The sequence below is a fragment of the Labrys sp. KB_33_2 genome, assembly GCF_052114505.1.
Taxonomy (GTDB): Bacteria; Pseudomonadota; Alphaproteobacteria; order Rhizobiales; family Labraceae; genus Labrys.
Window position 1 is genome coordinate 169,424 of record NZ_JBFREW010000014.1, and the last position, 50,785, is coordinate 220,208.

At 64.5% G+C, this 50,785-nt stretch carries 47 protein-coding genes, 1 tRNA gene and 2 pseudogenes (1 of these 50 only partly in view); 23 read left to right on the forward strand and 27 right to left on the reverse strand.

Annotation, left to right across the window (positions count from 1 at the left end):
• Window positions 1-532, forward strand: partial view of an undecaprenyl-diphosphate phosphatase gene (locus AB4037_RS24345; protein WP_434958266.1) — the 3' portion only. It extends 269 nt beyond the left edge of the window; the window shows 532 of its 801 coding nt (coding positions 270-801); its start codon lies off the left edge, out of view; its stop codon occupies window positions 530-532.
• A 92-nt stretch (window positions 533-624) separates the two neighbouring features.
• Here AB4037_RS24345 and AB4037_RS24350 read toward each other — a convergent pair whose 3' ends face one another.
• Together AB4037_RS24350 and AB4037_RS24355 are read right to left on the reverse strand one after the other, a co-directional pair.
• Complete coding sequence (locus AB4037_RS24350; protein WP_441773258.1) at window positions 625-1,614, reverse strand: complex I NDUFA9 subunit family protein; 990 nt, start codon at window positions 1,612-1,614, stop codon at window positions 625-627.
• A 216-nt stretch (window positions 1,615-1,830) separates the two neighbouring features.
• Window positions 1,831-2,436 (reverse strand): nucleotidyltransferase domain-containing protein, encoded by a 606-nt coding sequence (locus tag AB4037_RS24355; RefSeq protein ID WP_441773282.1) that lies wholly within the window; start codon window positions 2,434-2,436, stop codon window positions 1,831-1,833.
• A 160-nt stretch (window positions 2,437-2,596) separates the two neighbouring features.
• Here AB4037_RS24355 and AB4037_RS24360 point away from each other — a divergent pair, with 160 nt between their 5' ends.
• The 6 genes from AB4037_RS24360 (at window position 2,597) to AB4037_RS24385 (ending at window position 9,634) form a co-directional block, all read left to right on the forward strand.
• Window positions 2,597-3,898 carry an ActS/PrrB/RegB family redox-sensitive histidine kinase gene (locus tag AB4037_RS24360; protein WP_434958268.1) on the forward strand — a complete coding sequence of 434 codons (1,302 nt, stop codon included), beginning with the start codon at window positions 2,597-2,599 and terminating at the stop codon, window positions 3,896-3,898.
• A 712-nt stretch (window positions 3,899-4,610) separates the two neighbouring features.
• Entirely contained in the window at window positions 4,611-5,153 is a 543-nt protein-coding gene (locus tag AB4037_RS24365; protein WP_068290777.1) for an ActR/PrrA/RegA family redox response regulator transcription factor, read from the forward strand.
• A 224-nt stretch (window positions 5,154-5,377) separates the two neighbouring features.
• Entirely contained in the window at window positions 5,378-6,490 is a 1,113-nt protein-coding gene (locus AB4037_RS24370) for an S-(hydroxymethyl)glutathione dehydrogenase/class III alcohol dehydrogenase (RefSeq protein ID WP_434958269.1), read from the forward strand.
• Window positions 6,491-6,721: 231 nt separating this feature from the next.
• Window positions 6,722-7,306, forward strand: coding sequence for a Spy/CpxP family protein refolding chaperone (locus tag AB4037_RS24375; RefSeq protein WP_434958270.1), 585 nt, complete (start codon window positions 6,722-6,724; stop codon window positions 7,304-7,306).
• A 232-nt stretch (window positions 7,307-7,538) separates the two neighbouring features.
• Window positions 7,539-8,240: a response regulator gene (locus AB4037_RS24380; RefSeq protein ID WP_434958271.1), complete on the forward strand. Its 702-nt coding sequence runs from the start codon at window positions 7,539-7,541 to the stop codon at window positions 8,238-8,240.
• 140 nt (window positions 8,241-8,380) lie between these two features.
• A complete protein-coding gene (locus AB4037_RS24385) occupies window positions 8,381-9,634 on the forward strand; it encodes a sensor histidine kinase (protein ID WP_434958272.1) in 1,254 nt (417 codons plus the stop codon).
• 32 nt (window positions 9,635-9,666) lie between these two features.
• Here AB4037_RS24385 and AB4037_RS24390 read toward each other — a convergent pair whose 3' ends face one another.
• From AB4037_RS24390 to AB4037_RS24415, 6 genes are all read right to left on the reverse strand, one after another.
• Complete coding sequence (locus tag AB4037_RS24390) at window positions 9,667-10,284, reverse strand: alpha/beta hydrolase (protein ID WP_434958273.1); 618 nt, start codon at window positions 10,282-10,284, stop codon at window positions 9,667-9,669.
• Window positions 10,281-11,258: a glutathione S-transferase family protein gene (locus tag AB4037_RS24395; RefSeq protein ID WP_434958274.1), complete on the reverse strand. Its 978-nt coding sequence runs from the start codon at window positions 11,256-11,258 to the stop codon at window positions 10,281-10,283. The genes AB4037_RS24390 and AB4037_RS24395 overlap by 4 nt, the downstream gene beginning before the upstream one ends.
• Window positions 11,259-11,261: 3 nt before the next feature.
• On the reverse strand, window positions 11,262-12,113 hold the full coding sequence (locus tag AB4037_RS24400) for a VOC family protein (protein WP_434958275.1): 852 nt from the start codon (window positions 12,111-12,113) through the stop codon (window positions 11,262-11,264).
• Between the two features lie 43 nt (window positions 12,114-12,156).
• Entirely contained in the window at window positions 12,157-12,573 is a 417-nt protein-coding gene (locus AB4037_RS24405) for a DoxX family protein (protein WP_434958276.1), read from the reverse strand.
• Window positions 12,574-12,677: 104 nt separating this feature from the next.
• Window positions 12,678-13,589, reverse strand: coding sequence for a LysR family transcriptional regulator (locus tag AB4037_RS24410; protein WP_434958277.1), 912 nt, complete (start codon window positions 13,587-13,589; stop codon window positions 12,678-12,680).
• 328 nt (window positions 13,590-13,917) lie between these two features.
• Window positions 13,918-14,811: a transglutaminase family protein gene (locus AB4037_RS24415; RefSeq protein WP_441773259.1), complete on the reverse strand. Its 894-nt coding sequence runs from the start codon at window positions 14,809-14,811 to the stop codon at window positions 13,918-13,920.
• 327 nt (window positions 14,812-15,138) lie between these two features.
• Here AB4037_RS24415 and AB4037_RS24420 point away from each other — a divergent pair, with 327 nt between their 5' ends.
• Complete coding sequence (locus AB4037_RS24420) at window positions 15,139-16,353, forward strand: aminotransferase class I/II-fold pyridoxal phosphate-dependent enzyme (RefSeq protein WP_441773260.1); 1,215 nt, start codon at window positions 15,139-15,141, stop codon at window positions 16,351-16,353.
• A 16-nt stretch (window positions 16,354-16,369) separates the two neighbouring features.
• Entirely contained in the window at window positions 16,370-17,371 is a 1,002-nt protein-coding gene (locus tag AB4037_RS24425; RefSeq protein ID WP_441773261.1) for a hypothetical protein, read from the forward strand.
• Between the two features lie 52 nt (window positions 17,372-17,423).
• Here AB4037_RS24425 and AB4037_RS24430 read toward each other — a convergent pair whose 3' ends face one another.
• Window positions 17,424-19,013, reverse strand: coding sequence for a DHA2 family efflux MFS transporter permease subunit (locus AB4037_RS24430; RefSeq protein ID WP_441773262.1), 1,590 nt, complete (start codon window positions 19,011-19,013; stop codon window positions 17,424-17,426).
• A 180-nt stretch (window positions 19,014-19,193) separates the two neighbouring features.
• Between AB4037_RS24430 and AB4037_RS24435 the strand changes: the two are divergent.
• From AB4037_RS24435 to AB4037_RS24445, 3 genes and pseudogenes are all read left to right on the forward strand, one after another.
• Window positions 19,194-19,580 (forward strand): annotated as a pseudogene (locus AB4037_RS24435) (LysR family transcriptional regulator); the annotation flags it as partial.
• A 73-nt stretch (window positions 19,581-19,653) separates the two neighbouring features.
• A pseudogene (locus AB4037_RS24440) lies at window positions 19,654-20,034 on the forward strand (LysR substrate-binding domain-containing protein); the annotation flags it as partial.
• A 128-nt stretch (window positions 20,035-20,162) separates the two neighbouring features.
• Window positions 20,163-21,398, forward strand: coding sequence for an MFS transporter (locus AB4037_RS24445; RefSeq protein ID WP_441773263.1), 1,236 nt, complete (start codon window positions 20,163-20,165; stop codon window positions 21,396-21,398).
• Window positions 21,399-21,407: 9 nt separating this feature from the next.
• Here the strand turns inward: AB4037_RS24445 and AB4037_RS24450 are convergent, their stop codons facing one another.
• The 9 genes from AB4037_RS24450 to AB4037_RS24490 all read right to left on the reverse strand — a co-directional run bounded on the left by AB4037_RS24450 (window position 21,408) and on the right by AB4037_RS24490 (window position 29,515).
• Entirely contained in the window at window positions 21,408-22,739 is a 1,332-nt protein-coding gene (locus AB4037_RS24450; protein WP_434958282.1) for a glycosyltransferase family 2 protein, read from the reverse strand.
• 137 nt (window positions 22,740-22,876) lie between these two features.
• Window positions 22,877-24,109 carry a glycosyltransferase family 2 protein gene (locus AB4037_RS24455; protein ID WP_441773264.1) on the reverse strand — a complete coding sequence of 411 codons (1,233 nt, stop codon included), beginning with the start codon at window positions 24,107-24,109 and terminating at the stop codon, window positions 22,877-22,879.
• Window positions 24,109-25,245: a glycosyltransferase gene (locus tag AB4037_RS24460; RefSeq protein WP_441773265.1), complete on the reverse strand. Its 1,137-nt coding sequence runs from the start codon at window positions 25,243-25,245 to the stop codon at window positions 24,109-24,111. The genes AB4037_RS24455 and AB4037_RS24460 overlap by 1 nt, the downstream gene beginning before the upstream one ends.
• Window positions 25,242-26,039 carry an SDR family NAD(P)-dependent oxidoreductase gene (locus tag AB4037_RS24465; RefSeq protein ID WP_441773266.1) on the reverse strand — a complete coding sequence of 266 codons (798 nt, stop codon included), beginning with the start codon at window positions 26,037-26,039 and terminating at the stop codon, window positions 25,242-25,244. Before AB4037_RS24465 ends, AB4037_RS24460 begins: the two co-directional genes overlap by 4 nt.
• The gene (locus AB4037_RS24470; RefSeq protein ID WP_434958286.1) at window positions 26,036-26,434 is read right to left on the reverse strand and encodes a MaoC family dehydratase; all 399 of its coding nucleotides are present in this window, start codon (window positions 26,432-26,434) and stop codon (window positions 26,036-26,038) included. The genes AB4037_RS24465 and AB4037_RS24470 overlap by 4 nt, the downstream gene beginning before the upstream one ends.
• Window positions 26,431-26,850 carry a hypothetical protein gene (locus AB4037_RS24475; protein ID WP_434958287.1) on the reverse strand — a complete coding sequence of 140 codons (420 nt, stop codon included), beginning with the start codon at window positions 26,848-26,850 and terminating at the stop codon, window positions 26,431-26,433. The genes AB4037_RS24470 and AB4037_RS24475 overlap by 4 nt, the downstream gene beginning before the upstream one ends.
• Entirely contained in the window at window positions 26,847-28,058 is a 1,212-nt protein-coding gene (locus AB4037_RS24480) for a beta-ketoacyl-[acyl-carrier-protein] synthase family protein (protein WP_441773267.1), read from the reverse strand. Before AB4037_RS24480 ends, AB4037_RS24475 begins: the two co-directional genes overlap by 4 nt.
• Before the next feature lies 1 nt (window position 28,059).
• A complete protein-coding gene (locus tag AB4037_RS24485; RefSeq protein WP_434958289.1) occupies window positions 28,060-28,344 on the reverse strand; it encodes an acyl carrier protein in 285 nt (94 codons plus the stop codon).
• A gap of 19 nt (window positions 28,345-28,363) precedes the next feature.
• The gene (locus tag AB4037_RS24490) at window positions 28,364-29,515 is read right to left on the reverse strand and encodes a hypothetical protein (protein WP_441773268.1); all 1,152 of its coding nucleotides are present in this window, start codon (window positions 29,513-29,515) and stop codon (window positions 28,364-28,366) included.
• A 126-nt stretch (window positions 29,516-29,641) separates the two neighbouring features.
• On the opposite strand from AB4037_RS24490, the gene AB4037_RS24495 reads away from it, so the two are divergent.
• Together AB4037_RS24495 and AB4037_RS24500 are read left to right on the forward strand one after the other, a co-directional pair.
• Window positions 29,642-30,454: an ABC transporter permease gene (locus AB4037_RS24495; RefSeq protein WP_434958291.1), complete on the forward strand. Its 813-nt coding sequence runs from the start codon at window positions 29,642-29,644 to the stop codon at window positions 30,452-30,454.
• Window positions 30,438-31,244, forward strand: a complete 807-nt coding sequence (locus tag AB4037_RS24500) for an ABC transporter ATP-binding protein (protein ID WP_441773269.1) — start codon at window positions 30,438-30,440, stop codon at window positions 31,242-31,244. The genes AB4037_RS24495 and AB4037_RS24500 overlap by 17 nt, the downstream gene beginning before the upstream one ends.
• Before the next feature lie 11 nt (window positions 31,245-31,255).
• Here AB4037_RS24500 and AB4037_RS24505 read toward each other — a convergent pair whose 3' ends face one another.
• The 4 genes from AB4037_RS24505 to AB4037_RS24520 form a co-directional block, all read right to left on the reverse strand.
• A complete protein-coding gene (locus tag AB4037_RS24505) occupies window positions 31,256-31,804 on the reverse strand; it encodes a sterol desaturase family protein (RefSeq protein ID WP_434958293.1) in 549 nt (182 codons plus the stop codon).
• 238 nt (window positions 31,805-32,042) lie between these two features.
• Window positions 32,043-33,737, reverse strand: a complete 1,695-nt coding sequence (locus tag AB4037_RS24510; RefSeq protein WP_441773270.1) for an ABC transporter ATP-binding protein/permease — start codon at window positions 33,735-33,737, stop codon at window positions 32,043-32,045.
• A gap of 14 nt (window positions 33,738-33,751) precedes the next feature.
• Window positions 33,752-34,483, reverse strand: coding sequence for a hypothetical protein (locus tag AB4037_RS24515; RefSeq protein ID WP_434958295.1), 732 nt, complete (start codon window positions 34,481-34,483; stop codon window positions 33,752-33,754).
• A 9-nt stretch (window positions 34,484-34,492) separates the two neighbouring features.
• The gene (locus AB4037_RS24520) at window positions 34,493-36,784 is read right to left on the reverse strand and encodes a TonB-dependent hemoglobin/transferrin/lactoferrin family receptor (RefSeq protein ID WP_434958296.1); all 2,292 of its coding nucleotides are present in this window, start codon (window positions 36,782-36,784) and stop codon (window positions 34,493-34,495) included.
• Window positions 36,785-37,174: 390 nt separating this feature from the next.
• Between AB4037_RS24520 and AB4037_RS24525 the strand changes: the two genes are divergently transcribed.
• Window positions 37,175-38,245 (forward strand): DUF2218 domain-containing protein, encoded by a 1,071-nt coding sequence (locus tag AB4037_RS24525; RefSeq protein ID WP_441773271.1) that lies wholly within the window; start codon window positions 37,175-37,177, stop codon window positions 38,243-38,245.
• Between the two features lie 16 nt (window positions 38,246-38,261).
• Here AB4037_RS24525 and AB4037_RS24530 read toward each other — a convergent pair whose 3' ends face one another.
• On the reverse strand, window positions 38,262-38,939 hold the full coding sequence (locus AB4037_RS24530) for a GntR family transcriptional regulator (RefSeq protein WP_434958298.1): 678 nt from the start codon (window positions 38,937-38,939) through the stop codon (window positions 38,262-38,264).
• A 122-nt stretch (window positions 38,940-39,061) separates the two neighbouring features.
• Here AB4037_RS24530 and AB4037_RS24535 point away from each other — a divergent pair, with 122 nt between their 5' ends.
• The 3 genes from AB4037_RS24535 (at window position 39,062) to AB4037_RS24545 (ending at window position 42,808) form a co-directional block, all read left to right on the forward strand.
• Window positions 39,062-40,426 carry a glutamine synthetase family protein gene (locus AB4037_RS24535; protein WP_441773272.1) on the forward strand — a complete coding sequence of 455 codons (1,365 nt, stop codon included), beginning with the start codon at window positions 39,062-39,064 and terminating at the stop codon, window positions 40,424-40,426.
• A gap of 158 nt (window positions 40,427-40,584) precedes the next feature.
• Window positions 40,585-41,679 carry a polyamine ABC transporter substrate-binding protein gene (locus AB4037_RS24540; RefSeq protein ID WP_434958300.1) on the forward strand — a complete coding sequence of 365 codons (1,095 nt, stop codon included), beginning with the start codon at window positions 40,585-40,587 and terminating at the stop codon, window positions 41,677-41,679.
• A 205-nt stretch (window positions 41,680-41,884) separates the two neighbouring features.
• Complete coding sequence (locus tag AB4037_RS24545) at window positions 41,885-42,808, forward strand: SMP-30/gluconolactonase/LRE family protein (RefSeq protein WP_441773273.1); 924 nt, start codon at window positions 41,885-41,887, stop codon at window positions 42,806-42,808.
• 178 nt (window positions 42,809-42,986) lie between these two features.
• On the opposite strand, the gene AB4037_RS24550 is transcribed toward AB4037_RS24545, so the two are convergent.
• The gene (locus tag AB4037_RS24550) at window positions 42,987-43,634 is read right to left on the reverse strand and encodes a M15 family metallopeptidase (RefSeq protein ID WP_441773274.1); all 648 of its coding nucleotides are present in this window, start codon (window positions 43,632-43,634) and stop codon (window positions 42,987-42,989) included.
• A gap of 95 nt (window positions 43,635-43,729) precedes the next feature.
• Window positions 43,730-44,197 carry a hypothetical protein gene (locus AB4037_RS24555; RefSeq protein ID WP_441773275.1) on the reverse strand — a complete coding sequence of 156 codons (468 nt, stop codon included), beginning with the start codon at window positions 44,195-44,197 and terminating at the stop codon, window positions 43,730-43,732.
• Window positions 44,198-44,270: 73 nt separating this feature from the next.
• Here AB4037_RS24555 and AB4037_RS24560 point away from each other — a divergent pair, with 73 nt between their 5' ends.
• The 3 genes from AB4037_RS24560 to trpA are packed head-to-tail and all read left to right on the forward strand — an operon-like array spanning window position 44,271 to window position 47,045.
• Window positions 44,271-44,936, forward strand: coding sequence for a phosphoribosylanthranilate isomerase (locus AB4037_RS24560; RefSeq protein ID WP_434958304.1), 666 nt, complete (start codon window positions 44,271-44,273; stop codon window positions 44,934-44,936).
• Between the two features lie 15 nt (window positions 44,937-44,951).
• Window positions 44,952-46,169: a tryptophan synthase subunit beta gene (trpB, locus tag AB4037_RS24565; protein ID WP_434958305.1), complete on the forward strand. Its 1,218-nt coding sequence runs from the start codon at window positions 44,952-44,954 to the stop codon at window positions 46,167-46,169.
• Window positions 46,170-46,217: 48 nt separating this feature from the next.
• Window positions 46,218-47,045, forward strand: coding sequence for a tryptophan synthase subunit alpha (trpA, locus tag AB4037_RS24570; RefSeq protein WP_441773276.1), 828 nt, complete (start codon window positions 46,218-46,220; stop codon window positions 47,043-47,045).
• 19 nt (window positions 47,046-47,064) lie between these two features.
• On the opposite strand, the gene AB4037_RS24575 is transcribed toward trpA, so the two are convergent.
• Window positions 47,065-47,628, reverse strand: coding sequence for an NUDIX domain-containing protein (locus tag AB4037_RS24575; RefSeq protein ID WP_441773277.1), 564 nt, complete (start codon window positions 47,626-47,628; stop codon window positions 47,065-47,067).
• A 298-nt stretch (window positions 47,629-47,926) separates the two neighbouring features.
• Here AB4037_RS24575 and AB4037_RS24580 point away from each other — a divergent pair.
• Window positions 47,927-48,011 (forward strand) — tRNA-Leu (locus AB4037_RS24580).
• Window positions 48,012-48,109: 98 nt separating this feature from the next.
• Window positions 48,110-49,888 (forward strand): hypothetical protein, encoded by a 1,779-nt coding sequence (locus AB4037_RS24585; protein WP_441773278.1) that lies wholly within the window; start codon window positions 48,110-48,112, stop codon window positions 49,886-49,888.
• Window positions 49,889-49,997: 109 nt separating this feature from the next.
• On the opposite strand, the gene AB4037_RS24590 is transcribed toward AB4037_RS24585, so the two are convergent.
• The gene (locus AB4037_RS24590; RefSeq protein WP_441773279.1) at window positions 49,998-50,465 is read right to left on the reverse strand and encodes a hypothetical protein; all 468 of its coding nucleotides are present in this window, start codon (window positions 50,463-50,465) and stop codon (window positions 49,998-50,000) included.
• Window positions 50,466-50,785: the final 320 nt, after the last annotated feature.

Genomic DNA, 50,785 nt, shown 5'->3' on the forward strand with positions numbered 1-50,785 from the left:
GCCTGCCGTGGTCCTCGGCGTGCTGCTCGAGCACAAGATGAAGCAATATCTCTTCAACGTGCCAGTGGTCTGCTACGCCCTGATCGCGGGCGGTTTCGTCCTGCTCGCCATCGAACAGTTCAAGATCGAGAAACGCTTCTCCAATTGCTATGTACTGCCGCTGCCGGTCTATCTGAAGATTGGACTGTTCCAGTGCCTGTCGATGATCCCCGGCGTTTCGCGCTCGGGCTCCACCATCGTCGGCGGCATGCTGCTCGGCCTCGACAAGCGCTCGGCGGCGGAATTTTCCTTCTTCCTGGCGATGCCGACCATGGTCGGCGCCTTCGTCTATGAGTTCGCCAAGTCCTACAAGACGATGACGACCGACAATCTCGGCCTGACCGCCATCGGCTTCGTCACCGCCTTCATCTCGGGTTGGTTCGTGGTGAAGACCCTGCTGGATTTCGTCTCCAAGCGCGGCCTTGCTCTGTTCGGCTGGTGGCGCATCGTCGTCGGCGTGATCGGCCTCTTGGCCTATTACACGATGGGTTGATTGCACGAGGGGCTGAGCGCGAGCCCGCAGCAAAAAGGGCCGGTCTCCATAGAGACCGGCCCTTTTCTTGTTCAGATCGCCGTCGCCGGCCGTCAGGCCACCTTGTTCTCGAACTGGCCGGACTTGCGGAAGCGCCACAGATAGCTCGGCACGATCGCTTCCACCGTCGCCGGCTGGATACCCAGCCCCTCCAGCGTCAGGCCGTCCTTCCTGGCCTCCTTGGACACGATATTGTCGTGGCGCAGCAACGTGACCTGATCGCGCGTCAAAGGCGGGGTGAACAGGCCGAGCGACAAAGTCCGCGCCAGCTCGAACAGGGTCGCCTGCACATTGGCGATGGCGAAGGGCATCGGCACAAGCAGGCGTTTGCGATTGGCCGTCTTGAGCACATATTCGAAGATCTGGCGCAGGGTCAGCACTTCCTGGCCACCGAGTTCATAGGTCGCGCCGGGCTTGAGGGCGCCTTCGGCACCACGTGCCAGCACCTCTGCAACATCGCCGACGAAAACCGGTTGGAACTTGGTCTCGCCGCCGCCGATCAATGGCAGCACGGGCGACATCCGCGCCAGCCCGGCGAACTTGTTGAAGAAATCGTCATCCGGTCCGAACATCACCGAGGGACGCAGGATGATGGTGTCTTCGAAGGCAGCGCGGGCAGCTTCCTCGCCCTTCAGCTTGGTCTTGGCATAGACTGAGTCGGAGCCCGCATGCAGGCCGAGGGCCGAGACATGCACAAAGCGCTGCACGCCGGCGGCCTTGGCGGCGCGAGCGATGGCACCGGGGCCGAAAGCCTGCACGGCATCGAAACTGTTGGCGCCGCGCTCATGCATGACGCCGACGAGGTTGACCACCGCCTCCGCGCCCTCGACGGCGGCGGCGATCGATGCGGGATAGCGCAGATTCGCCTGGACGCCGTGGATCTGGCCGACGGCACCAGCCGTCATCAGATATTGGGCGAGATCCGGACGGCGCACAGCCACCCGCACGCGGAAACCGCGCTTAGCGAGCGAGCGCACGAGATTGCGGCCCACAAATCCCGATCCACCGAAAACCGTGACCAAGCGATCGCTGACTGGCGCCATTTGCTAGAAACCTTCAAGAATGGACGTATCGGGTTTTCCTTAGCGCGGCAGGCCGGGACTGTATAGAGCTGCCGACGCTTTCCATGGGGTACTATGCGATCCTGCCCTGGATCCCCATTGCCAAAGCCTTTGCGAGTGGTCGGAATCACCGGGATCGCAAAGACGCACCGAAACAACAAACAAGCGTTCAACCATCACCGCGCCCGGCTCGGGGGATCACAGCGATCGCAGCCAGTCATGGCCGGGATGGGTAGCTTCCAAGCAGGCCTTGAGCCATTGGCGCTCCGCAGCCTCCAGCTTCGGCAGGGCGTTGCGGAAATCGGCCTCGTCCTTGTCGCGCTGATATTTGGCCTTGAACAGCAGGACGGCGGCCGGCTTGAGATAGGGCAGGCCATCGTCCGTCATGCCGATCATCTCGGCCCGCGGCCTGGTGATGCCAGGATCTCTCTTATAGACCCAGATATGCGGGGTTCCCGGCTCGAGCATCATGTCCACGCGCCAGCATTGCGCCGCCTCGTCCCGGCACCAGATCTGGAAAATGCCGTCCGGCGGCTCCTGGTCATCCGGCAGATGTTCGACGATCCCATCGCCTGCCGTATAGAAGCGCATGCCCGCCAGGGTATTCCGGAACAAGGCAAGATCGCCACGCAGGACGGTGAATTCGAGATCCTCGTGATCGCGGGTCTGATGCCCATGCCAGAGGTCGAGCGCCCAGCCTCCCACCACGCACCAGGGCTTGGGCACGCCCCCTATCCGCCGGGCCAGTTCGGCGGGATGCCAGGCGCGCCAGGTCTCGAGTGCCACGCTGTCCTCGGTCCTCATCAAGCCCCCGCATCCTGCCTGCTTCCCGTCCGGCGCCAGCCCTACGACGCCTTTCCGGCCGATACAATCCAGGCAGAGACAATCCGCTTTGGGCTACCCCGCTTTGGGCGCTAAGGTCTGAATACCGCCGGCGCGATCGCGAGCGTGGCGGAACAGGAGAATGATGACCGCCTCTGTATTGCCGCATGACGGCCTCGGCCTCGATACGCTGCGCCTGGAAACCCTGATTCGCTTGCGCTGGATGGCGATCGCCGGCCAGTTGGTCGCCGTTCTGGGCGTGCGCTACGGCCTCGGCTTTCCCGTGCCGCTGCAGGCCTGCCTGCCGCTGATCGGCGTCTCCATTCTGGTCAATCTCGCCTTGCGGCTGCGCTACCCGGCGACCGAACGCGTCGATCCGGCCCGTGCCGCGACCCTGCTCGGTTTCGATATCGTGCAGCTTGCGGCACTGCTCTTCCTCACCGGCGGCCTGCAAAACCCCTTCTCCTTCCTCTTCCTCGCCCCGGTGATGATCTCGGCGACCTCGCTGCCGCCTCTGATGACCCTCGCGCTGGGACTGCTGGCCATCGGCTGCGCCTCCCTGCTCACGGCCTGGCATCTGCCGCTGCCCTGGTTCGAGGGCCAGGCGTTCGACATGCCGATGCTCTATGTCATCGGCATGTGGTTCTCGGTGCTGCTGGGCCTGGCCTTCATCGGCGTCTATGCCTGGCGGGTGGCCGAAGAGGCCCGCCTGCTCTCCAACGCGCTCGCCGCCACCGAGCTGGTGCTGGCGCGCGAACAGCATTTGTCCCAGCTCGACGGCATGGCCGCCGCCGCCGCGCATGAATTGGGTACGCCGCTCGCCACCATCGCGCTGGTGGCCAAGGAACTCGAGGTTGCCGCGCCGCCGGAAGGCGATTTCGCCGACGATATTCGCCTGCTGCGCAGCCAGGTCGAGCGCTGCCGCGAGATTCTGGGCAAGCTCGCCTCGCTGGGCGACGATGGCGGCACCCCCTTCGCCCGCCTGCCCCTGCCGCTGCTGATCGAGGAAGTTTCCGCACCGCATCGCGATTTCGGCATCGCGATCTCCGCCGAGTTCCAGGGCCAGGAGGAGGACGCCCCCTCGGCCCCGCGCAATCCTGGCATGCTCTATGGCCTCGGCAATATCGTCGAGAACGCGGTGGACTTCGCCAAATCCAGGGTGAGCGTCACGGCGAGCTGGGACGCCAAGACGGTGACTCTCATCGTCGGCGACGATGGTCCCGGCTTTCCTTCCGAAATCATGGGCCGCCTCGGCGATCCCTATGTCACCCAGCGCCGTCCGCGCCTGCCAGGCCAACCGGGCGGCGGCCTCGGCCTCGGCTTTTTTATCGCCAAGACCCTGCTGGAACGTTCCGGCGCAGCGATCGCCCTGGCGAACCGCCCCTGGCCGGAAAGCGGCGCCATCGTCAAGCTGGAATGGCCGCGAGATACCTTCGAACGCTGAGGCTTGAGTTCCACACCGGGACCCGAAATGCGCAGCGACCGGCGCCCCGGCTAAATCTTGCAAGACCACGTTTAGACCTGGACAAGCTTTGTCCAATGATCCTATGCCACTGCATTCTCCAAATTATTTGTATGACCTTTCGTTCAAGAAAGTGCATCGAAACAAAGACTTAATGAAAATTTGCGCTACTATGGTCCTGCACTTTGCTCATCGAGCCGTGAGGAACCCCTGGCGAAGGTCGAGATCAGCCGGATGGCAACAGCGAGGATTGGCGGCACTTGCGTCTTGGTCCGCGAAACGACACGGCGGACTGCCAGTCTTCATCTCGCCACGGTGCGGCGAGGACGTGGGGCCGGCAGACAGGCCGCTCTCATCGGCGTCCCGCAAGCTCCGGCGATCGAGTTCTTTTCGCTCGCCCCAGGCGCTCGCGCCGCTCCCCCGGCCATGATCCATAATAATCTCTGGGGATTGCAATCGCCGCATAACCGAATAAACGATAGCGGGCTGTCGCCAGTGAAATTTCTTCACTTTGCCGCTATAGTCCCCACTGTGGCGAACTGTCGCGCCAAAGGAGGCGATCGGGTCTTCGATCCAAAGAGCCTGACCTCAGGCCCTGGAGGGAGCAGGAGGCTCGCGCTGAATTGGCGAGACGCATTCCCTTCACGCGAAACGGAGCCCCTTCGCTCGAACAAGGATTAGGTGAGTCTGCATTATGGTTGCCCCCGAATTTCCCGATCGTTCGCTTCTTCTCGTCGATGACGACAAGGCGTTCCTGCAACGTTTGGGCCGAGCCATGGAAGCCAGGGGCTACACCGTCACCACGGCCGACACGGTCGCCGAGGGACTGGCGCAGGTGGAGGGCTCGCCGCCCGCCTTCGCCGTGATCGACATGAAGCTCACCGACGGCTCCGGCCTCGACGTGATTTCGCGCCTGAAGGTCAAGCGGCCCGATGCGCGCGGCATCATCCTCACCGGCTACGGCAACATCGCCACCGCCGTTACCGCGGTGAAACTGGGTGCCTTCGACTATATCGCAAAACCAGCCGATGCCGACGACATCCATGCGGCGTTGATGGCCGATCCCAGCCACAAGCCGGAATTGCCGGAGAACCCGATGTCTGCCGACAGGGTGCGCTGGGAACACATTCAGCGCGTCTACGAACTGTGCGGCCGCAACGTTTCGGAGACGGCGCGGCGCCTCGCCATGCACCGGCGCACCTTGCAGCGCATCCTGGCCAAGCGCGCCCCGCGCTGATCTGGCACGCCCCTTCCCTCTCATAAGAAACTTCTAAGCGCCGGCCGGGTCCGCATGCTCCCGGCGGCGCTTGCGCTTCCACCCGCATCCGGCTAGCCCTTGGCGAATCCTGGAGCAAAGCGCGTTCAAGCATGAACGCTCATTTACTTCAGTTCTTTGGTTCGACGCGTCTTTGCGATTCTTGCCGATCCCGGCAGATCGAAAAACGCTTTGGGGAGTGAATCATGAAGACGAGAGCGGCTGTGGCATGGAAGGCGGGAGCGCCTCTGACGGTCGAGACCATCGAGATCGGCGGCCCCAAGGCGGGCGAGGTGCTGGTCGAGATCATGGCCACGGGCGTGTGCCATACCGATGCCTACACCTTGTCGGGCGCCGATCCGGAAGGCCTGTTCCCGGCCATCCTCGGCCATGAAGGCGCAGGCATCGTGCGCGAAGTCGGCGCCGGCGTCACCAGCCTGAAGCCGGGCGACCACGTCATCCCGCTCTACACGCCCGAATGCCGCCAGTGCAAAACCTGCCTGTCGCAGCGTTCCAACCTGTGCACCGCCATCCGCACCACCCAGGGCAAGGGCGTGATGCCCGACGGCTCCAGCCGTTTCGCCTGCGACGGCGGCGAGGTCTTCCACTATATGGGCTGCTCGACCTTCTCGAACTTCACGGTACTGCCGGAAATCGCCCTCGCCAAGGTGCGCGAGGACGCCCCCTTCGACAAGATCTGCTACATCGGCTGCGGCGTCACCACCGGCATCGGCGCGGTGATCAATACGGGCAAGGTCTGGCCGGGCGCCAATGTCGTGGTGTTCGGCCTCGGCGGCATCGGCCTCAACGTGATCCAGGGCGCCCGCATGGTCGGCGCCGACAAGATCATCGGCGTCGATCTCAACCCGGCCAAGGTCGAGATGGCCAAGAAGTTCGGTATGACCCATTACGTCAATCCAGCCGAAGTCGGCAGTGACAAGGTGGTGCAGGCCATCGTCGACCTCACCGGCGGCGGCGCCGACTTCTCCTTCGAATGCATCGGCCTGCCGGTGACCATGCGCCAGGCGCTGGAATGCTGCCATCGCGGCTGGGGCGAATCGATCATCATCGGCGTGGCCGCCTCGGGCCAGGAGATCTCCACCCGTCCGTTCCAGCTCGTCACCGGACGCGTGTGGAAGGGCACCGCTTTCGGCGGCGCGCGCGGCCGCACCGACGTGCCGAAGATCGTCGACTGGTACATGGAGGGCAAGATCGAGATCGACAGCCTGATCACCCACACCATGCCGCTCGACGAGATCAACACGGCCTTCGACCTGATGCATGAAGGCAAGTCGATCCGCTCGGTGGTCACCTTCTGAAGACCGGCCTTCAGGCCCCCATTTCGACAAGACGCAATGACCGATCCGCGCTCCGTCTCCACGGGCGCGGATTTTCCTTATCCGCTTCATCTAACTTTACAAACGCCCGGACGGCGCGAAACCTCCGGTCGCTAGGCTTCATCATCCCGCAGTGCCCCGGCATTGCCCTTGCGGTGCCCCCTGGCGCTGCTCTTGCAGTGTCTCCCGGCACTGCCCTTGATGGAGACTGACATGAGTGAAAGCCCGAATGCTCCCGTTCCCGCACGCCGCTGGCCGCGCGTGCTGGTTCTCGGCGGCGCCATGGCAGCCGGCATCGCCCTCGGCGCTGGCGGATTGGCTGCCGCCGCGGTGATGGGTGGTGGTGGCTGGCATCACGGCCCCCGCCTGGAGCGCATCCAGAATTTCGTGCGGATGTCGCTCGATTCCGTGGCCGCGACCTCCGAGCAGGAGGCCAAGGTGCACGACATCGTCGCCGCGGCCTATACCGACCTGGCGCCCAAACCCGAAGACAGGGCGGCCTTCCGCAAGCAGGCGATCGACCTGTTGCGGGCGCCCACCATCGACAAGGCGGCGATCGAGAAATTGCGCAGCGATTTCGTGGCCCGGACCGACGCCAAGTCCAAGCGCTTCGTTGAAGCCGTCCTCGCCACCGCCGACGTGCTGACGCCGGAGCAGCGGGCCAAACTCGCCGAACGGGCCGATTTGTGGAGCCCGCGCGGCCCGATGATGGGTGGCCATCGCGAACACCATGACGGACAGGGCCGGCCCGAACGGCCGGCTGATGACGGCAAAGGCGGCGACAACGGCGACAATTGAGGCGCCTCCTGGAGCAAAGCGCGCTTGGCGCCAAACGCCGCTTTACCTAACTCCTTGTTTCGACGCGCTTTTGCGATTCGTGGTCATTCCATCCAATCGCAAAACGCTTTAGGATCGACGCAAAATAACGGCCGCTCGCTCGGACGTGTCGCAGTCATGAATTGGGTTCCAATCCATGACTGCGACACGTCCGGGAGCGGCCGAACGGATTTTCTCTATCCCGGAGCGGGCAGTGGCCGTGGAACGTATCCTGATTATCGACGACGACACCCGGCTCGCCGCCATGCTGGGCGATTATCTGGCGGCCGCGGGTTTCGACGTCGATCACAGGCCCTCGGGCGCGGAAGGGCTCGGCGCCATCGAGCGCGACGGCTACGATGCCGTGGTGCTCGACATCATGCTGCCTGATTTCGACGGCTTCGAGGTCTGCCGCCGCCTGCGCATGCGCTCCAACATCCCGGTGGTGATGCTGACCGCCCGGGGCGACGATACCGATCGCATCGTCGGGCTCGAGATCGGCGCCGACGACTATCTGCCCAAGCCCTTCAATCCGCGCGAATTGCTCGCCCGCCTGCGCGCCGTACTGCGCCGGCGCTCGGCACCGGCCGAACTCGACAACCAGACCCTGCGCTTCGGGCGCCTCACCATCGATCGCGGCTCGCGCAGCGCCCGCATCGACGGCGAGGAACGCGCCCTCACTAGCCATCAATTCGATCTGCTCCTGGCGCTGGCCGACAATGCCGGCAGGGTGCTCAACCGCGAAAGGCTGATGGATCTGGTGAAGGGCGAGGAACTCGACGTGTTCGACCGTTCGATTGATGTGCATATCTCCCGCATCCGCGCCGCGATCGAGGACGATGCCAAGCATCCGCGCCGCATCCTCACCGTGCGCGGCGCCGGCTATGTCTTCGCCAAGCGCCAGGATGCCGATTAAGTGACGCCGATTGAGTAGAAACCAGCCTATAAGGGTCATAACGGTCGCGGACTGCCGGCCACGTTCCATCGCCCGGTGGAGCGGCGAACACCGGCACGGCAGAGCAAAGCGCGTTCGGGACCATCATATCGTGTGCGCCCATGCCTAAATTCTTTCGCAAGCGTCTGTTCTGGCAGGTCTACCTCACGCTGCTCGCCTGCCTCGTCGTGCTGGCGCTGCTGGTCGGTACGCTCTGGCGCATGGCCGGCGATACGGCGGGCGAGCGCTGGGGCGCTTTGCGCGTCCGGCTCACCGACGAGCTGGTGCGCTTCCAGGAACGCACGCCCGAGGACCTGCCCACCGAGATCCGCAAGCTCAGCGAGGAAATGGGCGCCTCGATCTCCGTCTACAGCAAGGAGCGCGTGCTGATCGCCTCGCGCGGCTTTCCGATCGCCCTGCCGGCTGGAGACGACGATGTTCCGCAGCGCTGGCTCGACCATGTCGTCCGCCTCGATTTGCCGGGTGGGCGCACCGTGCTCGCCCAATTGCCCAGGCCGCCGAAGCCGGGGCTGCGTGTCCTGTTTCTGGTCCTGCTGGTCGCCGGCGGCGTCGGCATCGCAGCCTGGCCGGCCACGGCTCGGCTGACCCGACGGCTCGAAACGCTGCGTGCCGGCGTCGAGAGCTGGGGCAGCGGTGCCTTGAACCGGCGCGTGGCGGAACAGGGAGCCGACGAGGTCGCCATGGTGGCCCGCAGCTTCAATGGCGCCGCCAGCCGCATCGAGGCGCTGGTCAATTCCCAGAAGGCCCTGCTTGCCAATGCCAGCCATGAATTGCGCTCGCCCCTGGCAAGGCTGCGCATGGCGGTGGAGATCGGCGCCGACAAGCCCAGCGTGGCGGTGCGCGAGGAAATCAACAAGGACCTGCAGGAGATCGACCAGCTAGTGGAGGAGATCCTGCTCGCCAGCCGCCTCGACTACGCCGCCGCCACGCCGCTCGAAGGGGCGCCGGTCGACCTGCTGGGCCTGGCGGCCGAGGAAGCCGCCCGTACCGGCGCCGCCGCCGATGGCGAGCCGGTGGAAATCCGCGGCGATGCCACGCTGCTGCGGCGGCTGATGCGCAACCTCCTGGAGAATGCCGGCAAGCATGGCAAGCCCCCGGTGGAGATCACCATCGCCAGCGAGAGAGGACGGGCCCGTATCGAGGTGTGTGACCGCGGCCCCGGCATTGCCGAGAAAGAGCGGGATCATCTGTTCGAGCCGTTCTATCGACCCGCCGGCCGCAGCGAGATCTCGGGCGGCTGGGGGCTCGGTCTGGCGCTGGTGCGCCAGATTGCCGGGCGCCACCGCGGATCGGTGCGCTGCGAAAGCCGCGAGGGCGGCGGCAGCCGTTTCGTGGTGGAACTGCCGCTGGCGTGAACGAGTACGGTCTGTACCGTCGCACTGCCGCCTCACGCATATGCATGGGTGCCGAAGCGTCGGGCCAGGAAATCAGCCGCCTTCATGACGCCTTCCGGCGAGATGGTATGATCGAGGCCAGGCTCGATGAAGAGTTCGGTCTCGACACCCTCGCGGTCGAGCCGCTCGGCAGCCGCCTCGCTTTCGCACGCGGGAATGATCCTGTCGTCCTCGCCATGAACGAGCAAAGCCGCGCTTCCCGTCGCCGGCGCCAGGGGATCCGGCGTCGCCAGCCTGGCGGAAAAGGCGACGACCGCCAGCGGCCAACGGCCGGAGGCAAGCGCGTCGAGCGCCATGATCCCACCCTGCGAAAAGCCCGCCAGCGCCACGCGCCCGGGCGTTTGAGAAAAGCCATGCCTGTCGATCACATCCCGCAGGGTCGCGTCGAAGGCCGTGCGGGCGGCGACAATGCGGCCGCCGCGGTTCTGCGCGGTCACGCCAGCGACGCTGAACCATTGCCGCCCCATCCCCCCGGCATCGAAGGCAAAGGGTGCGTCCGGCGCCGCCAGCACGGCGCCCGGCAGCATCTCGCGCCAGATATCACCCAGATGCATCAGATCGCCGCCATTGCTGCCGACGCCGTGCAGGAGGATGATCAGGTTGTTCGTCATGCGGCCTTGGCCTCGGCGGTATCCAGGCCCGGCAGATCGGGGCCGACAGGCACGATGCCGCCCGGATTGAGCGCGCGGATCGAATAATAGCCGCGCTTGATGTGGTCGATGCTGACGGTCTGGCGGATCCCCGGCACGGCGAGCATGGCTGCGAGATAGGCCGAAAGCGCGGGATAATCGGCCAGCCGCCTGAGATTGCATTTGAACAGGCCGTGATAGGCGGCATCGAAGCGCACCAGCGTCACGAACAGGCGAATATCGGCTTCGGTCAGGCCGGCGCCGAGCAGGAAGGGACCGCCAGCCGCCAGGCGCTGTTCCAGCCGGTCGAGCATGGCGAAAATCTCGCGGAAGGCGGCTTCATAGGCTTCCTGCGTGGTGGCGAAACCGGCCCGATAGACGCCATTGTTGAGGCTGGGATAGATGGCCTCGTTCAGGGCGTCGATCTCAGGACGCAGATCCTTGGGGTAGAGATCGATATCGCCGCGGGCAAGGGAGCCGAAACCATCATTGAGCATGCGCAGTATGTCGGCGGACTCGTTGTTGACGATGGTGCCGCGCTGCCTGTCCCACAGCACCGGCACCGTGGCGCGGCCGGTATAGGTGGGATCGGCGCGGGTGTAGACCTCGTGCATATAGGTCGCGCCATTGACCGTATCGGGCGTGGCGCCGGGATAATTGCCGAAACGCCAGCCCTGCTCGGTTGTGGTCGGTTCGACCACGCTGACGGAGATGACGTCATCGAGGCCCTTGAGCCTGCGTCCGATCAGGGTGCGCGAGGCCCAGGGGCAGATCAGTGCGACATAGAGATGATAGCGCCCCGCCTCGGCCTTGAAGCCGGCCTCGCCAGTCGGTCCCGCGCGGCCGTCGGGCGTGACCCAATTACGGAATTTCGAGACCTGACGCACGAAGCCGCCCTGCTTGTCGGTCGCCTGTACTGGATGCCAGTCGGCGCTCCATTTTCCGTTGACCAGCATGGCTCAACCTTTTCGGGTGACGATGGAGAACGATGTTCCCCACGGGTCGTGCAAGGCGAAGCCGCCTGCCTTCTCCCTGGTGGCAACGCCGGCCGCCTGGACTCGGTTCCGCACGGCGGCAAGGATCTCCGCATCGGCCGCGATCATCCTCACTTCGGCCAGACCCGTCGAGGGAAAATCGCGCTGCCCCGCCCCGCGGCTGTTCCAGATATTGGCTGCGAGATGATGATGATAGCCGCCTGTCGCAAAGAAGCTGGCGCCGGGGTAGCGAGCCGTGAGATCGAAACCGAGCACACCGCCGAAGAAGGCATCCGCCGGCTCGGTGGCCCCGACCTGGAGATGCACATGGCCGACGATGCCGCCGGCGGGGTAGCCCTGCCAGCGTGTCGTACCGGCTTCGGCGATCACGTCCTGCACATCGAGGCGCTCCGTTGACATCGTCACCGTGCCGCCGTCGATGGTCCAGGCGCTACGCGGACGGTCGGCATAGACCTCGATGCCGTTGCCCTCCGGATCGGCCAGATAGATCGCCTCGCTGACCAGGTGGTCCGAAGCGCCCTGGAGCGGCAGCCGCGCTTCGACGGCATGCCTGAGCCAGCGGCCGAGATCCGCCCGACCGGGCAGCAGGAAGGCCGTATGGAACAGGCCGGCCTCCCGAGTCGAACGCCGTCGGGCCTGCGGGTCATGCCGCAGCTCCAGCAACACCGTGTCGCCGGTTCCGAGCCGGCGCAGGCCAGCTTCCGACGACACCGGCTGCAGGCCGATCGCCTGTTCGTAGAAACCGCTGACCGCATCGAGGTCATGCACGGTCAGGCTGACCGTGCCGATGCTGAGGGGAGCGTCACTGGCTGACATGATATCCTCCGGACGAAGGCTGGTTGGCTCGAAAGGCTCGGTTCTAGTGGGGGGTGCCGCGCGAGGGCGTTGGCCGCAATGCCAGGGCACCGTCGCCGATCAAGGCGAGCGCGAGAAGGCCGGCGATCCACAAGGCCAGGAATTCCCAACCGCCATTGGGATTGGTGAAGAAGAAGCCGGCCGGGCCGTGCACTGTGGCGATAGCGCCCGCCAGCACCGGAATCAGGGCCAGGGCCGCCAGTCGCGGCCAGACGCCGAGGATGAGGGCAAGGGCCCCGATGACCTCCCAGGCGATGGTCACATAGGCCAGTGCCGGCGGCAGGCCGAGCGAGCCGAAGAACTGGGCCGTTCCAGCCGGCGTGAACACGAAGATCTTGAGCCCGGCATGGGCCAGGAACAGGACGCCGAGCGCAAGGCGGAGCAGCAGGGCGGCATAGGGAGCGGTGCGGGTGTCGGACATGGTTGTCTCCAGGCAAAGGGTTTGCTGTCCTTAATCTGCACCATTTCCATTGCAGAGATTATCCTCGCCAAGGATAGAATATTCCTTCCATTCCAGAAATTATATCACGACCAACCCTGCTCCCAGGGCGGTCTGCCGCGATAGCGCTCGGCCAGGAAATCGACGAGGACGCGGATCTTGGCCGCCAGATGGCGGCCGGGCGGATAGAGGGCATACGCCCCGAGCGACCTGTCTTCGAAGGCGCGGAGCAGCGGCTTGAGCCGGCCGGCCCGCAACGCCTCGCCGGCCAGGAAGCTCGGCCCGCAGGCGACGCCAAGCCCGGCCTCGGCCGCTTTGAAGCTGGCCTCCCCGTTCGAGAACTGAAGCCGCCCCTTGACCGCCACCTGCAAGGTGGCCTTGTCAGTCATGAACTGCCAGGTCAGCGGATCGTGAAAATTTGTATCGATGATGCATTCATGGCGCGCCAGCTCGTTGGGATGGAGGGGTTCGCCATGCTCGGCGAGATAGGCCGGCGAGGCGGCCGCCACGACGCGGGTCTCGCAAAGCTTGCGGGCGATCAGGCTGGAATCGCTGGGATTGCCGATGCGAATAGCCATGTCGAAGCCCTCGTCGACCAGGCTGACCACGCGATCGGTGAAGCCGACATCGAGCTGGATGTCGGGATAGAGTTTGGCGAAGGCGACGAAGGCCGGCGCCAGATGCATGGTGCCGAAACTGAGGGGCACCGACAGCTTGATGCGCCCCGCCGCGAGGCTGGAGGCGCTACGGACGGAGGCGTCGAGGGCATCGAACTCTTCCAGGACGATCTTGATGCGTTCGTAATAGGCGCGGCCGATCTCGGTCGGCGACAAAGCCCGCGTGGTGCGCTTGAGCAGTTGCACGCCGAGATCAGCCTCCAGCCGCGACACCAGCTTGGAGGCCTGGCCCGAACTGGTGCCGAGCCGGACCGCCGCCCGAGAGAAGCTGCCGGCCTCCAGCACTGCCACGAACATGCGGTCGCATTCGAGCCGTTCCATGTACTATTTCCGATCTGGAGATAATAGTGCCCGTTTTAGCTCAAAAACCTCCGCCACGGAAAGAAATCGGGGCTGAACTAGGAAAATACCGCTATCGAATGAAGCGCGACAATCCTTCCGGTTTCGGGGAAGCTGGGCCGGCAAAGCCGGGCCGGATGGAGGCGGATGGGGCGGATGGGGTCGGATGGCGCTAATGGGTCATGATAGAGCACTCGCAACGCCACTCTCCCCCTTCCGTCGCTGCCATGCAGCGACACCTTCCCCGAAACCGGGGAAGGATTGTCGTGCCCAATTCGGTGTGCCGTTATCTTTGTGCACGATACCGCCCCTACGGCGACACACCCGCCTCTTCCACCTCCTCGACGTCCACGCCGACCCAAAGCCCGATGAAGGCCGAGGGGGAGCCGATGAAGGAGCCCGCTATCGGCACTGCCTGATGCGGCTCGCGCACGGCGGCGATGCGAATCAGGCGATCGGATGCCACCAGGCCATTGGTGGGGTCGAACTCGATCCAGCCGATATCCGGCAGATAGACTTCGGCCCAGGCATGGGTTGCCCCCGCCCCCTGCAGGATGGGCGCACCCATTTCGGCCGGAGGATCGAACAGGTAGCCGGAAACGAAACGCGCTCCGAAGCCGAGCAGGCGGGCGGCGGCGATGAACAAAGCCGCGAAGTCGCGACAGGCTCCACTCCGGCTGGCGAAAGTGAAGGCGGGATCCTGGGTCGACTGTTCGAAACGGGTGACATAGCCGAACTCGCCATGGATCTCCTGGCACAGGCCGGTCAGCAGGTCGCGCGCGCCACCCGGATGGCGCTTCGGGGCACCGGCGATCCAGAGCCTGAGCTCATCGGGATAATCGTCGGCGGAGGCGAGCATGGCGGCGCCGAGATCGATGGCCTCGTCAGCCGAATAGGTCACGGGAAAGGGGGCTTCCCTGCCGGTCAGATGGGCCGTCGGTGCAGCCGAGGCGAAGCGCTCGATCTCGAGGTGGCTCTCGATCGACAATTCGCTGGCCTGTCCCGTGAAGACCCCCGTGCAGACCTCATTGCCGAAAACATCGTAACTCCAGGCGAAATCGGCTGGCAGCGAGGTGGTAAGGGTGGCCGAGATCAGCCTCATCTCATGGCTGTCGCGTGGGCGCAGCATCATGCGATGCGGGCCGAAGCTGACCTGTTCGGCATAGCGATAGGTCGTGCGATGGCTGACGATCAGGCGTTTCAAGGCATAACTCCCTTCGAGCGACGGATTCGCTCCAGTCGAGAAGATGGACGAGGCGAAAAAATAGGGTATGACCGAAACAAGCCGGCGACAGTGGAAACTCTCGCCGGACGATTGGCGTTTGTGATTCAGCAGTCTTGCATGGATTGCAAAAGCGCATCGAAACAATGCGTTGGAGCAGGCAAACGTTCCGCCGCTGTGCGGCTTGCTCAAGGTGTTCAGTGATTTGACGGAATCACTTCAAATCGCAAAGACACGTCGAAACAAGGAGTTAGAGCAAACGAGCGTTTCCGTCTAAACGCATTTTGCTCTGGAGAACAAGGAGTGACGATGGCAGGGCCGCCAGGCATCAAGGCACGGTCGCAGGGATTCGCCGATATTTTCGATCGCTCCACCGGAGGCGCCCTCACCCCGCTCAGCGTGGTGATCGAGAAGGTGTTGAGCCCGGTCCGGGCGGTGATCGAAGGTCGCGAGACCCTGATGTTCGGCACCAATTCCTATCTCGGCCTCAATTTCGATCCCTCCTGCATCGAGGCGGCCAGTACGGCGCTGGCGAGCTTCGGCACCGGCTCGACCGCCTCGCGCGTCGCCAGCGGCAACCAGGCCCTGCATATCGAGCTCGAAAAAGCGATTGCCGAACTCTACGGCCGGCGTGACGCCGTGGTGTTTTCCACCGGCTTCATGGCCAATCTCGGCGCCATCGGTGGGCTGGTGCGTGAAGGCGATGCCGTGGTGCTCGACGCCCATTGCCATGCCTCGATCTTCGACGCCTGCAAGCTGTCTGGCGCGAAAATCCTCACCTTCAAGCACAATGACGCCGCCGATCTCGCACGCGTCATCGCGGCAAGCGACATCGCGCCGAGCCGCACGCTCGTCATCGTCGAGGGCCTCTACAGCGTGCTCGGCGATGTCGCCGGCCTCGAAGCGATCAGCGCCGTGACCTCGGAAACCGGCACCGTGCTCCTGGTCGACGAGGCCCATTCGCTCGGCCTCTACGGCGCCAGGGGCCGCGGCGTTGCCGAAGCGCAGGGCGTGGAGGACAAGGTCGACGTGATCGTCGGCACCTTCTCCAAGAGCGTCGGCGTGGTCGGCGGCTATTGCGTCACCAATGATCCGGCCTTCCGGGCCCTGCGCTTTGCCGCGCGCAGCTATCTCTACACCGCCTCCCTGCCGCCGCCGGTGGTCGCCGCCGCCAGGCAGGCGCTTTCGATCATCGCCGGCGACAGCGAGCGCCGCGCCACCGTCACCAAACGTGCGGAGGCCCTGCATCGCGGCCTGACCGGCCTCGGCCTGCCGCCTCTGGCCCCGTCTGGCCCGGTCGGCGCCGTGCGCATGCCGGGCATCAAGGCCGGGTTGGAGACCTGGACCGCGCTGTTGCGCACTGGGCTCTATGTCAACATGCTGATCCCGCCGGCCACACCCAATGGCGAGGTGGTGCTGCGCTATTCCGTCTCGGCCGCCCACAGCGCCGCCGATATCGAGGCCGCGCTCGACATCATCGCCACCGCCGGCCGCCAGACCGGCGTGCTCCGGCCGGCGGCTTGAGGCAGCGGAACGACCCATGCCGTCCTTTCACTATCTCGAACTTCCGATCTCGGGCGCCCAATCGCTGGCCTGGCAGGGCGATGAACTGGTGGACTGGATAGGGGGAGCAGACATATACGGTCTGGACGGTTCGAGGACCTCGGGGCATGTGAGGTATGGCTATCGTTTCGATAGCGTGGTCCAGTCCCCTCGCAGCGACTACGCCGTTCTCTATGAACGGCGCGGCACCAAGGGCATAGTCCTTTGCAAAGGGGCATTCATCCGGGAAATTGATCGCAGCTTCAATCTTGCCGATGACTTTGACTATCCCATTGCCCTCTTCGATCTACCTGACGGGCAACCGGCAATCGCACATTGTCCGCAGCATCATGCTCGACTGGAAATCGAACTCTTGGAAACCGGCGAGCGCCTCACGACCAGCGCGACACGCGAACTTGCTGATATTTTCCACTCCGGCTTGGTAATCAGCCCCAATGGAACGACACTGATGAGCGCGGGTTGGGTGTGGCATCCGGCTTACGCCGTCAGCATCTATGGAGTTGCCGACGTACTGGGCGATCCCGCCTTGCTCGACTCCCTCGACGCAACACTACCCACCGAAGCGGAACTCGCATCTGCAACCTTCCTCGATGACGACCACATCGCGTTGGCGGCCAATCCGAACGCAGAAAATTTCGGTGATGAAGGTGACCCTGACCTCATCCCGCATCCTGGCACACTGTCGGTTTACCGCATCAGCACGAAGACATGGGAAAGCAGCATTCCCTATAGCGAAACGGCCGGCATGCTCCATGCCGTTGATGCTGAGCATGTCCTAGCCCTACACCAGTATCCGAAGCTGGTTCATCTATCCACCGGCAAGGTCGTGGAACGCTGGCCTGAGATTCCAACCGGTACTTGGGCAGGCTGCATCGATGTTTCCGGTCACAATGTCCCGCCACTTGCGTGGGACGCGATAAACAAGCGCTTGGCCGTCGGTACCGCTGCCCAAATCCACGTACTCAGCCTGGTGGCATGAACGAGGATGCGGCAGGGACATGGCGCCTCCGCGACATCGAAGGGCTGATCTTTTACGACCTCACACATTCCTGCAGGACGGCTGCCTCACCCTCTGTCGCACCTGGTTGCGCGGTAGCGTTTTTCCGCCAGCGCAGCGCGGCCCAAGCGAGGGCAATGACGGTGGCCGACGTGACGGCGAGCAGCAGGATCATGCTGGCTCGATAGCCGGCGACGAACAGGCTGGCGGCGAGATCCTGCGCTCGAACTGGGTCGATGCCGCTGCCTGCCAGCAAGGCGGCCGCCCTGTCCGGCTCGCTCACCACCCTGTCGGCGAGGCCTGCCGCCGCAGCCGGCAAGTTGCCGGCGGCAATCTCGAACGCGTTTTCCGCCGCCAGGCGATAGACCAGGGTGGCGAGCACCAGGCCCAGCGCCCCGCCGACATTATGTAGCGTCCAGCTGACGCCGATGGCGGTGCCGCCGAGCCGCGGCGCGACGGATGACAGCGCAGCGACCGTCGAGGGGCCGAGGATGCACCCCCAGCCGAGCCCCATCGCGGCGAAGGCTGCGATGACGAGGCCGAGCCCGCTGCCAACCGAGAACAGGGCCTGCAGCCCGGCGGAGAGTGCCAGCAGCGCCAGACCGGCGATGAGCAAGGGAATGGGGCCGCTGCTGTCGGCCAGCCTGCCGACGCTCGGGGAGACCAGGGCGACGAGTGCCGTCGCCGGCAGCAGCAGGAGGCCGGTGATGAAACTGTCATGCCCGCCGGCGACGGCAAGGTAGAGCGGCATCAGGAACAAGGCGGCGGCATAGAAAAAGCCGAGGCAGATGGTGGTGAGGCACACCAGCAGGAAACGGCCATTGCCGAGGAGGCCGAGCGGCAGGAGTGGTGCCGCGCCGCGGTGCTGGACCAGGCCGAAGACGGCCAGGATCGCAGCCGCGGCGGCCAACAGCGCGAGGATGACGGGCGAGGTCCAGCCCCAGTCGAGCCCCTGCGAGAGCGCCAGCAGCAGGCAGGACAGGCCTGAGATCAGCAATCCCGCGCCCCACCAGTCGATGCCCTCATTTGTCTCGGCTCCACGCGACTCCGGCACGCGCGGCAGGCAGAGCACGAAGCTCAGCACCAGGAAGGGCACGTTGATGAAGAAGACCCAGCGCCAGTCCAGGAGCCCGACCAGGATGCCGCCGGCGATCGGGCCGAGAGCCAGCCCCGCCCCGCCGCCGGTCGAGACGATGCCGACAGCCCGGCCGCGTTCATGCTCAGGGAACATGTCGGCGACGATCGCCGTCGAGGCGGTGTAGAGCACCGAGGTGCTGGCGCCCTGGATGAAGCGAAACAGCACGAGTTCCCCGATCGAGCCGGCAAAGCCCGCCCCGAGCGAGGCGAGGGCAAAGACCAGCATGCCGCCATAGAGCACGCGCCGCCGGCCATAATGGTCGGCCAGCCTGCCGCCGAGTACCAGGAAGGCCGAAAGCGCCATCACGAACAGGGTGATGACCCATTGCGTCTGTCCGAGCGAGGCGGCGAGGCCCCGCTGGATCTCGGGGATGGCGGTGTTGACGATGGTGAGATCGGTGCAGCCCACGAAGCTGGCGATGCTGATGCCGACAAGGGCGATCCAGCGCGAGCGGCTGCCTTGTTCCAATACTCCGTTGCGCGCCATGGCAAGCCTCTCCGAACGATCATGAACCGGCCCAGGCTACGGCAGAACCTCGATCTCGAATTGCTCCTTCTTTTCGATTGATTAGCGAAATTATTTCGCCAAATTGGCAGCATGGTTTCGAGCGAGCGATTTCATGCCATCCGGGCCTTCCTGCAGGCGGCCGAAGCCGAAAGCTTCAGCATGGCGGCCAGCCAGCTCGGCCTCTCCAAATCCACGGTCGGCAAGGCCATCGCCAGGCTGGAGGAACGCCTGCAGGTACGCCTGTTCCAGCGCACCACACGCAAATTGGCGCTCACCGATGCCGGCCGGTCCTTCCGCGACAGCTGCCAGCGCGCGCTGGACGAGCTGGCACGCTCCGAAGCAAGCCTCGCCAGCCATGCCAACGCGCCCGTCGGCAGGCTGCGCATCGCCCTCCCGGCCCTCTTCGGCCGGGACCGTGTGATGCCGATCCTGCTGGATCTGCTGCAGCGCCACGAAATGCTGGAAATCGAGGCCTTGTTTTCCAGCCGCCATGTCGACTTCATCGAGGATGGCGTCGATCTTGCCGTACGCATCGGCGAATTGCCGGATACGATCAGCCTGACCGCCCGCCGCCTGGGAACGCAGCGCGTGGTGACCTCGGCCGGCCCCGTCCTATCTCGACAGGCATGGCCGCCCCGGCCACCCCGGGGACCTCGCCGGCCACCAATGCATCGGCATCCTGTCCGACGACCACGTCCTGCCCTGGCGCTTCCTGGACGGAAGCAAGCGGCTGATGCTGCCGGTGCGCGGCCGGCTGCGAGTCGGCCAGATGCAGGCTGCCCTCGCCGCCGCCTGCGCCGGCACCGGCCTGGCCCAGCTGCCGCATTGGCTGGCCGCCGAGGCGATCGCGGCCGGCCGGCTCGAAATCGTCCTCGCCGCCTTCGAAGCCCCGGGCCTGCCGGTGCACATCGTCTGGCCATCCGATGCCGTGCTCTCAGCCCGCCTGCGCGTCACCATCGACGCCCTGGCGGCGGGCCTCGCCGGCCCGATCTCGTCTTGAACAGGGGCCGGAACCTGCAATCCTCCGGATGCGGCCCCAGCGCCGGGCTGATATGGAAACGATGATTTCCCAATCGAATCACGCCCACCTGATCGAATCACGCCCACCTGTAAGCCGAAAGACGCCCGATGAATCCGCACGACGGATCGACCGACCCGAATGCGCCGGCTACGCCGTCAGCGTCGAACGACCGCAAGCTCCCGGCCGGCATCTGGGCACTCGGCTTCGTCTCCATGCTGATGGATGTCTCCTCGGAGATGATCCATGCATTGTTGCCGGTCTATATGGTCGCTGTCCTCGGCACCTCCACCCTGGCCGTCGGCATCATCGAGGGCATTGCCGAGGCGACGGCCTCGATCACCAAGGTGTTTTCGGGCGCGCTCAGCGACTGGCTCGGCAAGCGCAAGCTCCTGGCTGCGATCGGCTATGGCCTCGCCGCCTGCACCAAGCCGATCTTTCCGCTCGCAGCCTCGCTCGACTGGCTCATCGCGGCCCGTTTCATCGACAGGCTCGGCAAGGGCATTCGCGGGGCGCCGCGCGATGCGCTCGTCGCCGACCTCGCGCCGCCGCATCTGCGGGGCGCGGCCTTCGGACTCAGGCAATCCCTCGACACGATCGGGGCCTTTTCCGGACCGCTCATCGCCATCGGGCTGATGTGGCTGACAGCGGACCATTTCCAGGCGGTGTTCTGGGTCGCGGTGATCCCGGCCTTCGTCGCCGTCGCCCTGATCCTGGTCTTCGTCAAGGAGCCGCCACGGCCCCAAGGGCTTCGGCGCGTGCGCATGCCGCTCCACCGCGACGAGCTCGCCCGTCTGGGCACGGCCTATTGGTGGGTGGTGGCAGTCGCGACGATCTTTACCCTGGCGCGTTTCTCCGAAGCCTTCCTGATCCTGAAGGCCCAGTCGATCGGCCTGCCCCTGGCCCTGGTGCCCATCGTGCTGGTGATCATGAGTCTGGCCTATTCGCTCTCGGCCTATCCCGTCGGCATCCTGGCCGATCGCATGGACCGCATCACCTTGCTGGTCCTCGGCCTCATCCTGCTCATCGCCGCCGATCTCGTGCTCGCCATCGCCCCTGGAATCACCGGTGTCGGCATCGGCGTGACGCTGTGGGGGCTGCATATGGGCTTCACGCAGGGGCTGCTCGCCGCCCTGATTGCCGCGGTGGCCCCCGCCGAACTGCGCGGCACCGCCTTCGGCGTCTACAACCTCGTCACCGGCCTCGCCCTGCTGATAGCCAGCGTGATAGCCGGCCTGATCTGGGAGATGGTGGGCCCCGGCGGCACCTTCCTCGCCGGCGCCGGCTTCGCGACGCTCGCCATGGTCGGCCTGCTCCTGGTCAGGAGCCGGCTCGAAGTGCCCTGAGGCACGCCATCAAACGACCTTCGGCGCCGCGGTGGATTTCGGCGTGCGCACGAACTCGCTGCGTTTCCTGAAGATCACCTCGCGCTGGGCCGGGCCGATGACGGCGCCAATGCGGAAGAGGTCGCGGGAAACCTGGGCAAATTCGCGCAGGAAGTCGAAAAGGCTGGTCTGTCCCGGACGCAGCGACAGGTTGCCGGCTCGCAGGAACACGAAGAGGGCGGCATAGCCGATCAGGAGCTGGCTGATAAGGAGGCCAGCCAATTCCCAGCGCAGCGGCACTCCGAGCACGATCGCGGCGATGCCGGCCGGCAAGGCCACGGCCCAGGCGAGGCCCGACCACCAGACCCCCAGATGCATCGCCGCCTTCAGACGATCGCCCAACGATAGCGAGCCGTCGCCGAGGATCGGGCAGAGCAGGCGCAGCATCACTTCGCCGAAGCCCTTGGTCCAGCGCTGCTGCTGGCTCATCCAGGCCTTCATCGTCTCGGGAAGTTCGCCGGGCACCGGCACGCTCATCAGGAAGGAACCGCGCCGGCCGATGCGCCAGGCGCGGTAGGACAAATCGAGATCCTCGGCCAGCGTGCCGCCGCGCCAGCCGCCGGCCGCCTCGATGGCCTCGCGGCGCCAGACGCCGCAGGTACCGTTGAACGGCAGGGGATGGCCGGCCCAGCAGCGCGTACCCTGCTCGACGGCGAGATGCGCGTCCAGCAGCACTGCCTGGGTGCGGGTCAGCGGGTTGGCGTCCCGGTTCATATAGTCGAAGCGGGCCTGGATGAAGGCAAGCTTTGGATCCGCCAACAGGCAGGTCATGGTCTTGCGCAGGAAATCGGGATCAGGCACGTAATCGACGTCGAGAATGGCGAAAAAGCCATGCGGCGTCAGCGTCATGGCATTGGCGAGCGCGCCAGCCTTGTATTCGGTGCGGTCCTTGCGATGAACAAGCACCACGTCGAACCCCAGTGCCCGGCGCCTCGCCACCTCTTCATTGGCGAAGACGGTAGAGCCATCGGTGGAATCGTCGAGGATCTGGATATGCAGGCGCTCGCGCGGCCAGTCGAGCGCGATGGCGGCGTCGAGCGCCCGGGCGACCATGGCGCCTTCATTGTAAGTGGGGATCTGCACCACCACATCCGGCAGGTCGGCGTCGGCGGGCAGTCCATGCGCCAGCAGTCGGCGTTCAGCCTCGATGCCGGTCCGGCGCAGGCGCCAATGCTTGAAGACGAGATAGAAGGTCGCCAGGGTCGAGCCGAAGGTGACCGCCCAGCCGAGCAACGATATCACGGCCAAGATCACCGCCAGCCAGCCGGCGATCGCCCAGAAACTCTCCCACAAACCCGTCAAACTCCGTCTCTCGTCATTACTCGCCTCCAAACCGTGGAGGGTGATTTGGGGGGCTGGTCTTCAGACCCGCCTGGAAACGCCTCGCTTGCCGGCAGGCAAGGCGGGTCCGAAGACCCGCCGCCCGTCCCTGTCGCCTGTCACCGGTCACCGCGCTTGGGCGTGCGCACGAAATCATGCCGCCTCGCGAAGGGAGCGGCGATCACGCTTGCCGAATTGGCCATCGCCAGAAAGACGAGCAGGACGGGAATTGCGATCAGGGTTGCCCCGTAGCGGATGATACCACCTCGGCGCAAGCGTAGAAATGGCGGCAAGGTAATGAGAACAGCGCTGGTCACGGCATAAATCGCGACCGCCATCGCCAGAAGGGCATGTCCGCCGCCAAAACCGCGCAGCAGGCCGTCAAGTACAAAGGCGGCCGCCGCCAGCACGAAACAGGGCAGGCCAAGCTGCAGGCCGAGCAGCAGGCTGGTGCCAAGCTTGGCGGCAAGGTTCCAGTCCGAGCGCCAGACCAGCGGCAGTCCCTTGCGCGCGACCTGGATGAAGCCACTCGACCAACGCGCCTGCTGCACGCGCCAGCTGGCGAGGTCGGCAGGCGCCTCGCAGGTCAGCGGAGCCTCCAACATGAGCTGGCCGTGCCAGCCGGCGACATAGGTCCGCACGGTCAGGTCCAGGTCCTCGGCGAGCGTGTCGGCGGACCAGCCGCCGGCCGCATCGATGGCGGCGCGGCGCCAGATCGCGCCGGTGCCGTTGAACTGGAACATGTCACCGCCGGCCTGCCTTCCCGCCTGCTCGGCAAGGAAATGCGCATCGACTGAAAATTGCTGGCCCGAGGTCATCCAGTTCTGGTCGCGATTGCCAAATTCGAAGCGGAACTGCACGAAGGCGGCACGCGCATCGGCCGCCAGCACCGCTGCCGCCTGCCGCAGCCATTGGCGCGGCGCCCTGAAATCGGCATCGAGGATGGCAATCAAGGGTGCATCGCAGCGCCGCATGCCTTCGGCGAGAGCGCCGGCCTTGAAGCCGTCCCGGCTTACCCGCCTGACCTGCTGCACCACCGGGCCTCCCGGCGGCAGGCTGGCAATGGCGGCGGCGGCAAGGGCCGCCGTCTCATCGGTGGAATCATCGAGGAGCTGGATGGTCAGCCGGTCGGCCGGCCAGTCCAGCGCCAGGGCCGAGGCCAAGGCTCCCTCGACGGAGCCGGCCTCGTTGTAGAGCGGGATCTGCAGGAGGATATGCGGAGGCTCGCCGTCCGATCGCATCGGGGGCGGCCGGTAGCGGCGCGCGCGCCCGGCAAGGCGCAGATGCTGGCCGAGCAGGACGACAAGGAAAAGGCCGGCGGCCAGGCCGATGGCATCGATCACCAGGAGCATCAGCGCCGCCCCGCCAGCGCGATCGTGGCCGAGCCCCAGGCGAGGCGGCGTGCCAGCAGCGCGTTCAGCCAGAGCGCCGGCATGATCGCCTCCCTGAGGAGCACGGCGAACGGCATGGCCGGGGAGAGCGGCCAGCCCTTGCGCCAGGCGAGCGCACATTCGGCTGTGGGCCAGAGGAAGATAGACAGCACCAGCAAGGGTATGGCGGGCAGGCCGAGGAAAGCGGCGACGGCGAGCGCCGCGAGGCAGGCGGCAGGCAGGCCTGTCAAGGGCTCGGCTGCGAAGGCCAAGGGTTCTTCCAAGCGCCGGCAGATCGCCCAACGCAGATGCCTCTGCCAGATCTCGCCAGGCTGACGAGCGCCGAGGTCCTGATCGACGGTGGCGCTGGCGAAGACCGGACGCAGGCCCCGGCCCTTCAGAAGCTTTGCCAGAGCATGGTCGTCGGCCACCGCGTCGAGGATCGCCGAGAGGCCGCCGGCGGCCTGAAGATCGCCGCGCCGCAGCAGCATGGCCGCGCCGATGCCGGCCCCGCCCCCGAGCGCAGAGAGCGCCAGCAGGAGCCTCCCGCCATAGGTATTGACGAGGCTGGCCTCCAGCAGGGCCGCGAAATTGGCGGGCCTTCGCGCCACCGGCACGGCGCAGACCAGCCCGACGCCCGAAGCCAGACTTGCCGTCATCGCGGCAAGAGCGCCCGGCGGCAGAATGGTGGCGGCGTCCTTGATCAACAGGAGATCATGAACAGCCGCTTCGACCGATTCGACGAGATTGGCGATCTTCGGATTGGCATCGGGGATGGGCGTGGTGAAGAGGAGCGAGGCGCGTGCTCGTTTCATCCCCTCCCCCTCCATGGGAGGGTGGGACGCGGCATCTTCTGCCTGCCTGCAGCTCACCGAGAACAGGACTTCGAGGCCGGGGTAATCCAGGTCGAGAAGCTTGCGGTTCGCCTCGCTCCTCGTTTCCTCGATGCGCCGGAGAGGCACCAGCACGGAGATGGGGCCGCGTTCGCCGGCAACGGCCCGGCGTGCCACGAGTGCCGGCTGGAGCAAGGCGAGCAGTGTAGAGCCGAGCAGCAGGGAGACGAGGGCGACCCACCACAGGCCGGCCAGGGAGCCGACCAAGCCAGCAAGCACCGTCATGATCCCGCGCGCTCCCGCTCCCGCGTCAACGGCACATCGACGCCGGGGCGATCGAGCAACCAGTCGCCGAAACGGGCGGGCAGCAAAGTGAGCAGACGCAATCCCGCATAGAGGATGAAGGGGAAAGCGATCACCCGCTTGCGGCGATCGAGGCCGCTGCGGATGATCCGGGCTGCCCGCGCGGCGGTGACCTTGAGCGGCTGCGGCGCGACCAGCTCGGCGTTGAGCGGCGTGGTGACGAAACCCGGCGCGATCAGGCTGACCGTGATGCCTTCCCGTCGAAGTGCCGGCCGGATGCCCTCGGCATAGGCATGAACCGCGGCCTTGGCCATGGAATAGGCCGGCGAGGAGGGAAAGCCGCGCAGCCCGGCAAGCGAGCCGACCAAAGCGACATGGCCGCGGCGACGGCGGCGCATGGCCTCGAGGGCCGGCTCGATGGTGTTGACCGCCCCCATCAGATCGACGGCGAGCACGGCCCGCATCGCCTCGCCCGGGTCGAGCGGCCTTTGCGCGCTGGTGCCCGAGACGATGCCGGCGCAGGCGATGGCGAGATCGATCGGCGTTTCACCATCCCGGGCCGCGATCCAGGCGGCGAGTGCCTTGCGGTCGCGGACGTCGAGGCTGATGGCGACGACCGTGGCTCCGCGCGCCCGGCAGAGTTCAGTGATATCAGCCAGCCTCGCCTCGTCGCGGCCGACGAGAAGAAGGCAGCGATCAGGTGCGGCATATTCAAGTGCCAGAGCCCTGCCGATACCGCTGCTGGCGCCGGTGATCAGCACGGTCTGGCGGTTCATGGCCGACCCTCCATCGCGCACGATAGAGTCGCTTCCGCTAGGCAGGCGACCACGCCATCGCCTGTCTTGACGAAGAGACGCAGCACAGCCGGCTCTCCGTCTTCGCGACGCTTGACCGTCCGCCCGGAAATCTCGACTTCAGCACCGACCGGCACAGGTGCCATGAAGCGGGTCGACAGGCCGGTGATAACGGCCTCAGGCAGGAAACGCCGCACCGCTTCGTGCAGATAGGCGACCAGCAACATGCCATGTACGGGTGCGGCCTCAAGCCCGATGGTGCGGGCGATGGCCGCGCTGACATGCAGGGGATTGGTGTCGCCTGAGGCACGGGCGAACGCCTCGACCTCGCTTGGGCCGATCGGGCCTATGACGATAGGCGGGATCGAATTGCTCATTGCGCCTGCTCAGGTTGGAACAACCGATAGGTCGCGGCAAAATCGGCAATGACCTCGCCATCCGCTCCTTCGATATGCGCTTCGATCTGCACATCATCGGGCGCGGAGGCATCCGCCCGTCGCGTAATCACGAAACGGATCTCCTGGCCAATCAGCAAGGCGCGATAATAGCTGAAGCGCTGGGCTATCAGCACGGGAATGAGATGCTCTTCGCCGGCAAGATCGTCGAAGGCGGCCTTGGCGGCCGGATGCCACAACCAGATCGCCGGGAAGGTCGCGGGAACCTCGTCACCGTCGCCCGCCAATCCTTGGCTCATCGTGCCATCGATGGCGGTCGCCTTGCGGTAGCGCCGCACGGCTTCCGCCTCGACCCGGGCCGCAATGGGGCCGATGCGTAGAGGCGGCAGCGCGCTCATGCCTGCCCGACGATCAGCACCGCATTGATGCCGCCGAATGCGAAGGAATTCGTCATGGCATGGCGCATCGTCACCGCCCTCTTCTGACCCGGCACGCAATCAAGATCGCATCGGGGATCGGGCGTTGTCCAGTTGAGGGTCGGCGGCGCCACGCCTTCGCGCAGGGCCATCACTGTAATGGCGAGCTCGATGGCGCCGGCCGCACCGAGGGCGTGGCCATGCACCGGCTTGGTGGAGGAGACGGGCAGGTGGGGTAGTCTTTCGCCGAAGATCGCAGCGAGCGCAGCCGCCTCGGTGGCGTCATTGGCGAGCGTGCCGGTGCCGTGAGCGTTGACATAGTCGATCGCCTCCGGTTCCAGCCCGGCATCCTGCAGGGCCTGGCGCATGGCGGAAGCCGCGCCGCCGGCGTCCGGGCGCACGATGTCGCCGGCATCGCTGGAGGTGCCATAGCCGCAGAGCTCGGCCAGCGGTGCCGCACCCCTGGCCCGGGCACTCTCCTCGCTCTCCAGCACGAAGATGGCGGCGCCCTCCCCGAGCACCATGCCGTTGCGGTCCTTGGAGAAGGGACGGCAGGCATTGGGCGAGAGCACGCGCAGGGCTTCCCAACCCTTCATGCCAGAGGCGGTGATGCAGGCCTCGGCACCGCCGACAATGGCGCGGTCGACGATGCCGGCCCGGATGAAATGGGCGCCGAGGCCGATGGCCTGCGTACCGGAGGCGCAAGCGCTGGCGACGGCAAAGGACGGGCCGCGCGCGCCATGGCGCGCGCTCAATTGCGAAGCGGCGCCATTGGGCATCAGGCGCGGCACGCTCCAGGGATCGAGGCGCTGGCCAGTGACATAGGCGTTGTGAATGCCGATCTCGATGGTTTCCCCGCCGCCAACGCCGGTGCCGACGATGGTGGCGGTACGCTCGCCCTGCCGGTCGGCGCGGGCAAAGCCGGCCTGCGCCAAGGCTTCGTCACCGGCGACGATGGCGAGCTGTGTGAAGCGGTCGCAGAAGGCCAGCACGTCGGGCTCGATATGGACAGCCGGGTCGAAACCGCGCAACTGGCCGGCGATGCGGATATTGTGGCGCAGCTCCCGCGCCACTTCGAGCGGCCCGATGGCGCTCTGTCCCTCGCGCGCGGCCTGCCACAGCGCCGGAACCCCGAGTCCCGCCGCCGTCGCTGCTCCCATGCCGGTGATGTAGACGCGCTTTCTGCTCAAATCAGGACTTTTCACTGGCGATACGGGCCAGCACGCCGTCGATGAAGGATTTGAGATCCTTGGCTTCGGCGATCGAGCCATCCATCGGAATATAGACGTCGAATTTTTCTTCCACCGCCGTGAGGATCATCACGATATCGATGGATTTGAGGCCGAGCGTCTCGAAGGTTGCGTCGGGCGTGACCTTCTCGCGATCGACCATGCCCTCGGATATGATCAGGTTGACGACCTCGTCATAGACACGCTGCGGATTGGACAGGATGTTATCTTGGGTATCGGTCGACATCTTCTTCCTGGACACGTCCTTAGGCGTAATGGGACTGAATCGATGTCTCAAATACACCGAAACGGCGTGTTGACCGAGCCCCGAGCCATTCAACTACGCTCGTCATGGCATAGTTGTCGTCAAGAATCCAACCGCATTCCAAATCTTGCACACCGGTGATGGCAGCACGGCGCATCAATTCATCCACCAGGATCAGCGCGACGCTGGCACCGGAGACCGACCCGACCAGCCGCGGCGCCACGCCGAACAGCACGGCGCGGCCGCCGGTGAAGCGCCGGGTCAGGCCGCGCCAGGCCAGTTTCAGCCAGCCGGCGGGGGACGGCGAGCCCCCGAGATCGCCCGCGATCTCGAAGACATTGGGCAGGAACAGGGCAAAGCCCAACAATTCCCCTTTCCGTTCGACGAAGACGCCATAATCGGCCTTCAGAAGGGGTCTGAAGGCCTTGATCATCGCCGTCATCTCCGCTTCGGAAACCGGCACGAAGCCCCAATTGGCAGCCCAGGAACCGTTGAACAGGCAGCGGCCGAGCTCGGCATCCTCGGCCAGCCTGTTCATGCGCATGGCGCGGATATCGAAACCCTTGCGGCGGCGCTCCATGCCGAGCTTTTCGAGCCTGTCGGGAAGATCGCTGCGACGGCGGTCGAAGGCGTAGGAATGCAGTGTCTTCACCAGCGTGAGGCCGGCCGCCTCCAGATGGGCGCGCAGATAGGGCGGATGCCAGGGCATCAGCACCATGGCCGGCGCGGTGAAGCCATCGATCAGCAGGCCGGACTCGGCGTTGATCGACAGCGTGAAGGGGCCGCGCATCACCTTTCTGCCCTTGCCGGCGAGATGGGCAGCTGCAGTCCGGACCAGTTCGGCCACCACCTTTTCGTCGTCCACTGCGTCGAGGCAGCCGAAGAAGCCGATGCCCTCATGCTGCGGGCCTGTGGCGAGATGATCGATCTGGGCGGAGATGCGGCCGACAGCCCTGCCCTCCCCATCATAAGCAAGCCAATAGGCCGCCTCCCCATGGGTCCAGAAGGCGCTCTTGCCGGGATCCAGCAACTGGGCGCGGTCGTGGTCGAGCGGAGCGACATAGTCGCTGTAACAGGCATAGATCCGCCGCGGCAGAGCAAGGAACTGCCTGAGCTCGCGCTTGGAGGAGACGGGACGGACGGTGACCGGCATGCCGTCCTTCTGTCAAGTTCGAGCGGGAAAGGCAACGGGCGTGAGAAGAACACGCCAGCCTCAGCCACTGGCATCCGTCGGGCTGCCCCCTTGTTCCACCTCTGTGCTTTGGTTATGGCTCCAATCATGGAGACCCAGCCCTTGCTGCAGCCCTTTGCCGATATCTGGCGCCAGCGCGAACTCTTTCGCGCCATCCTGACCCGCGAATTGCAGGTGCGCTTTCGCGGCTCGGTGTTCGGCTGGGCCTGGGCCGTGCTGGCGCCGCTGGTGATGCTGTCGATCTACACGCTGGTCTTCTCCGGCGCGCTCAAGGTCGGCGCCGCCCAGGAAGGCAGCGGGCGCTTCAGCTATGCCTTCTCGATCTTCGTCGGCCTGGTGGTGTTCAATTTCTTCGCCGAGATCGCCTATCGCTCCCCTCTCTTGCTGGCCGAGCACAAGCACATCATCCGCCGCTCGATCTTCCCGCCCCAGATCCTGGCCTGGATCGCGGTGGCGCGCGGCGGCGTCTATATGCTAATCGCCCTCGGCGTGCTGCTGATCGGGCAGATCCTGATCAACCAGTCGATCCACTGGTCGTGGCTGGCACTGCCGTTCATCCTGGTGCCTCTCTGCCTCTGCCTGCTCGGCATCGTCTGGATCCTCTCCACCATCGGCGCCCTGACCAGCGACCTCAACCATTTGATCATCTCGATCATTCCGGTCGCAATGTTCGCGACCCCGGTGTTCTATGAAGTCTCGAATGTGCCGGAGGGCTGGCGCTGGCTGCTCTATCTCAATCCCCTGACCGGTATCATCGAGATGATGCGCGCCGCCATCCTGCGAGGCACCTGGCCTGATGGCCTGCTCTATCTCGTCTGCCTCGCCGCCTCGTTCGCGGTGTTCTATGCCGGCCGGACCTTGTTCATGCGAAAGAAGACGATCCTTGTCGACATCATCTGAACAGAGGGCCAGCCAAGATCTCGCGCAAGAACTCGCGATCGAATGCCGCGACCTCGGCAAGGCCTACCAATTCTATCGCCATCCGATCGACCAGGTGAAGCAGGTGCTTCTCGGCGGCAAGAAGCGCTATTACGACGAGTATTGGGCACTGAAGGAGATCGGCTTCACCATTCCCAAGGGCGCAGCGGTCGGCATCGTCGGTCGCAACGGCTCGGGCAAGTCGACCTTGCTTCAGATCCTCTGTGGCATCACCGCCCCCACAGTCGGCTCGCTCACCGTCAAGGGGCGCATCGCGCCTGTGCTCGCCCTCGGCGCCGCCTTCGACTACGAACTCACAGGCCGCGAAAACTGCTATTTGTCCGGCGCCATTCTCGGCCTCAAGCGGGCTGAGGTCACCGCGAGGCTTGCCGCCATTCAGGAGCTCTGCGGCCTCGGCGATTTCTTCGAACAGCCCGTGAAGCTCTATTCCAGCGGCATGGGCGCGCGCCTCGCCTTCGCCATCTGCGCCCATGCCGATGGGGACGTGCTGATCGTCGACGAAGCCCTCGCCGTGGGGGACGATGCCTTCCGCGAACGCTGCCGGACCTTGATCCGCGCCTTCCGCCAGCGCGGCACCATCCTGTTCGTCTCCCACGACCTCGACCAGGTGATGGATCTGTGCGAGCGCACGATCTGGATCGACCGTGGGCGCCTCAGGGCGGATGGCGATACGCCTGAGGTGATCACCGACTATTGCAAGGCGCTGGCCGAAGAGCCCGACGATCCCAACCGCTTCGCCTTCATGACGTGAAGGCCCCCGAATCAGGCCCGTCGCCGCTGTGGTTCGACATAGGTGGAGAAGATGTGGTCCCAGAACGAGGTGACCACGCCGTAATTGCCCTCCTCGCCGCGATAATGATGCACCATGTGCTGCAGGCGCAGGCGATAGAGCAGGCTGCCCGGCTTCGACGACCAGTGATGCGATGCATGATGCACCAGCATATAGGCGACATAGCCGAGCAGGATGCCGCTGGTAAAGCCGCCAGCAAAGGCATGGTTGGCGAAATAGAGCGGCAAGTAGAACACCAGGAAGATCACGCCGACACTCAGGAAAGACGGCGCGCCGATCATGCCCTTGGGCTCCTGATGATGGGCATCGTGCATCCGGTCGAAGAACGGCACCGCATGATAGATCCAGCGGTGCACGGCATATTCGACGAAAGTCCAGCCGATGCAACCCAGCACGAAAGCCATCGCCCAGATGCCCACGGCGGTGGCGTCATGCTGCAGAAGAGTCAAGAGAAGCAGGCCGAGGGCCGCAGCAGGACAGAGTACAAAATCGCCAAAATAGAGAATTTTGTTCAAACGCATGCGCTTCACCGTTCGATGCACTTTGGAAGCTGGAGCATATTTCTCCGCGATTGCGACAGTTTGAGGACAAAATGCTGCGTCCTAGCAGCGCGCTTCGCCCTCTCTCATCGCCGATCGCCAAGAGCAAAGCGCGTTTATGGCTGAACGATTTTTTGCTCCAGCTTCAGTTTCGACGTGTTTTGCGATTCTTGCCAATACCAGCAAATCGCAAAACGCTTTAAGCAAAAATCATGCCTATCTATGATACGACCTCCAATGTGTATGGCTCAAGCTCGATCCGCCGCAGCGACCCCAGGCCAGCCGGCTCGCGATGCGCCACCACGACGAAGCTCGTATGCGGCAGGGCCGCCCGCAGCGCCGCGAACAGGTGCGCCTCTGCGGCGCTGTCGAGGGCGCTGGTCGGCTCGTCCAGCACGGCCCAGTCCGGCCGTGCCAGGATCAGCCGTGCCAGAGCCAGGCGCTGCTGTTCACCGCCGGAAAGGCCGAGGGGCAGCTCGCCATCATCGAGACCCGGCAGTCGATGCTCGAGGCCGACCAGTTGGAGGGCCTCGGCATAGGCTTGCCGAGGCAGCATCCCGGGATCCTGCGGATAGGCCAGGACGGTCCGCAGATCCGCTAGAGGCAGATAGACCGCCTGCGGCAGGAAGGCGATCCTCCGTTCGGCCGGCAGGGTCACCCTTCCCTCGCCATGCGGCCACAGGCCGGCCATCGCCTTGATCAGGGTGCTCTTGCCGATGCCCGACGCCCCGGCCAGCCAGGCATTCTCGCCCCTCTCCAATCTCATATCCGCCAGGATGTTGAGGGCGCGCCCCTCGGGCGTGGCCAAGGCGAGGCCCTGGATGGACAGGTGATCGAGCCCGCTCGTCCTGGTCCGGACGCCTTCGCCGTCCGTGACCCGTCCCAAGGCATCGAGAAAGCCGTCGAGACGGCGGATGGCTGCCGCGAGTTCGGCCAGATTGCGATAGGAGAAGATGAACCAGGACAGGGTGGTGACCACATTCTGGAAGGCGGAAGCCAGCTTCATCAGCCCGCCCAGCGCGACCTGCCCGGCAAGATAGGCGGGCAAGGCCAGGAAGATCGGGATGCGCAGCACCGTGCTGTGATAGGGCCTGGTGAAGCAGCCCAGTATGAGGTCGCGGTTCATCAGCGCCCGCCAATTGCGCATGATGGCGCCGAAGCGGGCGTCCAGCACGCGCCTTTCGGCGGCCTCGCCCGCCATCAGCGCCACGGCGTCGGAGAATTCGCGCAGGCGCGCGAGCGCGAAGCGGAAATCGGCCTCACGGCTCTGCTGTTGCGCATTGAGCGCCAGCAGAGGACGACCGAGCCAATGGGTGAGCCCGCTGGAGATCAGCACATAGACCGGAGCGGCCCACACCATGTAGCGCGGGATCTCCACCGCCACGCCGAACAGGGTGAAGGCGAGCGGAAAGGAGGACAGCGACCACAGCAGGGCCACATAGGACACCAGCCCCACGATGCTGGTGACGACCTCCAAGCCCTCCTCGGTGAACTTGTCGACGAAGAGGCGGCAATCCTCGGCGATGCGCTGATCCGGATTGTCGGGGGTGGCACCGGCCTGGCGCAGCCTTGCATGGGTCCTGCCGCCAAGCCAGCGGTCGAGCGCGGCCGCTGTCAGCGCGTGGCGCCAGCGGATCTGCACGCTCTTGCGCAGATAGACCGCCGCCAGATACATCGCCGCATTGACGGCGATCAGCAGGCCGAACACGCCGATCTGGTTGACGGCCGCGGCGGCGTCCCGCTTTTCGAGGGCGCCGTAGAACTGGGCATTCCAATCGATCAGCAGCAGGCTGACATAGACGCTGCCCAGATTGAGGCCGAGAACCACCGTCAGCAAAGCAAGGCCCGTGCGCCCACCCGGGCCGGCGACGCACAAGCGCAGCAGCCGCCAGATCTGGCTGAAAATCCGAGGCATGATCCGCCTTTCGCTCAATCGCGACGTGCAAGGACAGCGGCCGGACCGCGCACCGCCAGCCCGATCAATTCGCCTCGCACATTCTCGGCCAGGAGCTCTACTCCATCCGGCCCGGCCCTATCGGCCCGCATTCGCCAACGCCCGACCGCGCCGGCACGCAGATGCAGGTGGAAATCGGGCTGCATGACATTGATGAAGCCCATGGCCGGCTTGACCGCCTCGATATTGCCGGACCAGGCCTGCCTGAGGCCGTCACGGCGCAGTTCGATGGTCACGGGCACGCCGGCACAGCGAGCCACCTCGAAGGGAAGCGAGCCTGGATCGTCCTCGGCCAAATCAGCCCGCTCCATCGCTTCGACGGGCTCTGCCGCCTCCGTTGCCATGCCGCGCAGTTCGGCGACGCCGGCGTCGAAAGGCTCCAGCCCGTCGAGGCCGACCAGGCTGAACAGCACGGCCCCATCCTTGCCTTGAAAGTCGAGGCGCGGCAGCACCTTGTCCTTCATGCGGCCGGAGCGGTCGAGTATGACGGCGCCGAGCGCCGCCGTATCGATATCGGCATCGTGGGCCGCTCCCGCCAGGCGCACGGCGAAACCGGAGCGTTCGACCCTGTCGACAGGACCGATGCGTTCATGGGTGGCCCCACCCTGGCTGGTGGTGAGCATCACCCGGCCGAGGCGTCCTGCCGCCTCCAGCACATCGGCGGCATGGTGCAGCAGGCGTTCGCGCTGCAATCGTTGCTGGCTCATGACGGATCCTTAAAAGGTGATGTTGGCGCCGAGCCTGAAGGTGCGGCCGGCGGCTGTCTGCAATTCGAGCGGATTGGAGAAGGCGACGTTCGAACTCGCCGTCCGGCTGTAGGTGGTCGGCATCGGCCAGCGGAAATAGCGCGTATCGGCGATGTTGAGGATGCCGGCCCGCAGCGTGATGTTCTCGGTCGGCTTCCAGCTTCCGAGGAGATCGAACACGGCATAGCCGCCGGGCTTGAAGATGTCGGGGGTGCTGGCACGGCTAACCTTGGAAGCGAAGGTGCCGATCATCTCGACTTCCAGCCCCTGTTCCGGCTTGGTCCAGCGCAGGCTGGCGACGGCCGTGAGGGGGCTGGCGCCGTTGAACGGGGTCCAAGGCGCATCGCGCGTCGTCTTCTGGTTGCCGTGCTGATAGGTGAGGCTGAGGCTCGAACTCCAGTTTTCGGCCCATTGCACCTCGGCGGAGCCTTCGATGCCGGTCAGCCGGACTTTGGCGCGATTGGCCCAGGTATAGTCGACCCCCTCGCCTGAACTGGCCGGGATCTCCACGAAATTCTGGATGAAGTTGGTGTAGTCGGCATGGAAGGCCGACAGGGAGAAATAACCCCAACCATAGCGCCCGCGCAGCCCCGCCTCGAAGGAGCGGACCCGCTCCGGCTTCAGGTTCGGCGCCGGCACGAGATTGCCGTCCGGCTGTCCTGACGAGGAGCCTGTATAGAGCTGCTCGGCATTGGGCATGCGGAAGCCCTCGGCATAGAGGCCGAATACCGAATAGGTCTCGTTGAGCTTGTAGATGATGCCGAGCTTCTTGGTCAGCGCCGATTCCTCGCGCTGCCTGAGCACATAGCCGGCTACCGGCTGATAGTCCGATTTGGGCTTGGGCGTGATCTGGTTCCAGGAATAGCGCAGCGCCGGCGTCACCGTGAGCTTGCCGTCGAACAGGCTGATCTCATCCTGCACGAAGGCATCGAGCCGCTTGGTGTTGGAATCGGCGAAGTTCCAAGTGTAGGGCACGACGGTGGAGCCGGAAACCGGTACGCCGCCTGGGGTGAACACGCGCGTGGTGCGATTGCGGACATAGTCGGTGTAGCCATATTCGCCGTCGAAGCCCCAGACCAGCTTGTGGTCGCTGCGCCCGAGCTTGAAGGACGAATCGATCTGCAGGCCGGCCTGCAGGAAGCGCTGTCCGAACTCGGTGACATTGTCCTGATATTGCTGATTGCCATTGGCGAGGGTGCGGTGTTCGCGGCTGGTGACCTCGCGGCGCTGCGGCGACCAGGTGATGTTCCAGCGTATCTGGTCGGCGAAGGCGTATTCAGGCTTCCACAGACCGTCCAGCGCGATGCGGTAGCGGGTGAGTTCCTGGCTCCCTGTCCAGGAATGGATGAAGGGCAGTTGCGGCGGATTGGGATTGGCGGGCGTGCGCACCGTGGTCGGCCCGCGATTATAGAGGGAGTCGACATCCCTGTTGCGATCGAAGATCTCGCCGGTGAGCTTCAGTTCCAGTGATTCGGTGGGCCGCCAGACGATCTTGGCGAGGAAGTTCTGCCCGAGTTCGTCCAGCGGGTTGAAACTGCCGCAATCGATGGCACCATATTCGACCCAGCGCGGGCAGCCATAGCGCCCGCCATCGGCCCGGGCGCGCGAGAGCTTGGCCTCGCTCGCTTTCTTGACCGAATAGCCCAGCAGGATCTCGAGATTGGGGGAGACGCGCCAAGCGCCGAGGGCAGTGTTCACCAGCGCCTTGTTGTAGCTGTCGAAATTGGTGCTCGCCTCAAATCCCCAATTGCGTCCTTCCTTGATGATGTCGGCTGGGTCTTTGGTGGTGAAGGCGACCAGGCCACCAACCGCATCGGTACCGTAGAGCGCCGAGGCCGGGCCGCGAATGATCTCGACCGACTTGATGAAGGGCAGATCGACAAAGTCGCGCGTGCCGTCGGTGTTGCCGTCGAGGATGCGCGAGCCGTCGACGCGCATCTGGATGCGGTTGCCGCCGACGCCGCGAATGGTGAAGCCGCCATTGCCGCCGAAGGGATCCGTGCTCGAACTGTTGCGGCTCACGGTGATGCCCGGCTCGTAGCGCGTGAGGTCGTCGATGTCGCGCACCATATGCGACTTCAACTCCTTGTCCGAAATCACCGTCACCGAGGCCGGCACGTCGAGAAGCTGGCGCTTGGCGCGCTCAGCCACGACGGTAACCGGCTCCAGCATCACAGGCTCGTCATTGCCGGCCTGCTCCGATGTCACCGGCCCGGCCGGTTGGCCTGGCAGCGGCTTGCTCTCCTGTGCATGCGCGGCCATTGCGCAGCCTCCCAGAATGAGGCCCGCAGCCATAATGATCCTCGTCTCCATCTTACCCCCCAAAGTAAACTCCGGAGGCGGATAAACACTATACATCCAACATGAATCAACACAAAATAATAATTTGTTTTATGATTATATAAATTCCAACATACGCATACAAAAACGGCTCTCGACAACGCATAGTTTAACGAGAGAAACTAAAAACTGCGCAATCTGGTGAACTGACGAACCCTCACCCACCCCTTGGGAGAAATTGGCATCCCGCCTCTCTCGCTAACCATTTTGCGCAGGTTTGAATTCATGTAAAATATTGATATTGAATCATTTTATGGAGACGGATAGAGGGATGGTGTTTTGCAACACGCTTTCCCTCCCGAGATCCCCGCCATGAGCACGCTAAATTCCGAACTTCGCATCGACACGAGTTTTGGAAATGAATACTTGAATTCAATTTGCAATGACTTTGAAACAGACGAATTTCCAATCCGGCGCACCGGCGAGACCGCCCAAATCGAACTACCGCGCGGGCGAGGAACCGCCTATCTCGCCGCGCGTCCCAGCGAATTGACGATCAAGGCCGAGGCCGACACGGAGCAGGGCTTGTCGGCTCTGAAATTCATACTCAGCCTTCGCCTCGAAAAGGCGGCACAGGCCGAAAAGCCAGAATTGGTGTGGACCGGAGACGGGTGCGATATTACCGTTCTTCCTGGTCTTCGCGAGATGCGGGTCAGGCAGGTCACCCAGGTCACACCGCTGATCCGGCGCATCACCCTTGCGGGCGAGGATCTCCAGCGCTTCACGCGAGACGGCATCCATATCCGCCTGCTCATCCCGCCGGCGGGGCTCGACAAACCGGAATGGCCCCGCCCGGCCAGGAATGGACGCCGCATCTGGCCGCCGGAGGAACGCCGGCCGACACAGCGCCTCTATACGATTCGACGCATCGACGCGGCAGCGGGCGAGGTCGATGTCGATTTCGTGCTGCATGGCGATGCCGGTATCGCCTCGGGCTGGGCGGCCCGGGCAAAACCCGGCGACATCGTCGGCATGCTCGGGCCGGGCGGCGGCGAGATCGATGAGGCGGACTGGTACCTGATCGCCGGAGACGAGACGGCCATTCCCGCCATTGCCCGCATCTTCGAGGCCATGCCGGCCGAGGCACGCGGCATCGCCCTGATCGAGGTGGCGGATGCCGACGAGATCCAGGCCCTCGTCCCGCCTGCTGGCGTCGAACTCAAATGGCTCCTGCGCGACGGCTGCCCGGCCGGCGAAAGTGGCCTCCTGGCCGAGGCCGTCATCGCGGTCCCGCTTCCCTCCGAGGGCCGTTTCCAGTGCTGGCTCGGCGCCGAAGCGGAGACGGCGCGGCGGCTGCGCCATCATTGGCGCGAGGTCCTGCAGCTTCCCAAACATGCCGTCAGCGCCGTTGCCTATTGGCATCGCGGCGAGCCTGGCCACTGAAGCGGGCGGGGCAGCCTCAGCCCAGCGCCATCTTGCCGATGATGCGCATGCCGTCGCCGATATCGGCCTCGATGGCATCGCGCAGCCCCTTGGCGTCGCCCCGCTCGATCGCGGTGATGGCGCGATGATGCTGGTCAACGAGGCCGCTCATGTCGAGATCCTCGTACACAAGCCGCATGAACGGGCCGAATTGCAGCCAGAGCGTCTCGATCAGGGGCAGAAGCACCGAAGAGGGCACTGCGGTATAGATGGCGAAATGGAAGGCGTGATTGGCCCGCATATAGCCTTCGGCATCGTCTTCGGCGAGGCAGCGCTCGACCTCGTCGTCATGCGTCCTGATGGCGGCGAGGCGTTCGGCATCGATGGCGGGCAGCGCCCTTTCGGCCGCCTCCCCCTCCAGCAGCATGCGCACGCGCACCAATTCCTCGAAGCGAGCGGGGGTCATCACGGGAACGCTGACCCGGCGCGTCGCGGTCAAGGTCAAGGCGCCCTCGGTGACCAATCGCGTCACTGCGGCCCGGACGGGCATCGGACTGACGCCGAGCATCTCGGCCAGACCGCGCAGGGTCACGGCTCGGCCAGGGACGAATTGGCCGCCAACCAGCCCGCTGCGGATCGCCGCATAGACCTTGTCATGCACCGGCGCCAACTTGCTGGCGGGCTCGCTGCTGCTCGACTTAGGCGAACTCGGCATGGGCGAAACGGACTCCATTTGACACGGCCAAGATTTGTGATCACAATTAGCGCAGATGAAGGATGCGTCAAGACGCAACGCATTCACAACCCCGGTGTACCATGGGATTTCAAACGCACGGCGTGAACAAACTCGCCGGCGATGCTGCAGATTTGCCTTCGGCTTCGAAAAATTTGCCCTCCGCCCCGCAAGTCGACGTCATCGAGGTGCTGCTTCCCGACACCAACGGTATTCTCCGCGGCAAATGGCTGCCCGGCTCGGCAATCGACAAGGTCCTCAAGGACGGGGTTGCCATGCCGCAATCGATGTTCGGCCTCGACGTCTGGGGGCGCGAGGTCGAGGAAACCGGCATTCATATCGAGACCGGCGACAAGGATGGCCTGTGCCGCCCCGTCCCCGGCACGCTCAAGCCGGTGCCCTGGTCTTCCCAGCCCGCCATGCAGGCGCTGATCTCGATGTATCTGCCGGATGGCCGGCCCTGGATGCTCGATCCGCGCCATATCCTCAAGGCCCAGCTCGACAAGTTCACGGCCCTCGGCCTCAAGCCTGTGGTTGCCTTCGAGCTCGAGTTCTACCTGCTGCAGGGCGGCGGCGAACCGGGCGAGACGCCTAAGACCGTGTTCCACCGCGACACCGGGCCCGCCCGCCAGAACATGTATTCGATCTCCGATCTCGACACCTTCGCGCCGGTGATCCAAGAGATGCGCGAGGCCGCCAAGATCCAGGGGTTGCCGGCGGATTCGGTGATTTCCGAGGCCGCACCCGGCCAGTTCGAGATCAATCTCTACCATCGCGACGATGCCATGGCGGCGGCTGACGACGCCGTGCTGCTGCGCCGGATGATCCAGGGCGTGGCGCGCAAGCACGGCCTGCGCGCCAGCTTCATGCCCAAGCCCTATCTCGACACCGCCGGTTCGGGCATGCACATCCATGCCAGCCTCCTCGATGCCGAAGGCGCCAATGTCTTTGCCAAGCCGGACACGGGCGCGGAGACCCTGCGCCATGCCGTCGGCGGCATGCTGACCCATATGCCAGAGACGGCCCTGCTGTTCGTGTCGAGCTATAATGGCTTCCGCCGCCTGATGCCGGGCTCTTATGCGCCGGTCTCCCTGACCTGGGGCTATGACAACCGCTCGGTGGCGGTGCGCATTCCCAATGGCAGCCCGGCGGCCACCCGCATCGAGCACCGCATCGCCGGCGCCGACGCCAATCCCTATCTCGTGCTCGCGGCCATCCTGGCCGCGATGCATGAAGGCATGGAGAACAAGATGCCGGCGCCCGAGCCGATCATCGGCAATGCCTATGATCTCGGCGCTCCCAGGCTGTCGGGCTCGATGCAGGAAGCCGTGGCCCTGTTCCGGGGCTCGGACTTCGCCCGCCGGCATTTCGGCGAGCATTTCGCCGAAGTCTATGCGGTGATGAAGGAACTCGAATGCGCCGAGTTCGAGCGCCGGATCTCCAGCCTGGAATATGAGACCTATCTGTAGTCTCGCAACATCCGCTCCTGCCCGGTAACGGGCTTGCTACATAAAACATCACGAAAAGCCCTTCGGAAGGCTTGAGCAGGTTCAGCAGGAGTTCTAGCTTCCAGAGAACAGCGTCGCGTCCGGGAATGCGCGTCGCTCACCCAGAGGAGGTGTTCCCGATGTCAGCCTTCAAGAAACTGGCTCTCGCCGCCACGGCCGTGGCCTTGCTCGCGGGCCAGGCCATGGCCGAGGACAAGGTCGTCAACGTCTATAACTGGTCGGATTACATTGGCCCGACCGTACTGGAAGATTTCACCAAGGAAACCGGAATCAAGGTGGTCTACGACACCATGGATTCCAACGAGGTGCTGGAAACCAAATTGTTCGCGGGCAATTCCGGCTATGACGTCGTCTTCCCCTCTGCGACCTTTGCTTCACGCCAAATCAAGGCGGGCGTGTTTCAGAAAATAGACAAGTCCAAATTGTCCAACTACAAGGAATTGTGGCCCAAGATCATGGAGAATCTTGCGGTTTACGATCCTGGCAATGAGTACCTTGTCGACTACACCTGGTTCACCACCGGCATCTCTTATAATGTCGACAAGGCCAAGGCCGTCTATGGCGACCAGCCCATGAACAGCTGGGACGTGGTGTTCAAGCCTGAGAATCTCGCCAAGTTCAAGGATTGCGGCGTCTATTTCCTCGACAGCCCCGAGGATGTCCTGACGGCCGCCCTGAAATATCTCGGCAAGGAACCGGGCTCGACCGACAAGAAGGACATCGACGCCGCTGGCAAGCTGCTCGAGGCTGTCCGGCCTTATGTGAAGAAGTACCACTCTTCCGAATATATCAACGCGCTCGCCAATGGCGACATCTGCCTGGCCATCGGCTGGGCCGGCGACACCTATCAGGCCAAGGCGCGTGCCGAGGAAGCCAAGAACGGCGTGAAGGTCGACTATGTCGTGCCCAAGGAAGGCACGCTGATGTCGATGGACACCATGGCCATTCCCAAGGACGCCAAGCATGTCGACGCGGCTCATGCCTTCATCAACTACATGATCCGTCCTGACGTCGCGGCCAAGAATGCCGACGCCACCAAGTTCGCCTCGGGCGTGCTGGCGGCCAAGCCGCTGGTCGACAAGGCGATCACCGACAATCCGCAGATCTATCTCAGCGACGACATGCTGGCCAAGACCTACACCGTGCAGCCCTATCAGGCCAAGGTGCAGACGCTGGTTACCCGCACCTGGACGCGGGTCAAGACGGGCCAGTGAACTGGATCTAGGAGCGCGGACTTCCAGTCCGCCTCTTGCCTCACCGTCAAGCGCGGCGATTCCAAGAGCGGACAAGATGTCCGCGTTCCGAAAAATGCCCTCACTCCACGGCGCGGTTTCCGCGCCGTTTTCTTTTGTCCGATGAATTGATTTTGCCGGGCAATTGTCGTTCCATGCGACCAACCAAAACCAACGAGGAACCGATATGCTCCCCAAGGAATTCGTGGTCGCCGACCCGCGCTTCAAGGCGCTCATCTTCGGCAATTCCCAGCTCGACAAGCTCTATACGGGCACGCGCTGGGCGGAGGGGCCGGCCTATTTCCCGGCGGGCAAATATCTGATCTGGTCCGACATCCCCAACAACCGGCTGATGCGCTATGACGAGACCGACGGTTCGGTTTCGGTGTACGACCACGACAGCCGCAACCAGAACGGCCACACCGTCGACCGCGAGGGCCGGCTGATCGCCTGCGAGCATCGCGGGCGCTGCGTCAGCCGCATCGAGCATGACGGCAGCCGCACCATCCTGGCCGACAAATACGAGGGCAAGCGCCTGAACTCGCCCAATGACGCGGTGGTGAAGTCGGACGGCTCGATCTGGTTCACCGACCCGACCTACGGCATCGATTCCGAATATGAAGGTGATGCAGCGCCCTCCGAGATCGGCGCTTCCTATGTCTATCGCCTGCCCGCGCGCGGCGGAAAGCTGCAGGCGGTGGCCACCGATTTCGTCAAGCCGAACGGCCTTGCCTTCTCGCCCGACGAATCCAGGCTCTACATCGTCGACACCGGCGCCACCCATGTCGAAAACGGCCCGCGCCACATTCGCGTCTTCGACGTAAGCGAGGACGGCATCACGCTCTCGGGCGGCAAGGTCTTCGCCACCTCACCAGCCGGCCTGTTCGATGGCCTGCGTGTCGACATCCACGGCAATGTCTGGACATCTTCCGGCGAAGGCGTGATCTGCTATGCCCCCGACGGCACGCTGATCGGCAAGGTACTCATCCCCGAAGTCGTCGCCAATGTCGAATTCGGCGGCCCCAAGCGCAACCGCCTCTATATCTGCGGCACCACCTCGCTCTATGCGGTGTTCCTGAACACCCAGGGAGCCAAGCGGCCGAAGAAATAGCGCGTTCTGGCCTAATGTGGTTCGCCGGGGAGGAAAACACTCCGATTTGTCGTAGCCGGGCTTGACCCGGCTATCCAGAAGCCACAGGCGCAAATCCGGCTCGGGGCTGGATGCCGGGCCTTTACAGCAAGCCCGGCAATGACAACGCCTGCGCTCGCTTGCGTGAATCGCATTGTCCTCAAGGCTCCCTGATCACGACATCGAAGGCCGGCGCCCTCGCGGCGCCGGGCAGGCTGAAATGCCACCATTCCCGCGCATAATTGGCCAGGCCATGCGCGGCGAAGGCGGCGACGAGGGCCTTGCGATTGGCGGCGGCCTGCGCCGGCACAGCCTTGCTCGCGGTCCAGGACATCTCGTCGAACAGGTCGAAGCCGCCGCCGAAATCAAGTGGCAGAACCTGCCCGGCGGCATCGACTTGCTCCGCCCCAATGTCGACGGCAATGCCCCTCGAATGGGACGAGGCGCGTGCGACATAACCGAGCGCGAACAGTCTCGACTTGGGCGTACGGGGATAGAATTCGGCCTTGGTATGCTGGTCTGCGGCATCGCCGGCCCAGGTCAGAAAATCGGCGACGGCGCGCTTGGGCCGGTAGCAATCATAGACGACGAGCCGCCAATGGCGCTTTTCGAGGTCACGGGCCGTCGCGGCCAGCGCCTGCGCGACCTCTCGGCGCAGCCAGCAGACGGGGCTCTCATAGCCCGCCACCGGCCGGCCGACGAAATTATGGGAGCCGGCATAGCGCATGTCCTGGCGGATGCCGGGCGCGATGTCGGCCAGGCGGACGAAGCCGGGCGGCAGGTCAACGGCGAAGGCTGAAGTGGGCATGTTTGCGATGATGGCCACGCCAGCAAGAAGTAAGCCAAGCGTTGCTCCCCTCGGATCCCGGCAGGGAGAGCAGGGGTGGTGACGACCGCTCCTCCTCAATTCTGCGGTTCGCATGCGGCCTCCGGGGCGGACCAGAGCAGGAAGACCCGGTGTTCCGGGCCATCGACGGTCTGGAAGCTGGCATTGCCCTGCGCGTCGGGATGCTCCACCTGAATGCCCGCGGCAGGAACGTCGAGGCGGATGCCCTTGGTATTTTGCGTCGCCGTGAGTGTGCCGCCATCGCCGTCAAGGGTGCACGCGAAGACGGTTCCCTGCTGGCGGCAGCCGCCGCCGGCCCACCATTGACGCTTGTCGCCCCTAAACCACAGGCCGACACCGATGCCCGAGCCGTTGTCGGCGAGAAGACGCACCGTGATGCGGGTCACGCGCTGGTCGACATGCTTGACGAGATGGGCGGTGTCATAGTCGCGGGCATAGCACAGCGCCGCCCTTGCCGGCCCCGCCATCGCCACCAGCCCAGCTATCACGGCGAACACGCCGACGAACCGCCCTTTCGGGAACATTCCTTCACCCCTGCTGCGCTTTGTCCTGATTTCACTGGCATTGTGTGCCGGATGCAACTATCTCGACCCCATTATGGCATTGATCAAGATCTGCGGTCTCTCCACTCCCGAAACGCTGGAAGCGGCTCTGGCCGCCGGCGCCGACATGGTCGGCTTCGTGTTCTTCGAGAAATCGCCCCGCCATATCGGCTACGACCTTGCGGCGCAGCTCGGCGCACAGGTATCGGGCCGTGCCCGCAAGACTGCACTCTCCGTCGATGCCGACGACGCCAGGCTCGATGCCATCGTCGCCGCTCTCGCCCCCGACGGCCTGCAGCTCCATGGCAAGGAAAGCCCCGAACGCGTCGCCGCGGTCAAGGCGCGCTACGGCCTGCCGGTCCTGAAGGCGATCGGGGTTTCCAGCGCCGCCGATCTCGAACGGGCTGCCGCCTATCGCGGCGTGGCCGACTGGCTGCTGCTCGACGCCAAGCCCCCGAAGGATGCCGCCCATCCCGGCGGCAACGGCGTGACATTCGACTGGATGCTGCTCAAGCATCTCGACCGCACCCTGCCCTTCATGCTATCGGGCGGGCTCGATCCCGCCAATGTTGCCGAAGCCATCCGCATCAGCACCCCCGACGGGGTCGACGTCTCGTCGGGCGTCGAAGACCGGCCCGGCGTGAAGAATCCCGACAAGATCAGGGCTTTCGTGGAGACGGCAAGACAGGCTTATGCCGCCGCTTCCACCTCATCCCGCTGACAACAGGCCGCAACGATGACCGAGACACCCAAGCTCAATTCCTTCCGCAACGGACCCGATGAGCGCGGTCATTTCGGGCAGTTCGGCGGGCGCTTCGTCGCCGAGACGCTGATGCCGCTGATCCTGTCGCTGGAAGAGGCCTACAAGCAGGCCAAGGCGGATCCGGCCTTCCAGAAGGAAATGGACGGACACCTGGCCACCTATGTCGGCCGGCCCTCCCCGCTCTATTTCGCCGAGCGGCTGACCGAGCATTTCGGTGGCGCCAAGATCTATCTCAAGCGCGAGGAGCTGAACCATACCGGCTCCCACAAAGTCAACAACGTGCTCGGCCAGATCATGCTGGCGCGCCGCATGGGCAAGCCGCGCATCATCGCCGAGACCGGCGCCGGCCAGCACGGCGTCGCCACCGCCACGCTCTGCGCCCGCTTCGGCCTGAAATGCGTGGTCTATATGGGCGCCGTCGACGTCGCCCGCCAGGCACCCAACGTCTTCCGCATGAAGATGCTCGGCGCCGAGGTCATCCCCGTGCAGTCCGGCTCCAAGACCCTCAAGGACGCCATGAACGAGGCGCTGCGCGACTGGGTCACCAATGTGCACGACACCTTCTATTGCATCGGCACTGTGGCCGGTCCTCATCCCTATCCGGGCATGGTCCGCGACTTCCAATCGATCATCGGCCGTGAGACCCGCGAGCAGATGATGGAAGCCGAAGGGCGCCTGCCCGACAGCGTGATTGCCTGCATCGGCGGCGGCTCCAATGCCATGGGCCTGTTCCATCCTTTCCTCGACGATCCCTCCGTCGAGATCATCGGCGTGGAAGCGGCGGGGCACGGCCTCACCAGCCTGCATGCCGCCTCGATCGCCGGCGGCCGCCCCGGCGTGCTGCACGGCAACCGCACCTATCTGTTGATGGATGCCGACGGCCAGATCGAGGAAGCCCATTCTATTTCCGCCGGCCTGGACTATCCCGGCATCGGGCCGGAACATTCCTGGCTGCACGAGGTGGGCCGCGCCACCTATCTGTCGGCGACGGACCAGGAGGCGCTGGACGCCTTCCAGCTGCTGTCGCGCCTGGAGGGGATCATACCCGCGCTCGAATCGGCCCATGCCCTTGCCAGGGTGGCCGAACTCGCGCCCAAGCGGCCCAAGGATCACCTGATGGTGGTCAGCCTCTCCGGCCGCGGCGACAAGGACGTACCGCAGGTTGCCGAGATTTTGGGAACGTCACTGTGACCTCCCGCCATCCCATCCTGCCGCCCCTTGCTCCGAGCTTGTGACCCCATGACCAGCCGCCTCACCGCCCGCTTCGCCGCCCTGGCCGCCGAAAAGCGCGCCGCCCTGGTGACCTTCGTCACCGCCGGCGATCCCGATATCGAGACTTCAGCCAAGATCCTCGCCGGCCTGCCGGCCGCGGGCGCCGACGTCATCGAACTCGGCATGCCCTTCACCGATCCGATGGCCGACGGGCCGGCCATCCAGGCCGCGGGGTTGCGCGCCCTCAAGGCCGGCATGACGCTGACCAAGACGCTCGGCGTCATCCGCGAATTTCGCAAGACCGACGATGCCACGCCGATCATCCTGATGGGCTATTTCAACCCGATCTACATCTATGGCGTCGAACGCTTCCTCGTCGATGCCAAGGCCGCCGGGGTCGACGGCCTGATCGTGGTCGACCTGCCGCCGGAAGAGGATGACGAACTCTGCCTGCCGGCGCTGAAGGCCGGCATCGCCTTCATCCGCCTGGCGACGCCGACCACGGACGACAAGCGCCTGCCCAAGGTGCTGCAGAACACGTCCGGCTTTGTCTATTATGTCTCAATCACCGGCATTACCGGTTCGGCCACGCCCGATTTCGGCGTGGTCGCCGGCGCGGTCGGCCGCATCAAGCAGCATACCGACCTGCCTGTTTGCGTCGGCTTTGGCGTCAAGACCGCCGAGCATGCCCGGGCTATCGCCGAGGGCGCCGACGGCGTGGTGGTGGGCTCGGCCCTGGTGGAAGCGGTGCGCACCAGCCTCGACGCCGACAACAGCGCGACGGACAAGACCGTACCGGCCGTGCTCGCACTGGTCAGCGACATCGCCAAGGGCGCCCGCAGCGTCAGGAAGTAATACCCGGCCCGGTATTGCCTCAGAACAGCTCCGGCCGCTTCAGCCGGAGCGTCTGCACGAGGCTGTAGGTCTTGAGATCGGAAAGCTCGCCACGGTCGGCCATGCCAGCCAGGTCCTTGAGCCCGATCTCGACCACTTCGATCTCCTCGTTCTCCTCCGCCAGACCGCCGCCAGCGCCGACACGGCTCGCCGCCGAATATTCGGCCAGGAACATATGCATCTTCTCGGTCGAGATACCCGGCATCACGAAAGCCGCGCCGAGCGGGACCAGAGCCTTCAGTTCCAGCCCGGCCTCCTCCATCGCCTCGCGCCGGGCGCAATCGGCCGGATCGTCCTCGTCCAGGATGCCTGCCGGTGCCTCGAGTGAAGCCTCCACCCCATGTCCCTTGAGAATCGCCACGCGCAATTGGCGCACCAGCAGAGCCAGCCGGCGCTCGGGATCGAAGGGCAGAACCGTCACCGCATCGCCGTGATCCTCGACGCTGCGGTGAATCACTGCGCCGCCCTGCGTGCGGGCCTTGACCATCAGCAGCCGGTTCCAGCCGTCATAAAGCAGGGCCTCGTCGAGAATCACTGCAGGCAAGGCATTCACTCCATTCAAATCCAGAGGCGCCCTGCGGTACGGCACGATCACCAAAAATCGCAAGGCCTTGGAATCGCAAGCTTCGGAATCGCAGGACACGCAATCGCAAGGCATGTCGAGATGAAGCGCCCAGGCGAAGCCATGCTTCGCTAAAACGCGTTCTTCTCGCATCCACACAAGCCCAGCAAGGTGTCAAACGCAAGGCGGGACGCCAGTTTGAAGCCGGTTTCATCAAGCTGTCGCAAGAACTGCAAATGGGCGTTGACATCGGCCCTCCGCCCCCCTAGAAGACCCCCGCGCCCAGATGGCGGAATTGGTAGACGCGCACGGTTCAGGTCCGTGTACTGCAAGGTGTGGAGGTTCGAGTCCTCTTCTGGGCACCATTTCCCGACCAAGCCTTTGACGAGGCTTGGTATTCCGAAAAATCAATAGCTTACGCGCTGCGCTTGGTACAAAACGTTGGTACAAAGGCAGCTTCGGAATGGGCGTTCTCGTGCGAAATCTCTACGACGTTGATGGCCGCTGGAAATACCGAAAGGTTGTTCCGGTCGCGCTTCGCGGGCACATCGAGGGAAATCTGAGAGAATTCATCCGCTGGCTTGGCCCGACTCGCCAAACACAATCCGAATTGATGCGCCGCTACGCGGCAGCCTCCTCAGAATGCGAAGGCCTTCTCGCTGCCGCGAAAAAGCGGGCAGTCGGGGTCTTCGATGAACTGAGCGCCGAGACGATTGCCCACATCATCGCGACTGAGCGCAGCCGAGTTCTCGAAGCAGATGAAGAAGATCGTTTCGACGAGGATGCCGACCATCTCTTTGAAGACGTTCGCAGGCAGCTAGCGGACGTGCCTGGAGCGCGAGCCAATCCAGACCCCGACCGTCGCTGGAACAACCGCCAGGAAACCCTTGAGGGCGCCCTGGTGCGGCTCCAGCACGACTACGCGCGTGGGCAGGTTGACGAGCTTCATCACGCCGAGATGGAGGACTTGTGCCTCTCTCATGGCTTGAACGTCGACAAGGCCAGCCTCGGCTTCCGCCGCCTTGGCAAGGCTTACGTCACCATGATGATCGATTTGGTGACCGCTCGACTTAAGCGGCAGCGCGGCGAACTGGTCCCGACCCCTGCCCCTCCTCCGCCGTTGCCGGAGCCTTCAGCGGCAGACGCCGGGCTAACCATTCGCGAGATGTCGGAGAAGAAGCTCGTCAGCAAGCAGAAGGGCTACTCCACGAGGGAGGCCACTGAGACGGCTCTTCGGCTTTTCGAGGGTGTTTACGGCCAGCGACCGATGGCGAGCATCACCCGCCGTGAGGTAGCTGAGTGGGTGTTTCTTTTGCAACAGCGCCCCCGGCTGCCTGCCAAGGAGCACCGCAGCCTCAGCCTTAAGGAACTCGTAGCGGCCTATGAGGGCCGACCCGATGTTGCACGCCTTACGGGCAAATCGGTCAACGGACATATCAATCATCTGAATTCGGTCTGGAGTTGGGCGCGGAAGCGCGGCTTCATTGACCGCTCGCTGGACAACCCGTTTAGTGAGCAGCGCGTTGAAGAAACCATGCCCGCGCCGACTGAAGGCTTCACCGCTGCCCAGCTACAGGCGATTTTCAACCTCCCGGTCTTCACGGCAGGTGAGCGCCCGAAGGGTGGCCGGGGAGAAGCGGCATTCTGGCTTCCCCTTCTTCTCCTCACATACGGCACACGTCCCGAGGAAATGAGCCAGCTTCTCGTAAGCGACATCTTCCATGACGATGAAGAGAAGTGCTGGTGCCTCCGTATCACTGATGAGGGCGACCATCCGGCGAAGGGGAGCCGTCATCTCAAAGCCGAGGGTAACCTCCTGGTGCGCAGAACGTTGCCCATCGCCACGCGGCTGCTTGACCTCGGGTTCCTTGGCTACGTGGAAAGCCTGAGGCGGGCTGGCGAGATGGCGCTCTTCCCGAAGCTCACCACAAAAGGAAAGCGCAGCTACCTTCACGAAAACTTCGCGACGTGGTGGGGAGCCTATGCGCGTGAGCATGGCGCTATCCCGGCAAGCAACATTCGACCGCTCCGGGAGTTTCGCGGGACCTGGGGAACGGCTGCTGCCAAGGCCGACTTGTCCGAAGAAGTTCGCGAATGGATACAGGGCCACTACAGGGCGCGGGCCAAAACTTCAAACCGGCGCTACGGCATTCGAGATTTCGGAAAGCATATTGATGCGGTGCAGTTCAAGGGCCTCGACCTATCGCGCGTCGTGCGCCCCGATTACGCCAAGGGGAGTTAGCAAAGGGGCCACGGCCCCTCTGCCTGTGCAAAATGCACCTCCTAGGGAATGCACAGTTTGGCCCGTTCGCCACCGCTTCATCGGTTCAATCCGAGCAGGTGTATAGCCGCTACCAGCGCCCTCGAAGTGCCCGAAAGCCCATGTCACGGGCCTCCCTCTCCTCGTCGTGCCTGCGTCTGGCCTCGCGTGCTGCGATATCCGCAAGCTCCTTCGCGGCCCTTTCATCGGCAGCGACAAGGCCCCCGTCAGCGAAAAGCGCGAACACCTCCGCCATGGCAATGGCCAAACTATCGGCCCGCTTGGTTCCCGCCTTTCCGACCAGGAACGCCACCTGGGCCTGATTGAGATGATATTCAGTGACAGACGAGATGCGCCCCTTACCCGAGATGATTGGCGCGACAGCGTGGCGCACCAATCCCATGGCCTCCAAAGCGGGGAGGTGACGCTTTATCAGCTTGCGGAAATCCTTGGGCTGCGCATAGCCGAGTGCCTTGGCGAGCGCCATGTCGGCCACGGTCTTGTCGGGCGAGACCTGGAGAGCGGTAGCAGCGCTGGTTGCGGCGACGAATTCTTTCATTAGTAGTTCCTTTCGTTGAAGGCCTTGTCGAAGGCCATAGGTTTGTCCTTCACGGGGACCTTTGAGGCTCCCGCGTTGGGCCGGTAATCGATTGTTTCGGTTAGTGTCGGGGCCGGACTTCAGTGCCGGCTATCGTGCGCCGTCCCAATGTGGCCTGTGCAAAATGCACGGCCTAGGTGTTTGATCCCGTGTTTTGATGGTGCAATCTTTTCCACCGGATGGAAGGAGGCACTATGGGCCAGGTTCTTCATGGCAGCGCCACGACGACAGAGGCAATCCGTCGAGCGATACAACATAGTGAAGAGAGCCTGAGAGCTCTG

Bases quoted from the DNA above. Each gene is read 5' to 3' on its own strand.
- AB4037_RS24520 (WP_434958296.1), bottom strand. From the start codon at position 36,784: ATGGCCGCGCATGCACAGGAGAGCAAGCCGCTGCCAGGCCAACCGGCC.
- AB4037_RS24460 (WP_441773265.1), bottom strand. From the start codon at position 25,245: ATGACGGTGCTTGCTGGCTTGGTCGGCTCCCTGGCCGGCCTGTGGTGG.
- AB4037_RS24530 (WP_434958298.1), bottom strand. From the start codon at position 38,939: ATGCCGAGTTCGCCTAAGTCGAGCAGCAGCGAGCCCGCCAGCAAGTTG.
- AB4037_RS24585 (WP_441773278.1), top strand. From the start codon at position 48,110: ATGGGCGTTCTCGTGCGAAATCTCTACGACGTTGATGGCCGCTGGAAA.
- AB4037_RS24445 (WP_441773263.1), top strand. From the start codon at position 20,163: ATGAATCCGCACGACGGATCGACCGACCCGAATGCGCCGGCTACGCCG.
- AB4037_RS24495 (WP_434958291.1), top strand. From the start codon at position 29,642: ATGGAGACCCAGCCCTTGCTGCAGCCCTTTGCCGATATCTGGCGCCAG.
- AB4037_RS24400 (WP_434958275.1), bottom strand. From the start codon at position 12,113: ATGTCAGCCAGTGACGCTCCCCTCAGCATCGGCACGGTCAGCCTGACC.
- AB4037_RS24455 (WP_441773264.1), bottom strand. From the start codon at position 24,109: ATGCTCCTGGTGATCGATGCCATCGGCCTGGCCGCCGGCCTTTTCCTT.
- AB4037_RS24395 (WP_434958274.1), bottom strand. From the start codon at position 11,258: ATGCTGGTCAACGGAAAATGGAGCGCCGACTGGCATCCAGTACAGGCG.
- AB4037_RS24425 (WP_441773261.1), top strand. From the start codon at position 16,370: ATGCCGTCCTTTCACTATCTCGAACTTCCGATCTCGGGCGCCCAATCG.
- AB4037_RS24350 (WP_441773258.1), bottom strand. From the start codon at position 1,614: ATGGCGCCAGTCAGCGATCGCTTGGTCACGGTTTTCGGTGGATCGGGA.
- AB4037_RS24405 (WP_434958276.1), bottom strand. From the start codon at position 12,573: ATGTCCGACACCCGCACCGCTCCCTATGCCGCCCTGCTGCTCCGCCTT.
- AB4037_RS24560 (WP_434958304.1), top strand. From the start codon at position 44,271: ATGGCATTGATCAAGATCTGCGGTCTCTCCACTCCCGAAACGCTGGAA.
- AB4037_RS24360 (WP_434958268.1), top strand. From the start codon at position 2,597: ATGATGACCGCCTCTGTATTGCCGCATGACGGCCTCGGCCTCGATACG.
- AB4037_RS24370 (WP_434958269.1), top strand. From the start codon at position 5,378: ATGAAGACGAGAGCGGCTGTGGCATGGAAGGCGGGAGCGCCTCTGACG.
- AB4037_RS24550 (WP_441773274.1), bottom strand. From the start codon at position 43,634: ATGCCCACTTCAGCCTTCGCCGTTGACCTGCCGCCCGGCTTCGTCCGC.
- AB4037_RS24555 (WP_441773275.1), bottom strand. From the start codon at position 44,197: ATGTTCCCGAAAGGGCGGTTCGTCGGCGTGTTCGCCGTGATAGCTGGG.
- AB4037_RS24490 (WP_441773268.1), bottom strand. From the start codon at position 29,515: ATGCCGGTCACCGTCCGTCCCGTCTCCTCCAAGCGCGAGCTCAGGCAG.
- AB4037_RS24390 (WP_434958273.1), bottom strand. From the start codon at position 10,284: ATGACGAACAACCTGATCATCCTCCTGCACGGCGTCGGCAGCAATGGC.
- AB4037_RS24470 (WP_434958286.1), bottom strand. From the start codon at position 26,434: ATGAGCAATTCGATCCCGCCTATCGTCATAGGCCCGATCGGCCCAAGC.
- AB4037_RS24590 (WP_441773279.1), bottom strand. From the start codon at position 50,465: ATGAAAGAATTCGTCGCCGCAACCAGCGCTGCTACCGCTCTCCAGGTC.
- AB4037_RS24465 (WP_441773266.1), bottom strand. From the start codon at position 26,039: ATGAACCGCCAGACCGTGCTGATCACCGGCGCCAGCAGCGGTATCGGC.
- AB4037_RS24355 (WP_441773282.1), bottom strand. From the start codon at position 2,436: ATGAGGACCGAGGACAGCGTGGCACTCGAGACCTGGCGCGCCTGGCAT.
- AB4037_RS24385 (WP_434958272.1), top strand. From the start codon at position 8,381: ATGCCTAAATTCTTTCGCAAGCGTCTGTTCTGGCAGGTCTACCTCACG.
- AB4037_RS24410 (WP_434958277.1), bottom strand. From the start codon at position 13,589: ATGGAACGGCTCGAATGCGACCGCATGTTCGTGGCAGTGCTGGAGGCC.
- AB4037_RS24375 (WP_434958270.1), top strand. From the start codon at position 6,722: ATGAGTGAAAGCCCGAATGCTCCCGTTCCCGCACGCCGCTGGCCGCGC.
- AB4037_RS24505 (WP_434958293.1), bottom strand. From the start codon at position 31,804: ATGCGTTTGAACAAAATTCTCTATTTTGGCGATTTTGTACTCTGTCCT.
- AB4037_RS24515 (WP_434958295.1), bottom strand. From the start codon at position 34,483: ATGAGCCAGCAACGATTGCAGCGCGAACGCCTGCTGCACCATGCCGCC.
- AB4037_RS24525 (WP_441773271.1), top strand. From the start codon at position 37,175: ATGAGCACGCTAAATTCCGAACTTCGCATCGACACGAGTTTTGGAAAT.
- trpB (WP_434958305.1), top strand. From the start codon at position 44,952: ATGACCGAGACACCCAAGCTCAATTCCTTCCGCAACGGACCCGATGAG.
- AB4037_RS24540 (WP_434958300.1), top strand. From the start codon at position 40,585: ATGTCAGCCTTCAAGAAACTGGCTCTCGCCGCCACGGCCGTGGCCTTG.
- AB4037_RS24475 (WP_434958287.1), bottom strand. From the start codon at position 26,850: ATGAGCGCGCTGCCGCCTCTACGCATCGGCCCCATTGCGGCCCGGGTC.
- AB4037_RS24430 (WP_441773262.1), bottom strand. From the start codon at position 19,013: ATGGCGCGCAACGGAGTATTGGAACAAGGCAGCCGCTCGCGCTGGATC.
- AB4037_RS24420 (WP_441773260.1), top strand. From the start codon at position 15,139: ATGGCAGGGCCGCCAGGCATCAAGGCACGGTCGCAGGGATTCGCCGAT.
- AB4037_RS24545 (WP_441773273.1), top strand. From the start codon at position 41,885: ATGCTCCCCAAGGAATTCGTGGTCGCCGACCCGCGCTTCAAGGCGCTC.
- AB4037_RS24365 (WP_068290777.1), top strand. From the start codon at position 4,611: ATGGTTGCCCCCGAATTTCCCGATCGTTCGCTTCTTCTCGTCGATGAC.
- AB4037_RS24510 (WP_441773270.1), bottom strand. From the start codon at position 33,737: ATGCCTCGGATTTTCAGCCAGATCTGGCGGCTGCTGCGCTTGTGCGTC.
- trpA (WP_441773276.1), top strand. From the start codon at position 46,218: ATGACCAGCCGCCTCACCGCCCGCTTCGCCGCCCTGGCCGCCGAAAAG.
- AB4037_RS24485 (WP_434958289.1), bottom strand. From the start codon at position 28,344: ATGTCGACCGATACCCAAGATAACATCCTGTCCAATCCGCAGCGTGTC.